Source organism: Microbacterium sp. NPDC078428 (genome assembly GCF_044542535.1).
Lineage (GTDB): Bacteria > Actinomycetota > Actinomycetes > Actinomycetales > Microbacteriaceae > Microbacterium > Microbacterium limosum.
On sequence record NZ_JBITUP010000001.1, the window covers coordinates 173873 to 230378 of the forward strand.

Here is a 56506-nt window from a genome sequence, read left to right on the forward strand (position 1 = left end):
CGGTGTCGTTGACGGTGACCGATGATGACGGTGCCACGCACACCACGACCGGTCAGGTGACCGTGACGGCACCGGATGACGAAGAGCCCCCGGCGAACATTGCTCCGGTGGCGTCGTTCTCGTCGGCGGTGTCTGATCTGGTGGTGCAGGTGGACGGGTCGGGGTCTTCGGATGCCGATGGTTCCGTGGTGTCGTATGCGTGGGGATGGGGTGATGGTTCCGCGGCGGGGTCGGGGGCCACGGCGTCTCACACGTATGCGGCGGCGGGGACGTACACGGTGTCGTTGACGGTGACCGATGATGACGGTGCCACGCACACCACGACCGGTCAGGTGACCGTGACGGCACCGGATGACGAAGAGCCCCCGGTGGGCGAGTTCGCTGCGGCGGATGATTTCGAGCGGTCGGTGGGTTCGGGGTGGGGTTCTGCCGACACGGGCGGGGCGTGGAGCGTGCTCTACGGCCCGGCGGCGAGCGCGACCGTCACGGGTGGGAAGGGGACCGTGACCCTGTCGACGTCCGAGACCCGTAACTTCCTGCTCAACGCGACGCCGGTTCGCGACGCCGACGTGCGGGTGGACGTCGCCCTCGACGCGGCGCCGTCGACGGGCAACTCCTACGTGGGTGTCGTCGCGCGCCAGGGAGCGAGCGAGAACTACCAGGTCAGGGTGTGGCTGCGAACGGACGGCAGCGTCTGGCTGGTCGCGCAGCGCGGCGGAACGGTGCTGGGGGTGTACCCCGTGCCCGGGCTGACGCGTGCGGCGGGCGACACCTTCACGCTCCGTGCCAGCGTCACCGGCGCAGACCCCACGACGATCGCCGCCAAGATCTGGCGGGCCGGCCAGCCGGAGCCCGCCGACTGGCAGATCTCGGTCACCGACGCGACGGCGGGGCTGCAGGCCGCGGCACCCGTCGGGCTCCACGCGAACCGCGCCGGGGCCACGACGACACCGGGGGTCTTCGCGTTCGACGCGTTCCGGCTGACCGACGTGCAGTGACGACGGCCCGGGGAGGGGCTCCGGCCCCTCCCCGGGCTAGGCTCGCTGCAGCACCGAACGGGGGGGACGGGGGCATGGGCGTGTCCATCGACATGATCATGATGCTGCTGCTCGCGCTCTGCAGTGCCGTCGTCGCCGCTCTTCTGTTCCGGGCCAGCCCCAAGCTGGCGTTCGTCGTCTGGACGGTGGTGCTGTTCTTCGTCCCGGTGTGGGTCGGAGCGACCGCGGGATTCTTCTGGGCGGCCATCACCGCGGTCACTCTCCTCGTGCTCGCGGCGAACCTGCGCTCGATCAGGCTGTCGATCGTCGATGCCCTCATGGCGGCCTTCGCCCTTCTCGTCGTCGGCCAGTTCGCGCTGCGGATGGTGACGCTCTCGGACGCGGTCATCGGCATCCTCGAGTGGACGCTCCCCTATATATGGGGGCGCGTCGTGCTCGCCCGGGTGAGCGGCTCGTTCGTGACGCGCGTGCTCGCCGCGGTCGCGACGGGCGCTGCCGCCCTGGCACTTGTGGAGTTCGCGACGGGCCAGAACGTCTTCCTCCTGCTTCCCGCGATGGGCTCGTCCTTCGAGGTGTGGGGGGAGCTGCAGCCGCGCGGAGGATTCATCCGCGTCGAGGGCGCATTCGGTCATTCGATCGCGCTGGGCGCGTCCCTGGCGATGTCCGCCGCGTTCATCCTGGCGGCCCGCTGGAGCACCGTGGTCAAGGTGCTCGCCCTCGCCGCGGTCACCGCCGCCGTCGTCGTCACGTTCAGCCGGATCGGGCTGGTCTCGCTCGTCCTGACCGTGGCGCTCTCCGTGCTGACCCTCCCGCAGGTGAGCAGGCGCACGCGGGTGGTGGTCGCCCTCGTGGGGGCGATGACCGCGGCGGTGGTCGTGCCCTTCGTCTCGGACGTCTTCCTCGAGGCGGGGCAGGAGGCATCCGGGAGCGCGGACTACCGCACCGACCTGTTCACGCTCCTCACCCAGGTTCAGCTCTTCGGGTCGGCGGGCGATTGGGAGAACCTCACGGTGGGGGGAAGCTACCTCGGCCAGTTCGCCAGCTCGATCGACAATGCGTTCCTGGTGATGGCGCTGCGGCTCGGATTCGTGCCGACGGCCCTCCTGCTCGCCGCTCTGGTCGTCGTCGCCGCGCGATGCTTCGTCCCGCGGCGGGCGAACCCGGCCGGCGTGGCGGTGGCGGCACAGCTGCCCGCCCTGTTCGCGGTGGCGTTGATCACCCAGTACGGGATGTACCTGTGGTTCCTCGTCGGTCTGGCCGTCGCCTGGTGGGAGGTGGAGCGTCCGCAGCTGCCCGCGGCCCTGGCCACCGATCGGGGCGAAGGGCGTCAGCTGCCGGCGTTGTCCCCGTAGAGGCGCCTCCGGTGATGCCTGATGTACAACGCGAAGGGCAGCACCTGGAAGATCACGACGCTGGCCGCGTTGGCAACGGGCGGCGCGAGCACCCCGAGGGGCCCGACGAGCACGATCGTCAGGACGACGGTCGACAGCGCCATCGCGAGAGCGGGCACCACCTGGAACCGGATCCCCTCCTTGTCCATGATGAACATGCCGAGGGGGTAGAGCACCGCCTGCACCGTGACCATCGCCCCGAAGGCGAGGATCAGGCCGGCCGGGACGACCAGTTCTCCGTCCGAGATGAGGTCGAACAGCCACGGCCCGATGAGCAGGATGACGGCGCAGATCAGGGCGATGCCGGCCCCGAACCCGAGCGCGAGCAGGAAGGGACCGCGTCGCAGCTCGCCGCGGGATCGCGCCTTCGTGAAGGCGGGCCAGAGCGTCACGCCGGCCGCCGCGACGAGCGCCTGCAGTGCGAAGAACACCTGACCCGCCACGCCGTACTGCGCTACCGCCACCGCCGTCGCACCCTGAGCGAGGATGAAGCGCGGCAGCACCATCGAGAGGGGGGTCGCCAGAAGCTGCGCGAGCATCGGCCAGCCCACGTCCATCACCCGCGCCCCGGCATGCCGTCTCGGTCGCAGCGAACGTGCGACGGCGCGTGGCAGCAGCTCCCCGCTGGCCCTCACCGCCACCGCCGTTCCCAGGAGCGCGGAGACGAGGGTTGCCGCGAACGACGCGACGGCGAGAAACGAGTGCAGTGCGGCGTCGCCCGTGGACAGCATGAGCCACACGAAGAGGAGGGTGAGGGGAGACACGATCCCCTGAAGCAGGATGACGAGGGGGTTGCGGCCCATCCCGAGCAGGATGCGCTGCCACATCCCGAGCCACATCCACGCCGCGAAGAGGCCCACGCACACGAAGGCGGCCAGATCGGCGTGCGGGATGTTCTCCGCCGCCGAGCCCAGCAGAGCGCGCCAGCCCCCGGTCAGGAGCAGGACGACGTTCACCGCGGTGACCGTCGCGGCAAAGATCATCTGGACGCGCAGGACGGTGAGCGCCTGGCGGGAGAGCCGCTCGTCGCGCCGGATGTCCGGGCTGGCGGCGATGGAGTTCACGACCACCGCGCCCGCCCCGAGGTCGCTGAAGGAGACCAGTCCCGGCAGGGCGACGAGCAGAGAGAAGAACGCGTAGACGTCGACCCCGCCCTGGCCGATGACGAGCCGGGCGGTGAGGATGCCGCACACGAGCGACACCGCCATGGTCACCACGCGGGCGCCGGTGGACAGCAGGGCTGTGCGCATGCGGAACCCCCGTCCCCCCAGACAAATCCGCGCAGCGGCGTAGGTACTGTAGCATCGGGATCGGACCGAGGATGCCGCATGGGGGTGCGGCGCCGCGATCATCAGGCGTCGGTCCGCCGTCGGGGGAGGACCGGTCTTGAAGTCTGATTTTTCCGGCTGGACGCTGGCCAGGGTCGGGGACGCTCTGCGCAAGTTCTGGCTGCTGATCCTGGCGCTCACGCTCGTCGGAGGGGTCGCCGCGTTCGGCCTCTCCGCCACCGTGACGCCGGTGTTCCAGTCGACCGCCACGCTCTACTTCGCCCTGAATCAGGGCACCAGTGCGTCCGACCTGAACCAGGGCTCCACCTACACGCAGAACCAGATGCTCTCGTTCGCTCAGCTGGCCACGTCCTCGCGCGTCCTCGAGCCCGTGATCGAGGAGCTGGACCTCGAGGACACCCCGCGTCAGCTCGCACGCTCGATCGCGGTGTCCATCCCGCAGGACACGGTCATCCTGCAGGTGCAGGCCTCGTCCACCGACCCCGAGCAGTCCGCGGCGATCGCGAACGCCATCTCGGAGAGCCTCGCCGCCGTCGTCGGGGAGGTGGCCCCTCGCGGCACCGAGGGATCCGCCACGATCACGGCGACCGTGATCGACGAGGCGGTCGTGCCGCTGTTCCAGGCCATCCCCAACAAGCCCCGGGACGCGGCGCTCGGCGCCTTGCTCGGGCTCATGCTGGGCGTCCTCACCGCTCTCGTCGTGGCGATGGCGGACACGCGGATCCGCACGGAGGAGACGCTCGCTCAGGTGACACCGGCGCCGATCCTCGGGTCGATCACACGCACCCCGTCGCCCGGCGGCGGCCCGCAGGGGCTCATGGTCGCGAGGGAGCCGCTCGGGCACACCGCGGAGGAGTTCCGCCGCATCCGCTCGTCGCTGACGTACGCCTCGGTGGCCGATCGCGCCCGCCGCATACTCATCACCTCGTCGGTGCCCGCAGAGGGGAAATCGACGTTCGCGGCGAACCTCGCGCTCACGCTCGCCGGGCTCCGTCACAGCGTGCTGCTCATCGACGCCGATCTGCGCCGCCCGCGCGTCGCGGAGTACTTCGGGGTCGAGGGCGCCGTCGGGTTGACCGGAGTGCTGGTCGGAGAGGTCGACCTCGACGTCGCGAAGTACAGCCGCACAGACTCCACCCTCGACGTGCTTCCCTCGGGTGCCGTGCCCCCGAACCCGTCGGAGATGCTCACCTCCGACGCGATGCGGCAGCTTCTGGCGGCGGTGACCGATCACTACGACTTCGTCCTCGTCGACTCGCCCCCGGTCCTGAGCGTGGCGGATGCCAACCTGCTCTCGCCCCTCATGGACGGGGTCATCGTGGTCGTCGACGCGACCAAGACCCGGCGTCCGCAGCTGACCGAAACGCTTCGGATGCTGGAGAACGCGGGCGCCCGCGTCCTCGGGCTGGTGCTGAACAAGGCGCGCGCGCCGCGCCGCCGCCAGTCGTACTACGCGGACGAGGGCGCGCAGCCCGAGCTCGCACGGGATTGATCGAATTTCTCGTGACGGGGCGAGCCCTCATCGGCCATAATGGGCCGCAACGGCGACCGATCTGGGGTGGAGGGTCTGCCGTGCGGGGCGGGAGGGGTACCGCGTGGAATTGAGCGTGATCGTGCCGACGTTCAACGAGGCGCCCAATGTCGCCGAACTGGTGCGACGTCTCGGCGACGCGCTGCGCGGGCTCGAGGCCGAGGTCATCTTCGTCGACGACAGTACGGACGACACGCCCGCGGTCGTCATGGCGGTGGCCGCCGAGGCGCCGCTTCCGATCAGGCTCATCCATCGGGAGCGCCCGACGGGCGGCCTGGGCGGCGCGGTCATGGCCGGTGTGGATGCCGCGGCATCCGACCTCTGCGTCGTGATGGACGGCGACCTGCAGCATCCGCCGGAGAAGATCCGCGAACTCGTGAGCGAGTACGAGCGAAGCGGCGCCGACGTCGTGGTGGCGTCCCGGTACGCCGGCGGCGGAACGTCGGGGGGATTGAGCAGCCGACTGCGCGTGCTCGTCTCCAGCGCCTCCACTGCGGTGACCAAGGCGATGTTCCCGATCCGCCTGCACGGGTGCAGCGACCCGATGACGGGGTTCTTCCTCGTCGATCGTCGGGTCGTGGACGGGGAGGCCCTGCGACCGCGGGGATTCAAGATCCTGCTGGAGATCCTCGCCCGCCAGAACCTCCGGGTATCGGAGATCCCCTTCGACTTCGCGGACCGGCACGCGGGAGAGTCGAAGGCGTCCCTCCACCAGGGGTTCCGGTTCCTCACCCAGCTCGGTTACCTGCGATTCGGGAAGATGTCGCTGTTCGCGATCATCGGCGGTCTCGGGGCGGTGGCGAACCTGTTGATCATGGCCGCGCTCATCGCCTTCGGGCTCGATTACGTCTGGGCGGCCGTGATCGCCGCCGAAGCCACGATCATCGGCAACTTCCTCCTCATCGAGAGGTTCGTCTTCCGGGATATGAGGGATGCCGCGTCGGGCGTCTGGGTGAGATTCGCCAAGTCCTTCTCCTTCAACAACGCTGAGGCGCTCGTACGGATCCCGGTCATCTACCTGCTGGTCGAGACCTGGCACGTCTCCAGCATCCTGGCGGCGGCGCTGACGCTCATCGTGGCGTTCGTCGTCCGGTTCGTGTTCCACTCGCTGGTCGTCTACGCCCCTCGGAACCCCGTGGCGAGCTCGGCCGCGCGACGCGTGGTCGAGGCGGTCGACACCGAGGTCGTGAAGCCGGGGGAGCTCTAGCCCTCGGGGCTCACGGCGCGGGCGATCGCTTCCCGGTACCGCCGGGGCGCGTGGCGATCCGCGGCCCGCGCGGCCTGAGCGGGCAGGTCGGTCACGATCCGCGGCCAGTCGGCGGCGAGTTCGGTGAGGGCGCCGGCCAGCGCCGCCGGATCGTCGGGCGTGACCAGCCGGGTCGTCGTGTAGCCGCCGGCGGCCTCCCGCAGGCCGCTCGTGTCGCTCGCGACGACGGGCCGACCGGCGAGCACGCCCTCGACCGCGGTGTTGCCGAACGGCTCGTCGATCCGCGATGGAACGACGAGCACGTCCGCCGCCGCGATCCGCGGCCACACGTCGGCGACGAACCCCGTGAAGCTGACGTGCACGGCGGTGTCGGACGCGGCGAGCTCCCGCAGCTCGCGTTCGTACCACTCGTAGCCGGGAAAGGTGGAGCCGATGAGCTCGACGTGCACCGGGTCGCCGCTGCGGCCGAGACGCTGCGCCGCCCGGATGACGACGTCGGGACCCTTCCTCGGCGAGAGCCGCCCGACGTAGGCGACGCGGAGCCCCTTCGTGAGCTCGGGGCGGGCGGGTGCCGGCCGCTCGGGACCGGCGACTCCGTTCGGCACGACCGTCGCGCGGTCATCCAGCGAGGGGAACGAGGCGAGCATCGTGCGCAGACTGAATCTGCTGTTGACGAGCACGCGATGGGCGCAGAGCAGCGGTGAGTAGAGCACGGCGTTGACGATCCGGTGCGCGGATGCCTCGGCCTCGTGCGCGTGGCTGATCGTGCGCCGGCCCCGGGCGCGCGCGATGATCGGCCACGCCGGCAACGTGAGGGTGCTGATGTAGACGGCGTCCGGATCCACCCTCGTGATGAGGCGCCATGCGGACCCCGTGCCGCGGAAGAGGTCGCGGAGGAGCCGCGACCAGCCGCGAGGCCGCAGCAGCGCCTTCCGCAGGACGAGCATCGAGGTCACGACCACCCGCGCTCCCGTGGCGGAGAGGTGCTCCACGAGCGGACCCGCGTCGGGGAGCGCCACGACGACATCGAACCCGGCGTCCCGCATGCCCGCGACGCTTTCGAGAAGCATCCGGTCGGACCCGAACAGCTCGGCGCCCGGGTGCGCGACGAGCACCGTGTGGGGCCGAGGGGAGGAGGTCATCCCGGCCGAGCCTACTGCGCGGCGCGACCCGCGGCCGATCACGGGCACCTCGCCGGGATCAGGCGCAGGATGCCGAAGCTCTCCTCCGGTGCAAGCGAGGCGTCGCCGCAGCCGCTGTCGGCGAGGGCCCGCCGCGCCTCGCCGGGGGTGAAGGCCCCGCGGGTGTAGACAACCCATGCCCTCTCCGCGTCGCCGTCGCCCGACGCGGTGGTGCGCAGGGGGTCGGCCGCGTCCACCCGGCGGACGGAGACCACCGGCTGCGTGCCGGTGGTCAGGTCGCTCTGGAGGGCCGATACCCAGCCCTTGTCGCCTCCCGCGCGGGCGAGCCCGGAGGCGACGCCCACCTCGTTGTAGAGCTGGACGACGACCAGGGTGTCGCCGACGGCCACCTCGCCGGAGAGTCGCCGGGCGAGCCCGGGGAAGTCGTCCACACGCCACTCCTGCGCCAGCACGGGTGCGGAGAACACGGCGGCGCTGACGATCGGGGCGGCGACGACGACGATCGCGAGGGCGCGGCGCAGGGTGCTCCGCCCCGATTGCCAGGCGCCGAGCCGCGCGGCGGCCGCGCCCACCAGGAGCCCCCAGCCGATCACGCCGGGGGCGAGATACGTCGTGCGCAGATACGGCGTCGCGGTCACCGATATCGCAAGCAGGATCGCCCAGGGTCCGCACGCCAGCGTGACCGAGCAGGCGAGGAGGGCGAGCTCCCGCGCCCGCGCCGGCCGCGGCATCCTGAGGGTCAGCGTCACGGTGACGACGGCGACGACGAGGAGAATCGCGACCGCGACGAGCTCGAGGCGCTCGAAGGCCCCCTCGCGCCGGTAGGTCAGCGTGCTGGCGAGCGAGCCCGCGGCGCTGCGCGGGTCGGGCCGGGGGATCCACGCGACCTGGGCGCTCTGCGACGCGGCGAGCAGCGCGAGCGGGACGACGACCGCGACAGCGGCGGCGGAGGCGAGCAGCCAGCGCCCGAGCGCCCGGCGCGACGCGGCGAGCACGGCGAAGGCGGGCAGGGCGAGCAATGCGAACAGATGCATGAGGCCCGCTGCGGCGACGGCGGCGGCATAGCCCGCCCACCGCAGGACGTCGCGCCGCGGCGCCCCGCGGCGACCGGTCGCGGTCGTCATGGCGAGCAGCGCGAGGGCGACGAACAGGATCGCCAGGGCGTAGGGTCTGCCGGTGGCGGCGAGCTGGAGCGAAAGCGGGTTGAGGCCGACCATGAGCCCGGCGGCGAGCGCCGCGGCATCCCCCCACCATCGCCCCGCGATCACCGCGACGACGGTGGCGGTCAGCGCGGCCGCGAGGACGGAGGGCAGACGCAACCCGACCGCCCCCGGAAGCACCGCCTGTCCGGCAGAGCTGAGCAGGTAGTACGGCGCCAGGACGGCGTCGACGTGGCCGACCGCGCTCAGCAGGTCGGGCAACGGCAGCTGGGCGAAGGACAGTGAGGCGATCTCGTCGCGCCACAGCGGGGTGCGCGTCGCGATGACGGTCGCCAGGATCAGGACGAGGGCCCCGGGCAGCGCGACCGACGCGATGCCACGCGCGCTCCACCGATCCGTGCTGCGCGCGGTGGCCGGCGCCGCCGTGCGGGAGCTCAGCGGCGAAGGTCCGCGTGGGCGGAGGCGCTGGACCACGGTGCGGGCGATCGATGTGCGCTGCGGCCGACGGGGTGCACGCTCTCGCCCGAAGCGAGGCGGAGCGCGAGTCGCTCGTAGTCGTCGGCGACGCGGTCCCAGCGGAAGACCTCCGAGACGCGCTGCTTGCCCGCCAGCCCCAGATCCTGCGCCCGCTGCACGTCGCTCTCGACTCCGGCCAGCAGCGCGGTCAGGTCACGGGCGTCCTCGAAGAACCAGCCCTGAGAGTCGAGCACCTCGCGGTTGAACGTCACGTCGTAGGCCACGACGGCCGCGCCCGCACCCATCGCGCGCAGCAGCGAAGGGTTCGTCCCTCCCACGGAATGGCCGTGGATGTATGTGAAGGAGTGGGCGTAGAGAGCGTCGAGCAGCTCCTGGTCGTAGATGCCGCCGAGGAACCGGATGCGGGGGTCATCGCCGGCCGCATCGTGGATGCGCTGCGTGTACTCCGCGCTGTACGGTGCGGAGCCGACGACGGCCAGTGGCATCGTGGCGGTGCTGCGACGGTAGCCCTCGACGATCTCGAGCACGTGGTTCTCGGGTTCGAACCGCGCGACCACGAGGTGGAAGCCGCCCGGGGTCAGCCCCAGCTTCTCGACGCCGTCGACGGGGAGGTCGCCGAGCACGGGCGCGCCATACCGGATGAGTTCGGTGGGCACCCCGAACTGGTGGTCGTAGTAGTCCGCGATGCCGGGCGCGTCGGCGATCAGGGCGTCTGCCTGACGCACGCCGAACTCCTCGGCGAAGCGGTAGTAGGCCTTGCCCCGCGCGCCCCACTTGGAGCGCTTCCACTCGAGCCCGTCCATGTGCAGCGCCGTGCGGATGCCGCGGGCCCGCAGCAGCGGGAGGAACGGGGCGTTGGCGGCGTTGAAGACGAAGGCGGCATCGGGGCGCCGTCGGGCGATCGCGTGCAGGGTCGACAACCCGGTGTGGCTCAGCGTCTCGAGCTGCTTCTGACGAAGGGCGGGCAGGTGCACGACCCGCATGCCCAGGTACTCGCGCTCGCGGGACTCGGAGCCGCGCGTGTACACGCACACGCGGTGTCCGCGCTCGACGAGCCTGCGTCCCACCTCCTCGACCGCGGTCTCGAAGCCGCCGTAGGCCGCGGGCACCCCGCGGGTGCCGATCATCGCGATCGTCAGCGTGCGGGTGGCGGACCGCGGCGGAGCGGTCTGGAGAAGGTCGAGATTCTGTTCGATGACCATGGTCAGTAAGCGCCCTTCGGATGGATCATGACCTTGCCCGTGCGCCACATGATCATGAGATCGTTCATGACCGACCAGTTCTCCACGTAGCGGAGATCGAGTCGTACGCTGTCGTCCCACGACAGATCGCTGCGGCCGCTGATCTGCCACAGACCTGTGATGCCGGGCTTGATGTACAGGCGACGGAAGACGGTTCCGTCGTACGCGGTGACCTCGCTGGGCAGCGGGGGTCGCGGCCCGACGATGCTCATGTCGCCGATGAGCACGTTCCAGAACTGCGGCAGCTCGTCGATCGAGTGCGCGCGGAGGAAGCGGCCGACGCGGGTGACCCGGGGATCCGCCTTCAGCTTGAAGAGGGGCCCTGCCCCGTCGTTGCGCACCCGGAGTTCCTCGACTTCGCGCTCCGAGCTCTCCCGCATCGAGCGCAGCTTGAGCATCGCGAACTCACGGCCGTCGCGCCCGACCCGCGTCTGACGGAAGAACACCGGTCCCCGCGAATCGGCCTTGATCGCGATCGCGGCGACGGGCAGCAGGGGCAGCATGACGGCGAGCGCGAGGCTCGAGACGGCGATGTCGAGAGCCCGCTTCAGCAGGTGCTGCCCGCCCTCGTATACGGGGATCCGGACGTGGATGAGCGGCAGGCCGTCGACCGGGCGGAAGGACAGCCGCGGACCCGCCACGTCCGTGAGTCCGCTGGAGACGACCAGCTCGGCCGCCGTCCCCTCGAGCTGCCAGCTGAGGCGCCGCAGATGGTCGGGGTCATCGGGTGGCAGGCTCGCGACGATGATCGTATCGGCGCCGAGTTCCTGCGCGATGACGGCGGCGCTGCCGGCGGTGGAGACGATGTCGTATCGCCGGCCGGCGACGACGAGGCTCGCTGCGCCCTCGTCGTCGGTCGCCGCGCCGACGACGATGTAGCCGTGCAGGGCATCGCGCTGGAGCCGGTCGATCATGCGGGCGATGTCGATGCGGGAGCCGACCACGATGGCCCGGGAGGCGTAGTGACCGAACCGGCGCTGTGCGATCAGCCACCGACGCCAGCCCCACCGCGTCGCCAGCAGGGCGAGGAGTCCGAGCGGCATGGCGAAGATCAGCTGGACGCGCAGGCCCGGCCACTGGAAGACGAGGAAGGGGATGGCGAGGAATCCGAAGGTCAGTCCGGTCGCGTGCGCCACGCGCTTGTACTCGGTCGCCCCTGAACCGAGCACATCCGCGACGCGCGTATGCATGAGACCGAGGAAGAGCGACCACGTTGCGGCGGTCAGCAGTGGGACCCGCGCGAGGAACCACGGATCCTGCGCCAAGAGCTCGGGAGCCCAGATGAGGACGGGGATGAGGGCGGCGGCCGCGACGACGACGAACACGACGACCGTGTCGGTGGCACGCAGCCGCCGCACGTACCGGCGCTCCCAGAGCCGTCGCATCTCGAGGCCGGGCTGGATCCGCGGCGTCACCGTCGTGCGAAGCGCCGCGTCGACGGCGCGCGGAGCGGCCACCGGCCGGTAGTCCTCGACGAGCGCAGCGCGGGGCGGCAGGACCGGCGCGACGGTCGGCTCGGCGGCCGTCATCCCTCGGTCCCCGCGAATTGCGTGCGCGAAGCGTCCCCACAGAGCATGTCTTCCCCAATGACACTCGCCGGATGCCCCAGCATCCGTCGTTCCCCAGCACTCCCGGCGATCCCACATCCCCGCACCGGTGTCCCAAACACCGGCGTGCGCGAGTCACTCTACTGCACGTGCCTCGCGCGGCAACAGGGGCGCGTCACGAGGCGTTGACCGGGTCGTCATCCCCCGGGATGCCTGCGTTCTCGTTGCGGCCATCGAAGCCGCCGAGGTCGGTGACAGTGGCGGATCGCTTGTCCCAGCGCCGCAGCCGCCCCGCTCGTCCCCGGATCTCGCCGCCGATCAGGGGCAGTACCGCTGCGATGTCGGCGAGCCGGACACGTCGCGCGAGTGTGACGTGGGGTGTCCAGTCTCCCGCCGCGGTGTGGGGGAGATCCTCGTCCTCGCCGGCTGCGCCGTGGACATCGGCGTGGAGGCGCAGCAGCGCCGCGGTGGGGACGACCGATCGCGCCAGGACGCGGCGGTCGCCGCCGCCGAAGAGCAGAGGAGCCCCCAGCGTCACGGCGAACGGGGGCCGGGGGGAGGTCAGGTCCGGGAGCGGAGGCAGCGACCGACGCGCGAGGAGCGTGACGTGTGGACGGTTGCTCTCGGCGGTGTGGGCGGCGAGGCTCGACAGGCCCGCCTCGGCCAGCGCCTCCCACTCCGCACGGATGGCGGCCTCGGTCGCGGGATCCAGCAGGAGCTCGATGCTCACCACGTTCTCGGAGTGCATCGCCTCAGCATCTCGCATCGTGCGCGCGTGCCGCATGAGAGGCATGCTCGCCGCTGCCGCTCGGTGATCGGCCACCGCCACAAGAAGGCGGACATGAAGAAACCCCCTCCATGTAGAAGCTAGGAGAGGGCCTCAGTGGCTCCGACCGGCATCGATCCGGTGACCTTTCGATTTTCAGTCGAACGCTCTACCAACTGAGCTACAGAGCCGCACGGTGAACGCATCGCCGTGTCCTAAACGAAAAGCCCTCCGAGAAGGGCTTGTCGCTCGGAGCGACCCTGACGGGACTTGAACCCGCGACCTCCGCCGTGACAGGGCGGCACGCTAACCAACTGCGCTACAGGGCCATGCTTATTCAGTTTTTCCGTGACCCCAACGGGATTCGAACCCGTGCTACCGCCGTGAAAGGGCGGCGTCCTAGGCCGCTAAACGATGGGGCCGAGCGAACCTCAGGGGCTCACGCTTACCGACGGTCAAGCATACGCATTAGCCGACAAAATCGCCAATCGGGGGCGCGGCGACCCGGCGCGGACCGATGAGGGGAGCATGCTTGGCTCGGCGCCCGGGCGCCCCTCGGCAGACCCTGACCGTTGCGCGTGTGAAAGATGTTGCTTACTGTGGTTGATGTTATGGACTCGAGTCGGGGAGGGCTACGTGTCGGAAACGCCTGATGGCGTGCGCGGGCCGGCGAGCGCCGAGAGCCTCGCCTGCGAGCCCACCCGGAGCGCCTTCGGTGCCACGCGTCGCCCCGCACTCTCGCGTCGACGGATGCTGGGGCTCGGCGCCCTCGGCCTGATCGCCGTCGGCGCCGCGGCATCCGTCGCCGTCCCGATCCTGCCCGCGTTCGCGGCCGACTACCCGACGTGGGACGACGTCCAACGCGCGAAGGGAAACGAGGCGGCCAAGGCCGCCGAGGTCACCCGCATCCAGAACCTCATCCAACAGCTCGCGGCCAACGTGGCGCGCACGCAGGCGGCCGCCGAGGCCGCGGCGGCCGAGTTCTTCGCCGCGGAGGAGGCCTTCTTCGCGGCCGCCGCGCGTGCCGACGACCTCCAGGCCCAGGCCGACGCCCAGGCCGCCGAGGCGGCCGCGGCATCCACCCGGGCCGGCCGGGTCGCCTCCCAGCTCTACCGCAGCGGCGGCGACGACACCTCTCTGGAGCTCTTCTTCTCCGGGTCGCCCGACGGTGCCGAAGACCTGCTGGGCAAGCTCGGCACGATGGACAAGGTGCTCGAGCGCAACCGCGAGACCTTCGCCGGCGCCGTCACCGCGCGCAACAACGCGCAGTCGCTCAGCGACCAGGCGGCCGTGGCCCGTGACGAGCGCGACCGCCTCAAGCAGGAGGCCGAGCAGAAGATGATCGCCTCGCAGGAGGCCGCGCTCGCCGCGCAGGCCGCCCTGGACGAGCAGGCGGAGTACATCGTCGTGCTCGAGGCGCAGCTCGCCGCGCTCCAGGACGCGACGGCCCAGACGGTCGCCGGCTACCAGGCCGGCGTCGAGGCGCGCCGGCGCGCGGAGGAGGAGGCCCGACGCCGCGCCGCGGAAGAGGCCCGGCGCCGCGCCGAGGAGGCCGCGAGGCAGAACCAGAACAACGGGGGCGGCAACGCCAGCCCCCCGGGCCAGCCGAGCGGATCGGGTTGGGCGCGTCCCTCGGGCGGTCGCGTGACGGGTCGCTACGGCAACCGCGCGCAGATCTGCACCCCGGGCTACGGGTGCACCGGCTACCACTACGGCACCGACATGGCCAGCGGCTGGGGCGGCGGGATCTTCGCGGCCGGCTCGGGACGCGTGACGTACGCCGGCTCGTACGGCCAGTTCGGCAACCAGATCCGCGTCGACCACGGCGGCGGCATCACCACGACGTACTCGCACTGCAGCTCGTTCCTCGTCGGCTACGGGACGAATGTCTCGGCCGGCCAGCTCATCGCCCGCGAGGGCGACACGGGACTCGTCCAGGGCGCGCACCTGCACTTCGAGGTGCACCAGGGCAGCTCGCGCATCAACCCGGAGTCCTTCATGGCGGCCCGCGGCGTCGGCATCTGACGCCACCGCCGCCCGCGGCCGGAGACGACGAACGCCGAGGATCCCGCGGGATGCCTCGGCGTTCGCTACGCGGTGACGGTCAGAGCGTCGAGGGTGCTTCGCCCTCGCCCTGCGTGCGGGTCTGACCCTCGTGCTCGTCGAAGCGCTCGATCGACTCGGCGAGCAGGCGCTCCGCCTCGGCGGCATCCGCCCACTCGTCGACCTTGACCCACTTGCCGGGTTCGAGGTCCTTGTAGTGCTCGAAGAAATGACCGATCTCGTTCTTCGTGTGCTCGGGGATGTCCTGCACGTCCTGGATGTGGCTCCAGCGCGGGTCCTTCGCCAGCACGGCGACGAGCTTGTCGTCTCCGCCGGCCTCGTCGCTCATCTTCAGCACGCCGACGGGGCGCACCTTGACCATGACGCCCGGGTGCATGTCGTAGTCGAGCAGCACGAGCACGTCGAGCGGGTCGCCGTCCTCGCCCAGCGTGTTCTCGAAGAAGCCGTAGTTGGCGGGGTATCCGAACGCGGTGTACAGCACGCGGTCGAGGTAGACGCGGCCCGTGCCGTGGTCGACCTCGTACTTGATGCGGCTGCCGCGGGGGATCTCGATGACGGCGTCGTGGGCGCTCATGGTGCTCCTCGGTGCGGGCGTGGGTAGGTCGGCGGATGCCGCGGACCAGCCTAGTGCGGCCATCTCGGGCATCGTCGCCCGGCCGGGCCCATCCCCGCGCGCCTCCCCGCGGTAGCGTGAGCGGATGCCCGAACGAGAGCCCCTCGCGCCGGCCGTCGCCGCCACCCGGCTGGCGGTGCGGCGGGCGCTGGCCCCGTACGCCGGCGGCGCGGTCGTCGCGGGCGTCTCGGGAGGGGCGGACTCCCTCGCGCTGGCGGCCGCGCTCGCCTTCGAGGCGCCCGCGCTCGGCATCGCGGCCGTCTCCGTCACGGTCGACCACGGGCTGCAGGCCGGGTCGGATGCCGCCGCCCGCGATGCGGCGGAGGCGTGCCGGGCGATGGGGCTCGAGGCCCGCATCGCCCGTGTCGAGGTCGCCGGCCCCGGGGGGCCCGAGGCGGCCGCGCGCCGGGCCCGCCTCGACGCCCTGCGGGCGGCCGCGGCCCAGGTCGGCGCCCGGGCCGTCCTCCTCGCCCACACCCTCGACGACCAGGCGGAGACCGTGCTGCTCGGTCTCGCCCGCGGGTCGGGGGCGACGAGCCTCGCGGGGATGTCGCCCGCGCGGCGCGATCCCGACGGCCTCACGTGGCTGCGCCCGCTGCTGGGGCTCCGCCGCGGCGACACGCTCGCGGCGTGCGCGGCGCAGCACCTCGTGCCCTGGCAGGATCCGCACAACGCCGACGAGGCCTTCGCCCGGGTCCGGGTGCGCCGGAGCGTCCTTCCCCTGCTCGAGGCCGAGCTCGGCCCCGGCGTCGCGGAGGCGCTCGCGCGCACCGCCGACCAGCTGCGGGAGGACGACGAGGCGTTCCGGGACATGATCGACGAGACGATCGAGGACATCGTCGAGCACGCCGAGGCGGGCATCGCCGTGTCGGTCGCCGCGCTCGCGGCCAACCCGGCGGCGCTGCGCCACCGCGTCATCCGCCACGTCGTCGCGAGCGAGTTCGGCGTCTCGCTCACGCGCACCCAGACCCTCGAGGTCGGCCGTCTCGTCACCGACTGGGCGGGGCAGGGCCCCATCGATCTGCCCGGATGCCGCGCGACGCGCTCCGGCGGCATGGTGGTGTTCGCGGCCCGCGCGTGAGCCCGCGCGCCGCGAACGGTCGCGACACGCCGCGCCCGGCGCTCGACGCGCGGCGTGTCGCGACCGTTCGTCGCGGGGACGGCCCGCGCGTGAGGGGGATGCGGCGCGCCTAGACTCGATCCATGCGCGCCGCCGACATCGCCGACGACCTGACCGACGTCCTCGTCACCGAGGAGCAGATCGCCGCCAAGCTCGAGGAGCTGGCCGCACAGGTCGCCCACGACTACGAGGGCAAGGACCTCCTGCTCGTCGGGGTCCTCAAGGGGGCGGTCATGGTGATGGCCGATTTCTCCCGAGCCCTGCCGATGCTCGTGCCGATCGACTGGATGGCGGTTTCCTCGTACGGCACCGGCACGCGCTCGAGCGGCGTCGTGCAGATCCGCAAGGATCTCGACACCGATTTGCACGGCAAGCACGTGCTGATCATCGAGGACATCATCGACTCCGGCCTGACCCTCAGCTGGCTGCTCGAGAACTTCGCCTCCCGTGGTGCGGCGTCGGTCGAGGTGCTCGCCCTGCTGCGCAAGCCCGACGCGATGAAGGTGCACGTCGAGTGCCGCTACGTCGGCTTCGACATCCCGAGCGACTTCGTCGTCGGCTACGGGCTGGATTACGCCGAGAAGTACCGCAACCTCCGGGATGTCGCGGTGCTCGCGCCGCACGTCTACTCCTGACGCCGGCCCGCCCTCGTACGCCGTGGGCGAATGCACAGGTCACCCCTAGCGAGCCCGCGATACTCTGGGGCGACCGCCGTGGGCGGACCTGCGACGAAAGGGAACCGGGGCGACCCCCGCCACCATGGACTTCAAGAAGATCTCCCGCAACCCCCTGATCTACGTTCTGCTGATCGGGGTGCTGCTCATCGTGGGCTTCACGCTCATCTCGAGCCTCGGCGGCGCCCGGCAGATCTCGACGCAGGAGGGCCTCACCCTCCTCGCGGGCGACACCGTGACCGAGGTGGTCAACACCGACGGCGACCAGAGGGTGGACCTCACCCTGTCCGAGGCGTACGACGGCGCCACCGACGTGCAGTTCTACTACGTCTCGGCCCGCGCCGACGAGGTGGTCTCGGCGATCGATGCGGCCGACCCCGCCGACGGCTACAACGACGTGGTCCCCCAGCCCAGCTGGTTCGACGGGTTCCTGTCCCTCATGATCCCGCTCCTTCTCCTCGGCCTGCTGTTCTGGTTCCTCCTCTCCTCCGCGCAGGGCGGCGGGAGCAAGGTCATGCAGTTCGGCAAGTCCAAGGCCAAGCTCGTCTCCAAGGAGTCCCCGACCGTCACCTTCGCCGACGTCGCCGGCTCGGACGAGGCGATCGAGGAGCTTCAGGAGATCAAGGACTTCCTGAAGGACCCCTCCAAGTTCCAGGCCGTCGGCGCCCGGATCCCGAAGGGCGTGCTGCTGTACGGCCCTCCCGGAACGGGCAAGACGCTCCTCGCCCGCGCCGTCGCGGGGGAGGCGGGAGTGCCGTTCTACTCGATCTCGGGCTCGGACTTCGTGGAGATGTTCGTCGGCGTCGGCGCGAGCCGCGTGCGCGACCTCTTCACCCAGGCCAAGGAGAACTCGCCCGCCATCATCTTCATCGACGAGATCGACGCGGTCGGCCGTCACCGCGGCGCCGGCATGGGCGGCGGGCACGACGAGCGCGAGCAGACTCTCAACCAGATGCTCGTCGAGATGGACGGCTTCGACCCCAAGGTCAACGTCATCGTCATCGCCGCGACGAACCGTCCCGACATCCTCGACCCCGCCCTGCTGCGCCCGGGGCGCTTCGACCGGCAGATCGGCGTCGACGCTCCCGATCTCAAGGGACGTCAGCGCATCCTCGAGGTCCATGGCCGGGGCAAGCCGCTGGCCGACGGCGTCGATCTCGAGGTCGTGGCCCGCAAGACTCCCGGCTTCACGGGCGCAGACCTCGCGAACGTCCTCAACGAGGCCGCCCTGCTGACGGCGCGCTCCAACGCGCAGCTCATCGACAACCGGGCCCTCGACGAGGCGATCGACCGCGTGATGGCGGGGCCGCAGCGCCGTACCCGCGTCATGAAGGACAAGGAACGGCTGATCACGGCCTACCACGAGGGCGGCCACGCCCTCGCCGCGGCCGCGATGAACCACACCGACCCCGTCACGAAGATCACGATCCTGCCCCGCGGCAAGGCCCTCGGCTACACGATGGTGCTGCCGCTCGACGACAAGTACTCGATCACGCGCAACGAGCTGCAGGATCAGCTCACCTACGCCATGGGCGGGCGCGTCGCCGAGGAGATCGTCTTCCACGACCCGACCACCGGCGCCTCCAACGACATCGAGAAGGCCACGAACATCGCGCGCAAGATGGTCACCGAGTACGGCATGACGACGCAGGTCGGCCCCGTCAAGCTCGGCCAGAGCAGCGGCGAGGTGTTCATGGGGCGCGACATGGGCCACGGCCGGGAGTACTCCGAGACCGTCGCCGAGCGGGTCGACGTCGAGGTGCGCGCCCTCATCGAGCAGGCGCACGACGAGGCCTACCAGGTCATCAACGACAACCGCGACATCCTGGACCGCCTCGCCCTCGAGCTGCTGGAGAAGGAGACGCTCGACCACCTCCAGCTCGAGGACCTCTTCAAGGACGTCAAGCGCCTCCCGCCGCGCCCGCAGTGGCTCTCGAGCGACAAGCGTCCCGTCTCGCAGCTGCCGCCCGTGAAGATCCCGCCGCAGAAGCTGCCCGAATCGGTCGCGGCCGACGTCGTCGCCGAGGAGGAGGTCGCGCATCGCGCCCAGCCGCACCGCCGGCCCTCCGGCCAGACGCGACCAGCCACCGCCTGACCGATGGCCGTCGACACACAGCGCGTCGAGGCGCTCGTGCGTGAACTGCTGATAGCGATCGGCGAGGATCCCGAGCGGCCCGGTTTGAAGCGCACGCCGCAGCGCGTCGCCGAGGCGTACGCGGAGTTCTTCGCCGGACTGGATCAGGATGCCGGCGAGCCGCTCTCGCATCCCATCTCCGTCTCTCGCGGGCCCGAGCCCGAGACCGTGCCCTCGGGCGCCGTCATGGTGCGCGACATCGCCTTCCGCTCGGTGTGCGAGCACCACCTGCTCCTGTTCCGCGGCGTCGCGCACATCGCGTACCTGCCGGGGGAGGAGGTGGTCGGGCTCGGGGCGCTGCCGAAGGTCGTCGACATCCTCGCCGCCCGCCCGCAGGTGCAGGAGCGGCTGGGCGAGCAGATCGCCGACACGATCGAGCATGCGCTCGATGCACGCGGAGTGCTCGTCGTGCTCGATGCGCGCCACGGGTGCGTCACGATGCGCGGCGGCCGTCAGCCCGACGCCACGACCGTGACGATCGCGGCGCGCGGCGAGCTCGCGGAGCCGGCGGCCCGCGCGGAGCTGGTGGCCCTCATCGGCGGGACCCGCTCGTGACGACGCTCGTGATGGGCATCGTCAATGCGACGCCCGACTCGTTCAGCGACGGCGGCCGGTATCTCGATCCCGGCGCGGCGATCGCCCACGCCGAGCGGCTCGTGGCCGAGGGTGCCGCGATCATCGACGTCGGCGGCGAGTCCACTCGGCCCGGTGCCGAGCGCGTCGCCGTCGACGAGGAGCAGCGCCGCGTGCTGCCCGTCGTCTCCGGGCTCGCGGCCCGCGGCATCCGGGTGAGCATCGACACGATGAACGCGTCGACCGCCGTCGCGGCCGTGGATGCCGGGGCCCGGCTCGTCAACGACGTTTCGGGCGGGCTGGCGGATCCCGAGCTCCTCGCGGCCGTCGCCGGCACGGACGCCGAGATCGTGCTCGGCCACTGGCGGGGGCCCTCCGCGGCGATGTACGCCCGCGCCGAGTACACCGACGTCGCGGGCGATGTCGCGCGCGAGCTCGCCGAGCGGATCCACGCGGCGGAGCGGGCGGGCATCGCGGCATCCCGCATCGTCGTGGATCCCGGCATCGGGTTCGGCAAGACCCCGGAGCAGAGCTGGGAGACCCTGCGCGGGCTCGACCGGGTGGTCGCGAGCGGACACCGGGTGCTCGTGGGCACCTCGCGCAAGCGATTCCTGACGCTCGCGCTCGGCGACGACCCCTCGGTGGAGCGGCGCGACGCCGCCACCGCGGTCACGAGCGTCCTCGCGGCCCGGGCCGGCGCGTGGGCGGTGCGCGTGCACGATGTCATCTCCACCCGCGACGCGCTCGCCGTCGCGGACGCCTGGGAGGGCGAATGAGCGACACCATCACCCTCACGGGGCTCCGGGTCTTCGGCCGCCACGGGGTCTACGACCACGAGCGCGCCGACGGGCAGGACTTCGTCATCGACGCGATCTTCGAGCTCGACACCCGGCCCGCGGCATCCTCGGACGACGTCGTCGACACCATCCACTACGGCGAGGCCGCGCAGCAGATCGCCGAGATCGTCGCGGGCGAGCCGGTCGCCCTGCTGGAGACGCTCGCCGACCGGATCGCGCGGGCCCTGCTGGCCGACGATCGGCTGGATGCCGTGACCGTCGTCGTGCACAAGCCCCAGGCGCCCATCCCCCTCAGCTTCGCCGACGTGTCGGTGTCGATCCGGCGCGAGAGGGGCGCCCGATGAGCCGGGGCCTCGCGCATCCCTTCGGCGCGCCCGAGACCGCCCCACCGCGCGCACCCGTCGTCGCGGTCGTCGCCCTGGGAAGCAACCTGGGCGATCGGCATGAGACGCTCGAGGACGCCGTACGGGAGATCGCCCGGCTGCCGCTCGTCGACGACGTGCGGGTGGCGGACCCGATCGAGTCCGTCGCCGTGCGGGTCGGGGGCCCCGACGAGCAGGCGCCGGCGTACCTGAACTCCGTCGCGCTCGTCACGACGCGCCTGGCGCCGAGCGTGCTGCTGCAGATGCTCCACGGCATCGAGGCCGCGCACGGCCGGGAGCGACGGGTGCGCTGGGGTGATCGCACCCTCGATCTCGACCTCATCGCGTACGGCGACGTCGTCTCCGAGGATGCGGGACTCCGTCTGCCCCACCCCCGCGCGGCCGAGCGGGACTTCGTGCTGGCTCCGTGGCTCACCGTCGATCCCGACGCCGTGCTGCCCGGCCGCGGTCCCGTCCGCGACCTCCTGGCGGCGCTGCGCGAGCCCGACGCCCCGCGGGGATCGGCGTGAGGCGCACGAGTCCGCTTCTGCTGGCCGTCGCCGCCGTGCTCGGCGCGGGGTGCGGGTTCCTCGTCGACCAGGCGCTGACCGCCGCGGGGCGCCCGACCTTCACGCCGGCGACGATGCTGCCCATCCTGCTCGTCCTGCTGGGGGTCATCCTGATCCTGCTCGCGCTGCCGATCAGGCGGGCGATCCGATCCCGCGCCGTGCCCGCAGAGGCGGTGCAGGGCGCGCCGCCGCAGCCGGTCGACCCCTTCCGCGCGCTGCGGGTGGTCATCCTCGCCAAGGCGTCGAGCATCGTCGGGGCCGTCGTGGGGGGCGCCGGTGTCGGCCTGCTGGCCTTCCTGCTCTCTCGTCCGGTGCCTCCGCCGTTAGGCTCGACGGGAGCCGTCGTCGCGACGGTGGTCGCGGCCGCGATCCTCGTCGCCGCGGCCCTCGTCGCCGAGAACATGTGCATCATCCGGAAGGACGACGATGACGAACCCCCCGCCCCCGAGCTCGGGACCGGACACACCCACGACTGGTGAGACGGGTCGGGCGGATGCCGCGGCATCCGACCCGAACGAGGACGATGTCCTCGCGCGGGGCACGTTCACGCATCTCGCGGAACCGCGCGGCGCGGCGCGCCTCGCCCCCGACGACGGATCGTGGCACCAGATCTCGCCGAAGTACGTCTGGGTGCAGGTCATCTCCACGGGGGCGTTCCTCGCCGGCGTGGTGGTCGGAATGCTCGTGCTCGCGCTCGCACTGCACCAGACGTGGGCGTTCATCCCCGGCGGCATCCTGTCGGTGATCCTCGTGTGGACGCTCGCGATCACCCCGCGGCAGGCCCGGTCGATCGGGTACCGGCTGCGCCGCGACGACCTCGTCTTCCGGCGAGGCATCCTGTGGCAACGGCTCGTGGCCGTGCCGTACGGGCGGATGCAGCTGGTCGACATCACGCACGGTCCGCTCGATCGCGGCTTCGGGATCGCCCAGCTGAAGTTCGTGACCGCCGCGGCCGCCACGGGAGTGACGATCCCGGGCCTTGCGCAGGAGACCGCCGAGCACCTGCGCGATGTGCTGATCGAGGTGGCGGAGTCGCGGCGGACCGGGCTGTGACCGGCCCGCAGCCGGACGGCGAGTCCGGCGTACGCCCCCCGGCACCGGACCACGCCGTGCCGGAGGAGGTGGATGCCGCCGCCCGACGCGCCCAGGAGATGCTCTCCCGGGAGAGCCGCAGCGATCTGAGCGACGGGCAGTGGCACCGGCTGCACCCCCTGACGCCCCTCTTCCGCGGGGGCCTCTTCCTCGTCGTGGTGATCGGCATCGTCCTGGCGAACATGCGCGACCGGCTGGTGGCGATCTTCCTGCCCTGGCTGATCCCCGACCTGCCGGCCGGCGTCTCCTCGGGCGATCCCGTCGACTGGGTGATCGAGGAGGGCCTGCTGGCCCTCGCGACGATCGTGGTGCTGGCGGCGCTCGTCGTCATCGTGGGCGGTTTCTACCTCTCGTGGCGGTTCCACACCTTCCGCATCACCGACGACGACGTCGAGGTGCGCCAGGGCATCCTCTTCCGATCCCAGCGCCGCGCGCCGCTGGATCGGGTGCAGGGGGTGAACCTCACGCGCCCCCTCGTCGCGCGGCTGGCGGGGCTCGCGAAGCTCGAGGTCGTCGGCGCCGGAACCGACGCGAACGTCAAGCTCGAATACCTCACGACCGCGAACGCGGAGCGCGTGCGCGCGGACATCCTCCGTCTCGCCTCGGGGCGGCGGCTGGCCGAGCGCGTGGAGGAGGCGCGCTCGCCGTCGCGCGCCTCGGCGGTGTCGGCCGCCGTCTCGGAGGGCATCACGGGGCTGATCGCGGGTGCGGAGGGCCCCGACGAGGAGCCCGACAGCGTCGTGCACATCCCGACCGGCCGGCTCGTCGCCTCGCAGGTGCTGGGCGGCGGCACTCTCTGGCTGCTGCTGCTGATCATCGCGATGATCGTCGGCGGTGTCGTCGGCTCGCCGTGGGTGCTCATCGGCATCGTCCCGGCGGTGCTGGGTATCGGCGCCTACGGGGTCTCGCAGATCGTCAAGAGCCTGCGGTACTCGATCGCGCCCACTCGAGACGGACTGCGCGTGACCTTCGGGCTCTTCACGACCGTGACGGAGATCATCCCGCCCGGACGCGTGCACGCGGTCGAGGTGCGGCAGTCGATCTTCTGGCGGCCGTTCGGCTGGTGGACGATCAAGATCAACCGGCTGACGGGCAAGAGCCTCTCCGACACGTCGACCGATCAGTTCACGACGGTCCTCCCGGTGGGGCTGCGCGGCGACGTCGAGCGGGTTCTGCGGCTTCTGCTCCCCGACGTCCCCGAGGGGGAGTGGGGCGTCGCCTTCGAGCACGGGGTCCTCGGCCCCCGCGACGCGGATCCCTTCGTCAACACGCCTCCGCGCGGCTGGTGGGTGCGACCCCTGTCCTGGCGGCGCAACGGATACCTCCTCACCCCCGACGCCCTCCTCGTGCGCAGGGGGTGGATCTGGCGCTCCCTCGCGCTCTATCCCTTCGCGCGCCTGCAGAGCGTCGCGCTGCACCAGGGGCCGCTCGATCGTGCGGCGAGGCTCGCGACGCTGCGCCCCCACACCGTCGCGGGGCCCGTCTACGGGAACCTCGCCGCCGTCGACCGGGAGAGGGCCGACGCGCTCTTCGCGCAGGTCGCGGAGCGCGCCTGCGAAGCCTCCCGCGCCGACCGCAGCCACCGATGGGCCGTCGCGGCTCCGGCCGTGGCGACGCCCGCAGAGCCCCGGACCGCTCGCGCCGACGTGCCGGGCCGCGCCGACGAGGGCGATGGCCGGGTCGGGGACGGATCGTGATGCGCAGCGGCCGCCTCGGTGTCGGCGTCATCGGCGCCGGGCGCGTGGGGCCCGTGGTGGCCGCGGCCCTCGGCGCCGCGGGTCACGCCCTGACCGGCATCACGGCGGGGTCCGACCCCGACCGCACCGAGGCGATCCTGCCCGGCGTGCCGGTGCTGGATGCCGCGGAGGTCGTGCGGCGCAGCGAGCTCGTCGTGCTGGCCGTCCCGGGATCGGAGATCCCCGCCCTCGTCGAGGGCCTCGCCGCGGTCGGCGCCTGGCAGCCCGGCCAGCTCGTGCTGCACACGCACGCCGCGTTCGGCACGGACGTGCTGCGGCCGGCGGCCGAGAAGGGGGCCATCCCCCTCGCCGTCCACCCCGCGATCACCTTCACCGGCACGAGCATCGACCTCCGCCAGCTCAACGGCGGGTACGCGGCGGTCACGGCACCGGCTCCCGTGCTGCCGATCGCGCAGGCGCTCGCGGTCGAGCTGGGATGCGAGCCGGTCGTCATCGCCGAAGGCGACCGCGCCGCATACGGCGAGGCGATCGCGACGGCCACGGAGTTCTCCCGCGAGATCGTCCGGCAGTCGACCGCGCTGCTGGCGGGGGTCGGCGTCGAGAGCCCCGGGATGTTCCTGTCGGCGCTCGTGCGATCCAGCGTCGATCATGCCCTCAGCGCGGCCTTCGACGCCCCCTGGAGCGACCCGGGGCCGACCTCCCCGGGCGATAGCATCCAAGGATGATCCGCACCATCGAGGGGCTGCGCACCCGACTGGCGGAAGCCAGAGCCGCAGCCCGCCCGACCGCGGCATCCGCCCTTTCCCCGGCGGAGCCGACGGTCGCCCTCATCTCCACCATCGGCGCGCTGCACGAGGGGCACGAAGACCTCATCCGGCTCGCCCGCGACCGGGCGGACATCGTCGTGGTGTCGGTGTTCGTGAATCCTCTGCGCTTCGCCACCACCGCCGAGTTCGAGGCGTATCCGCGCACACCCGAGGCGGATGCCGCGCTGCTGGCCGGTCTCGGGGTCGACATCGTCTTCGCGCCCGACCCCGCGGAGCTGCTTCCCCGCGGCGCCGAGACGACGCGCGTCACCGCCGGAGATCTGGGCCTGCGGTACGAGGGACGCTCGCGACCCCGCTATTTCGACGCTCTCCTGACGGTCGAGGCGAAGCTGATGCAGCTCGTGCGGCCCGACATCGCGGTGTACGGGCGGCGCGACCGGCAGCGGGTGTTCCTCGTGGAGCGGATGGTGTCGGATCTGTTCTTCGGCGTCGAGGTGCTGAGCGTCGACACCGTGCGCGGGGAGGACGGCCTGCCCGTCTCGACGCGGGTGGGCATGCTCGAGCCGCGGGAGCTCGCCGCGGCGACGCGGCTTCCCCGCGCACTCGAGGCTGCGGCATCCAACGCCGATCGCGGAGTCGATGCGTGCATCGCCGCGGCGCAGTCCTCGCTGATGGGCGAGGAGCGCATCCGCCTCGACTACCTCGTCGTCGTCGACCCGCGAACGTTCCTGCCGGTGGACGAGGGTCATCGCGGACCCGCGGTCGCGCTCATCGCCGCCACGGTCGCGGGGCACCGCTTCATCGACAACACCGAGATCTACATCGGCTGACGACGGGGCGAAAACGGGCCGCCGGTAGACTGGCCCCGACTTTTCGCAAGGAGCCCCCCGTCATGACCGATCGTTCCGACGTGCCCGCCGACACCACCGCCGAGGACGACGTCTTCGAGCAGAAGGCGGTGCGCCTGGCCAAGCGGGAGCGCCTCATCGAGGAGCGGGCGGATGCCGCGGGCGGCGCCTACCCCGTGGCCCTTCCGATCACGACGACCATCCCGGCGCTGCGCGCGGAGTACGGCGAGCTCGAGGCGGACACCCGCACGGGCGTGCGGGCGGGTGTCGCCGGACGCATCGTCTTCAGCCGCAACACCGGCAAGCTCTGCTTCGCGAGCCTGCAGTCGGGTGATGGCAGCCGCATCCAGGCGATGGTCTCGCTCGCCGAGGTGGGCGAGGAGTCGCTGCAGCGGTGGAAGGATCTGGTCGACCTGGGCGACCATGTCTTCGTGTCGGGAGAGGTGATCTCGAGCCGCCGCGGCGAGCTGTCGATCATGGTCTCGGACTGGCGGATCGCGGCGAAGGCGCTGCTGCCGCTGCCGAATCTGCACTCCGAGCTGAGCGAGGAGAGCCGGGTGCGCAGCCGGTACCTCGACCTGATCGTGCGCGATCAGGCCCGGCAGACGGTGCTCTCCCGCGCCGAGGTCAACGCATCCCTGCGGCGCACGTTCTCGTCGCACGGATTCGTCGAGGTCGAGACGCCGATGCTGCAGGTGCAGCACGGCGGCGCGAGCGCCCGGCCCTTCGTCACGCGCTCGAACGCCTTCGACACCGAGCTCTACCTGCGCATCGCCCCGGAGCTCTTCCTCAAGCGCGCCGTCGTCGGCGGCCTCGAGCGGGTGTTCGAGATCAACCGCAACTTCCGCAACGAGGGCGCCGATTCCACGCACAGCCCCGAGTTCGCGATGCTCGAGGCGTACCAGGCCTACAGCGACTACAACGGCATCGCCGACCTCACGCAGGAGCTCATCCAGGATGCCGCCCGCGCCGTCGCGGGATCGACGACCGTCACGTGGGCCGACGGCACCGAGTTCGACCTCGGCGGCGACTGGGACCGCATCTCGATGTACCCGTCGCTCTCCGCGGCCGCGGGGCGAGAGATCACCCCCGCGACCTCGATCGACGAGCTCCGCGCGCTCGCGGCGGAGGCGGGCATCGAGGAGCCCCCCCACGCCACGCACGGCAAGCTCGTCGAGGAGCTGTGGGAGCACTTCGTCAAGACGGGCCTCGAGCGCCCCACGTTCGTCATGGACTTCCCCGTCGACACCAGCCCGCTCGTGCGCGAGCACCGCACCGAGCCGGGCGTCGTGGAGAAATGGGACCTCTACGTGCGCGGGTTCGAGCTGGCCACCGGCTACTCCGAGCTCGTCGACCCCGTCATCCAGCGGGAGCGGTTCGTGGAACAGGCGAAGCTGGCGGCGCGGGGCGATGTCGAGGCCATGCGCATCGACGAGGAGTTCCTCCGCGCGCTCGAGCACGGCATGCCGCCCTCGGGAGGCATGGGGATGGGCATCGACCGGCTGCTCATGGCGATCACCGGCCTCGGCATCCGCGAGACGATCCTCTTCCCGCTCGTCAAGTAGCGCGCGCAACGCGGCTCACGGCCGCTCGAACGCCCACTCGGGCAGCACGGCGTTCTGAACCAGCGTGAGCACGATCGTCGCCATGCCGTGCTCGGGCTCGATGCGCAGGGCCTCGGTCGCGAACCAGGCGGCCTGCGTGGACCGGCCGAGCGCCCAGCAGAGCCACGCCGCCGCCGACATCGGACCGGGGCGGCGAGCCCGCGGCGCGGTGGCGGCGACGCGGCGCATCAGCTCGAGCGCGGTCGTCAGCCGCGCCGGCTCGGGCCGAGGACCCCGCCCGAGCAGAGCATCGGCGCAGTCCTCCGCAAGGTCCTCGCCCGCGTGCCAGGCCAGCTGATCGGCGAGGGTGGCGTCGCCGGTCTCCACGTCGCCGCACATCTGCGTGAGGAACACATCGCGGAAGACGGGCCGCTCGATGCACCACAGCAGGGTCGCGGCGTCGAAGGGGTCGAGCGAGGCCGGCGCCCACGTCAGCGACCGCTCGAAGAAGGCCGGGAGGTCGTCCAGGGCGCCGACGATCGCGAGGGCCCGGGGATCGATGCCGGCGAGATCGCCCCGGCCGTGCCCGACGCCGGAGCCCAGGGCCGCCGCGGCATCCTGCAGCGCAGCGTGCGCGCGGGCGACGCGCTCCTTCTCGGCCAGGTCGACGGCCGGCAGGGACGCCCCGTCGGACTGCGTCGTCCCGGAGGCCGGCAGGGCGAAGGGCACGTCGGCTTCCCGTCGCCGGATGCGGTCGAGGTCCCATCCGCCGGGCGGGGTCTCGGCGTCGAGGTAGGAACCCCATGCGTCGGCCGCGACGCACAGGGCGTCGACGAGTCGGAGCCCGCACGCGTGCGCCTTCGCCTCGATCGCGTCGACGGCGTCGCGACAGGGCAGGTCGTCCGGGCCCGCGCGGAGCGGGTCGTCGGTGTAGACGACGACGGCGACCCCGTCGACGCTGTCGACCTTGCACGCGAGCCCCACGGCGGTCGCCGCGGCGCTGTCCACGCTCAGCGGATCGCGGAAGGCCGCCAGATCGAGGCGGATGACGCCCGCCGTGCGTGTGCCGCGGAAGAGCACCAGCGCGACGCTGTCGACAGGCCGGTAGCCGGCCAGAGCGGGGACGAGGGCGAGGAAGTCGGCGGCGTCGGCGGCCTTGAACACGGTCTGCATCGCGCCAGCCTGGCGGGGGCCGGGGCCGCGGCATCCGCCCATGAGCCCGTTCGGCGGAGAGCCCTTCTTCCGGCGGGCTGGGGAGGAGCCCCGGGCGACGCGGCGGGTACGATGGGCGGATGGACGAATGGATGCCGGTCGTGTGGGCGCTGCTGCCGACGACCGTCGTCGCCGCCGTGTTCTGGTTCGTCCTGCGGGGCATCCTGCGCATGGACCGCACCGAGCGCCGCGTGTACGCGCGCATCGAGGCGGAGGAGCGGCGCAAGCGCGGGCTTCCGCCCGTCGCCGACGACGCCGCCGCGCCGCGCTGAGCCGCGACGGGCCGCACCGATACGCTGAGGACGAATCAGCGTAGGGAGATCCGTGCTCGTCCTCGACATCGACATCACATGGCCGGTGCTTGTCCTGCTGCTGTTCGACCTCACGATCCGCGTGTGGGCGATCATCGTCATCCCGCGCAATCGCCGCCCCACCTCCGCGACCGCGTGGCTGCTCGCGATCTACTTCATCCCCGTCGTGGGGCTGCTGCTGTTCTTCCTGATCGGCAACCCGAAGCTGCCGCGGCATCGCCGCAAGCAGCAGGAGCAGATCAACGCCTACATCCGGGAGCGCACCGAGGATCTCGACTTCGGCACGCTGCGCCCCAACGCTCCGGCGTGGTTCACCTCGCTCGTCGGCATGAACCGCCACCTCGGCGCGATGCCGCTCGCCGGCGACAACGCCGCGCAGCTGATCTCGGGCTACCAGGAGAGTCTCGACGCGATGGCGGAGGCCATCCGGGGCGCGCGCGAGCACGTGCACGTGGAGTTCTACATCCTGCAGACCGACGCGGCGACCGACGACTTCTTCCGCGCCATGGAGGAGGCCACCGCGCGGGGGGTGACGGTGCGGGTGCTTCTGGACCACTGGGCCAACCGGGGCAAGCCGCATTACCGGCGCACGCTCAAGCGCCTCGACGCGATGGGCGCCGCCTGGAGGCTCATGCTCCCGGTGCAGCCCCTGAAGGGAAAGTGGCAGCGGCCCGACCTGCGTAATCACCGCAAGCTGCTCGTCGTCGACGGGCGCGTGGCGTTCATGGGCTCGCAGAACGTGACGGATTCGACCTACAACCTGAAGAAGAACATCCGGCGGGGGCTGCACTGGGTCGACCTCATGGTGCGGCTGGAGGGGCCGATCGTCCCGAGCGTCAACGCGGTGTTCCTCTCCGACTGGTTCAGCGAGACGAACGAGGCGCTCACGGCGGAGTTCGACCTCGACGACCTTCGCGGCGGGCCCGGCGATCTCGACTGCCAGGTGGTTCCGTCGGGCCCGGGATTCGATGTGGAGAACAATCTCAAGCTCTTCCTCGGCCTGCTCTACGCCGCCAAGCGCAAGGTCATCATCGTCAGCCCCTACTTCGTGCCCGACGAGGCGCTCCTGCTTGCCATCACCTCGGCCTGCTACCGAGGCATCGAGGTGCAGTTGTTCGTCTCGGAGGAGGGCGATCAGGCGATCGTGTACCACGCGCAGCGCAGCTACTACGAGGCGCTGCTCGAGGCGGGCGTGAAGATCTGGATGTACCGGAAGCCCTACATCCTCCACTCGAAGAGCCTCACCGTCGACGACGAGATCGCCGTCATCGGGTCGAGCAACATGGACATGCGCTCCTTCGGGCTCAACATGGAGATCTCGCTGCTCGTGCGCGGGGCGGAGTTCGTCGATCAGATGCGCGAGGTCGAGGATCAGTACCGCTCGCTCTCCCGAGAGCTCACCCTGGACGAGTGGCGTCAGCAGCCCCTCCGGTCGACGGTCCTCGACAATCTCGCGCGTCTGACGTCGGCCCTGCAGTAGCCTCCCGGATCGTTATCGGGCCGACACCTCCGCGCGGCCGAGATGCGTGAGGATGGGACGTGTCCGTGCGGGGATGCCGCGGCATCCCCGCGTCGAAGGGGTTCTCATGAGCGTGCGTCTATCCTCGCTGCCGGTCCTCGCTGCCGCCGCGCTGGTGGTGCTCTCCGGGTGCGCATCCACCCCCACGACCGAGCCCACCGCGCTCGCTCCCACCGAAGACGTCGTCGAGATCGAGGCGGATGCCGCGTGGCTCGACGGCGGCCGCATGATCGGCCTCGTCACGTGGGGCAGCTCCTCGTGCGTGCCGACGGTCGAGGACACCGCGATGCTCGACAACGGCACCCTCGTGGTGTCTCTGCTCGAGCCCGAGGAGGGCACCGCGTGCACGCGCGACCTGGCGCCGCGGGTGACGCTCGTGGACGTGCCCGAGGCGGTCGACCCGACACGTGACCTCGAGATCGAGGTCACGGGCTCCGGGATCATGGGCGATGCCGAGCTCGATGGCGTCGCGGGACTCGCGTCGGGCGGCGAGACCGACTATCTCCCGAGCGCGGGCTGGGTCGACGAAGACGGCATGTTCGTCGTGCTGACCTGGGGCTCCTCCGGCTGCCCGCCCGTGCTTCAGGATGCCGTGGCCACCGGCCCCGCAGAGGTGACCGTGACCTTCGAGAACCCGCCCGCCGATCAGGTGTGCACCGCCGATATGGCACCGCGCTCGACCCTCGTGACCGTTGACGGCGTCGAGAAGGACGCCGGCGCCGTCGCGATCCTCACGGGGTCCTCGGAGTTCGCGGCCGTGCGCGTCGACATCATCGGCGGCGATTGACACCGCGCGCGGCCTGCATCAATGGGGACGCAGGCCGCGCGCGGTGGCTCTATCCGGGGGTTCCGGGCGGCGTGCGCGGTGCCGTGTGCCCGCGGCATCCGCCCCATCGCCGTTCGCTCGCCACCTATGGCGGGTCGGGATGCCGCACACGCGCAATATGGGGCGAGCGAGACGGGATCGGGGGAACCAATCGGGGCGCGGCGCCGGGCAGGAGAGCGGCCGTCACGCCCACGGCGAACACGGGCACGCGGCATCCGAGGGCTGGTTACCCTCGATGTATCGCCCAGGAGTGGGCGTCAACGGCCGATGCCGAGGAGTGACATGTTCGAGAGATTCACCGACCGTGCCCGTCGAGTGGTGGTGCTCGCCCAAGAAGAGGCGAAGATGCTCAACCACAACTACATCGGCACCGAGCACATCCTGCTCGGGCTGATCCACGAGGGCGAGGGGGTCGCCGCCAAGGCGCTCGAGTCCCTCGGCATCTCGCTCGATGCCGTCCGCGAGCAGGTGCAGGACATCATCGGCCAGGGGCAGCAGCAGCCGACGGGCCACATCCCCTTCACGCCGCGCGCCAAGAAGGTGCTCGAGCTGTCGCTGCGCGAAGCCCTGCAGCTCGGCCACAACTACATCGGCACCGAGCACATCCTCCTGGGGCTCATCCGCGAGGGCGAGGGCGTCGCCGCTCAGGTGCTCGTCAAGCTCGGCGCAGACCTCAACAAGGTGCGCCAGCAGGTGATCCAGCTCCTGTCGGGCTACCAGGGCAAGGAGCCCGCCGCCGTCTCGGGCGCAGCGCACGAGAGCCAGCAGGCCGCGCAGGGCGGTTCGGCCGTGCTCGACCAGTTCGGCCGGAACCTCACGCAGGCCGCCCGCGACAACAAGCTCGACCCCGTCATCGGGCGCGAGAAGGAGATCGAGCGGGTCATGCAGATCCTCTCGCGTCGATCCAAGAACAACCCCGTGCTGATCGGCGAGCCCGGCGTCGGCAAGACCGCCGTCGTCGAGGGCCTCGCGCAGGCCATCGTCAAGGGCGATGTGCCGGAGACGCTCAAGGACAAGCAGGTCTACTCGCTCGACCTGGGCTCGCTCATCGCCGGCTCCCGCTACCGCGGTGACTTCGAGGAGCGCCTGAAGAAGGTCACGAAGGAGATCCGCACGCGCGGCGACATCATCGTCTTCATCGACGAGATCCACACGCTCGTGGGTGCGGGTGCCGCCGAGGGTGCTATCGACGCCGCATCCATCCTGAAGCCGCTCCTCGCCCGCGGAGAGCTGCAGACGATCGGCGCGACCACACTCGACGAGTACCGCAAGCACTTCGAGAAGGACGCCGCGCTCGAGCGCCGCTTCCAGCCGATCCAGGTCGCCGAGCCGTCGCTGCCCCACGCGATCAACATCCTCAAGGGCCTGCGCGACCGGTACGAGGCGCACCACAAGGTGCAGATCACGGATGGCGCGATCGTCGCGGCGGCGAACCTCGCCGACCGCTACATCAGCGACCGCTTCCTGCCCGACAAGGCGATCGACCTGATCGACGAGGCCGGCGCCCGCCTGCGCCTGTCGATCCTGTCCTCGCCCCCCGAGCTGCGCGAGTTCGACGAGAAGATCGCGAAGGTGCGCGAGCAGAAGGAGCTCGCCTCCGAGGAACAGGACTTCGAGAAGGCCGCATCGCTGCGCGACGAGGAGAAGTCGCTGCTCGCCGAGCGCCTCCGCCTGGAGAAGCAGTGGCGCTCGGGCGACGTCGCCTCCCACGCGGTGGTCGACGAGGGCCTGATCGCCGAGGTGCTGGCACAGGCCACCGGCATCCCCGTCTTCAAGCTGACGGAGGAGGAGACCAGCCGTCTCGTCTTCATGGAGAAGGCGCTGCACCAGCGCGTCATCGGCCAGGAGGAGGCGATCGCCGCCCTGTCGAAGACGATCCGACGCCAGCGCGCCGGCCTGAAGGACCCCAAGCGTCCCTCGGGCTCGTTCATCTTCGCCGGACCCACGGGTGTCGGAAAGACGGAGATGGCGAAGGCGCTCGCCGAGTTCCTCTTCGACGACGAGGGCGCCCTGATCTCGCTCGACATGTCGGAGTTCGGGGAGAAGCACACCGTCTCGCGCCTGTTCGGCGCCCCTCCCGGCTTCGTCGGGTTCGAGGAGGGCGGCCAGCTCACCGAGAAGGTGCGCCGCAAGCCGTTCTCGGTCGTGCTGTTCGACGAGATCGAGAAGGCCCACCCCGACATCTTCAACTCGCTGCTGCAGATCCTCGAAGAGGGTCGCCTGACCGATGGTCAGGGGCGCGTCGTCGACTTCAAGAACACGGTCATCATCATGACGACCAACCTCGGTTCGTCGGCGATCGCGGGCGGTCCCGTCGGCTTCCAGGTCGAGGGCGACTCGCAGACCAGCTACGACCGGATGAAGGGCAAGGTCGACGAGGAGCTCAAGCGCCACTTCAAGCCCGAGTTCCTCAACCGACTCGACGACATCATCGTCTTCCCGCAGCTGACGAAGGCCGAGCTGGTGCAGATCGTCGACCTGTTCACGAAGCGTCTCGCCGAGCGCCTGCTCGACCGCGACATGACGATCGAGCTGTCGACCTCGGCCAAGGAGCGGCTCATCGAGATCGGATTCGACCCCGCGCTCGGTGCGCGTCCCCTGCGCCGCGCGATGCAGCACGAGGTCGAGGACCGTCTCAGCGAGAAGATCCTGCACGGCGAGCTGAACGCCGGCGACCACGTGAAGGTGGATGCCGAGGGCGGCCAGTTCACGTTCGAGGTCGCGCCGCGCGGAGACAAGGTCGCCGTCGGTGTCGGAGCCGCGGGGGAGATCGCCGCGACGCCGGACATCGCCGCCGCCGACTGACGGCTCGCGGAGCCCGGTGCGGGCATCACGACCGAAGAGGGGGTCGCCGTCATCGGCGGCCCCCTCTTTCGTCGTGTCGGACCTCTCGCGGGGGAGGCGGACAACACTCCGGCACGATGCGGCGTCGACGGCCGTAATGCGCGCGGCGCCGCGCGTCGCGCGCCGTTGGTCCGGAATGTTGTCGCGCGGCCCGGGGTCACGGCGGGCCTACGCTGGAGCGATGGCAGAGTTCACCGTGCGAGCCGCGCGCACCGGCGATGTGACCGGCATCCGCGACATGCTCGAGCCGTTCGTGCAGCGCCGCATCCTGCTCGGCAAGGACCTCGTCGTGCTCTACGAATCCGTTCAGCAGTTCGTCGTCGCCGAGGACGCCGAGGGCCGCCTCATCGGCTGCGGCGCGCTGCACGTCATGTGGGAGGACCTCGGCGAGGTGCGCACCCTCATCGTCGTGGACGAGTGGCTGCACCACGGCGTCGGCCGCGAGATCGTCGATCGCCTCGAGCAGGATGCGCGTGAACTCGGGCTCCGTCGCCTCTTCTGCCTGACCTTCGAGGTCGACTTCTTCTCGCGGCGGGGGTTCCACGAGATCGGCGAGCAGGTCGTGCCGCCTGACGTGTACTCGCAGCTGCTGCGCAGCCCCGACGAGGGCGTGGCGGAGTTCCTCGACCTCGCGCACGTCAAGCCCAACACCCTCGGCAACACCCGCATGCTCAAGTCGCTCGACTGAGCGGATGCCGCGGCCATCGACCGGCCCGCACCGGGCGCGCCGACCCGGGCGCCGCGCGCCGCCGACGTAACCTGAGGGCATGACCGGTCAGTCGCCCCGCTCCCGACGGCATTCGCCCGCCGTGTACCGGCGTCGGCGTCTCGCGCTGATCCTGGGGATCGTGCTGATCGCGGCGCTCGTGTGGCTGTTGATCGCGCAGCCGTGGCGCCGAGCGGCTGACGCCGAGCCCGCAGCGAACCCGTCGCCGTCGCCGTCCGTGACCTCGCCGGCCCCGACACCGACGGCGACGGAGCCGACCGAGACGGGAAACCCGGGAGACGCACTGCCCGAGGAGACCGCCGACGCGCCGCTCGAGGCGGTCGCCTGCGCGACCGGAGCCGTGTCTGTCGAACCGCTGACGGACAAGGAGAGCTACGCCGCGGGGGAGAGCCCGCAGATCTCCATCCGCCTGACGAACACGAGCGCGAGCCCGTGCACGATCAACGTCGGCACGACGCAGCAGGTGTACACGGTCACGAGCGGCGGCGACACGTGGTGGCGCTCCACCGACTGCCAGAGCGAACCGAGCGACATGGTGGTGACGCTCGATGCCGGGCAGGTCGTCGAGTCGGCGACGCCCGTGACGTGGGACCGCACCCGCTCCTCGGTCGACACGTGCGACGGCGATCGTCCGCAGGCGCCGGGCGGCGGTGCTTCCTACCACGTGCAGGTCTCGATCGGCGGCATCACGGCGGCCTCGACGAAGCAGATCTTCCTCTACTGAGGGCGAAGGTGCTGCGCGCCCGCGAGCCCGCGTGCCGGCGCGGAATCCGGCCGGTCCGCTGGCCCGGCTACGCTGGAGGGATGGCCGGCTCACGCAAGAACAAGGGCGACGCCGCGGCGCAGTTCCGCTCGGAGGCCCTCGCCCGGGCGCTAGAGAAGCAGGACATGGCCGCGGTCGCCTTGGCGTTGCGCAACGGCAACACCGTCGTGCCGCTCATGAAGCCGGCCGCACGGGACAATCCGCTCGACACGGGCGAGGTGTGGACCTTCCGTGACCCCCAGACGGGTCAGGTGGCGCTGCTGCTGTTCAGCGACGCGCTCAACAAACCGGCCAACCTGCCGCCCGCGGTGGGGCTGCAGTCCCCCGGATGGCTTCTGGCGTTCCTGCGCAGCCACCGCGAGACGATCACCACCGTCTTCCTCGACATCGCCGGTCCTCACCCGATGCAGGCGTCGCCCGACGATCTCATCGCGGCCCTCGCCGACTGACGAGCGCATCGGCACAGGTGCGCCCCTCGATCGCCTCAGGCCGGTGGGCGGGTGGGGATGACGCGGGCGTTCGCGAGCGCGAGGGCGACGTCGCCGGCGGATGCGTCCAGCAGCGACCGGTAGCCGAGCCGCGTGGCCTCGGATCGGCGCTGCACCCCGTGCGAGACGGGACGGATCTCGCCCGACAGGCTCAACTCCCCGAAGGCCGCCGAGCGCGGTGCGAGGGCGCGGTCGCTCGCGGCGCTCGCGATCGCGAGCGCGATGGCGAGGTCGGCGGCGGGCTCGGTGAGGCGGACCCCGCCGACGGTGGACACGTAGACGTCGCGCTGGGCCAGCCCGAGCCCCGCGCGACGCTCGAGCACGGCCAGGATCATCGCCACGCGGGAGGACTCGACGCCGTTGACGACACGACGCGGGTTGGGGGTGGACGACGGGATGACGAGGGCCTGCACCTCGACCGGGAGGGCCCGCCGGCCCTCGACCGCGATCGTGACGCACGTGCCGCTGACCGGGTCGCCCTTGCCGAGGAAGAGCCCCGACGGGTCGGGCACCTCGGCGATGCCGTCGCCCGTCATCTCGAAGCAGCCGACCTCGTCGGTGGGACCGAACCGGTTCTTCAGCGCGCGCACGAAGCGCAGCGCCGTCTGCCGGTCGCCCTCGAAGTGGCACACGACGTCGACGAGGTGTTCCAGCAACCGGGGCCCGGCGATCGAGCCGTCCTTCGTGACGTGGCCCACGATGATGACGGGCAGCCCGCGCTCCTTCGCGATGCGGATGAGCGTCGCGGCGACCTCGCGCACCTGGCTCGGGTGGCCCGCGAGACCCTCGCTGAGCGAGGACGACACGGTCTGCACGGAGTCGACGATGAGCAGCCCCGGGCGGACCGCGTCGACCTGGCCGATGAGTGTGGCGAGGTCGGTCTCGCTGGCGAGGTAGAGCTCGTCGTGGAGGGCGCCCGTGCGCTCGGCGCGCAGCCGCACCTGCGCGGTGGACTCCTCGGCGCTGACGTAGAGCACACGGTGGCCGTCGCGGGCGGAGCGGGCGGCGACCTCGAGGAGGAGGGTGGACTTGCCGACACCGGGCTCACCGGAGAGGAGGATCGCCGCGCCCGGGACGATGCCGCCGCCGAGCACGCGGTCGAACTCGCCGACGCCGCTCGGCCGCCGCGGGGACTCGGCACTCGTGAGCTCGGTGATGGGCCGCGCCTCCCGGCCCGCCCCGGGCGGCGCCGGCGAGAAACCCCGGAGCACCCCCGTCTGCTGTGCGGCCTCGACGACCGTGCCCCACTGCTGGCACTCGGCGCAGCGCCCCGCCCACTTGGCGCTCGTCCACCCGCATTCGGTGCAGCGGTAGGCGGCGGGGGCGGGACGACGGGTGGCCATGTCTCGAGGGTAGGCGGGACCCCCGACATCCCCCCGTCGCCGCACCGGCGCCGGGCGGGCGGACCGGGTCAGCCGAGTGACTGGAACATCTGAGCGCGCTCGTCGAGCCGCCGATGCAGCTCGGCCTGCGCCTCGGCGAGGAGCGCGGGCTCCAGCGGGGGATTCGCCACCCGCGTGCGGCCGTGGTGCGCCGCGATGTACGCGTCGAGCTCGGGTCCCGACGTCCAGGAGGTCACGAGGGCGTAGCGGGGCGAGTCGCCCGTGTGCCAGACGGCGTGGAAGTAGCGCTCGGTGTCGACGATGACGCGGCATCCGGCGGCCAACGGGATGCGCACCTCTCCCGAGGGGTCGCGCTGGTCCTCGCGGAGGACGAGCACCGAACCCGGGTCGTCGGTGAGGTTCAGGAAGCCCCGCACGACCCATCCCGTGCCGTCGGGGTTGAGGCGGTTGTTGTCGTCGCGGTGGAGGTTGTACAGGGCGTCGGCGTACGTATTGGGCTGCAGCTCGACGACGCGGCACCGCCCGACGTTCGCACCGGGCTCCCGGGCCAGCCCGACGAGCCCCGGAGCGAGCGCCGCCTGCGCGTCCACCCACACCCCGTCCTTGTCGGTGCGGGGCGGCGTGCGGTTCCAGAAGCCGTTGCAGTCCACCGAGCCGTCGTAGCTGGCCAGCGGAGCGAACCGCGTGACGCCCGAGGACCGCCAGCCGATGTACTCGAGGGAGCTCCACTGCGCGGCATCGACGGGATCGAACGGGTCGAGGACGACGTATCCGGTCTCGGCGATGGCGGGAGAGGTCAGGTGCGGCACGGCTCAGCTCCGGAGGGAGTCGGCGACCCGCCGCAGGGCGTCGGCGGAGGCGTGGAGCAGCTCGAGCTCCCGCGGGGCGAACGAGGTCTCGCGGATCGGGACCGCGCCGGCGGCGCTCACGACCGAGGGCACGGAGAGCGCGACGCCGTCGACGCCGTGGAAGTCGCTCAGCACCGTGGAGACCGGGAGCACGGCGCGCTCGTCGCGGAGCACCGCCTCGACGATGCGGGCGGTCGAGAGGCCGATCGCGTAGTTGGTGGCACCCTTCCCCCGGATGACCTTCTCGGCGGCGCCCCGCACGTCCAGCGCGATCTGGTCGAGCTCCGCCGCGGTCATCCGCGGGGTGCCGCCCGACTCCCAGTCCAGGATCGGCACGGTCCCGATGGTGGCCTTGGACCAGAGCGGGAACTCGGTGTCGCCGTGCTCGCCGACGATGTACGCATGGACGCTCCCGGTGCCCACCCCCGCGCGCTCCGCGAGCTTCCAGCGCAGGCGCGACGTATCGAGCACCGTGCCCGAGGCGAAGATGCGCTCGGGCGGCAGCCCCGTCGACTCCTGGGCGAGCACCGTGAGCACGTCGCACGGGTTCGTGACGATGACGTAGACCGCGTCCGGGGCGACCTCCAGCAGCTGCGGCATCATGCGCTCGAGGATCGAGGCGTTCGTGCCGGCGAGCTCGATGCGCGACTGCCCCGGCTTCTGCTTCGCGCCGGCCGTGATGACGACGACGTGCGACCCCTCGACGACGGACAGGTCGCTGCCGCCGATGATGTCGCTCGCGCCCGTGAACTGCGTGCCGTGCGCGAGGTCGAGGACCTCGGCCTCGGCCTTCTCCGTCGCGATGTCGTAGAGCGCCACGTGCCGCGCCGATCCGCGGATGAGGGCCGCATACGCCGCGCTGGCCCCCACGCTGCCGGCGCCGACGATGGTGAGCTTCGAGTTCTCGATGACGGCCATGCGTTCAGTCTGACAGGAGGCCGCGCGAGAGGGGAGTCAGTGGGCCGTGGACTCCGGCTGCGGCACCCGGGCCGGGTTCCTGATGCCGACCCACGACACCAGCCCGCCCACGAGCATCAGCACGGCCGTCACGATCGCGGCGCGGTGGAACCCGTCCAGGTCGAGTCGTCCGCCCACGATGAGGCCGATCGTCGCGACGACGAGGAGCCCGGCCACGCGCGAGACGGCGTTGTTGACGGCGGACGCGATGCCCGAGCGCTCCGTCTCGATCGCGCCGAGGATCGCCGAGGTCAGCGGCGAGACCGTCACCGCCAGGCCCAGCCCGAACACGAGCATGCTCGGCAGCACCTGCCACCAGTAGGAGAACTCGGGTGAGACCGTGAGCAGCAGCAGGGATGCCGCGGCCATGAGCAGCGGTCCCGCCGTCATGAACAGGCGGGGCCCGTGGCGGCCGGCGAGCGTGCCGAAGCGGGCGCTCAGCAGGATCATCATGAGCGTGATCGGCAGGCTCGCGAGGCCCGCGAGGGTCGCGGTGAGCCCGGCGCCCTGCTGCAGGTAGACGGCCACGACGAAGCCGTTGAGGGCGAGGGCGCCGTAGACGAAGGCCGTTGCGATGTTGCCGGTCCAGAAGTTGCGGGCCCGGAAGAGATCGAGCGGCAGGATCGGCGCGCGGGTCGTGCGCTGGCGCACGAGGAACAGCCCGAACATGAGCAGCCCCGCCGCCAGGGGGCCCCAGATCACCGGAGAGCCCCAGCCGAGGTTCGGCTGCTCGATGAGCGCGAACACGGCGGCGCCGAGGCCCAGCGTGCACAGCGCCGCGCCGATCCAGTCGATCCGCGCGTCGGGGCGACGCTGCTCGCGCTCGCCGAGGCGGCGCAGCAGCCAGAGCGTCACCGCGATCGGCACGACGTTGATGAGGAACGCCAGTCGCCAGGAGAGCAGGTCGACGAACAGTCCGCCGATCAGCGGGCCGACGACCATCGCGCCGGTCGTGAGGGAGGTCCAGATCCCGATCGCGCGGCCCTGCGCGGCATCCCGGAACGTCGAGGTGATGAGGGCCAGCGAGCTCGGCACGAGGAAGGCGCCCGCCGCCCCCTGTGCGGCGCGGGCGATGACGAGCACGAGGGGGTCGGGGGCGGCGGCGATCGCGACGGAGGCGATGCCGAAGCCGATGAGCCCGATGCGCAGCACGAGGATGCGGCCGAAGGCGTCGCTCACCGATCCCGCGAGCAGGATCAGCGCGCCGAGGGTGATGAGGTACGCGTCCACCGTCCACTGCTGGGTGACGAGCCCGCCGCCGAGCTCGCGGTCGATCGCGGGCAGGGCGACGTTGACGATCGTGCCGTCGAGGAACGCGACGAAAGAGGCGAGCACGGCGATCGCGAGCACGAGGCGCTGCCGACGCGGGAGGGGTTCGGCCACGCGCCCAACCTAGTCCCGCCGCGGGCCTGGTGGGGCGGCGTACGCGGCGGCGAGCGCGCTGCGGACGATGGCGCTCGTGCGCGGCCCGAGCCCGAGCGCCGCGGCGGTCGCGAGCTGATCGGCGGTGTCGACGTCGCGGCGCAGCGTGGATGCCGTGGGCAGCTCCAGCCGAGCGCAGCCGAGCGCGATGTGCCACCGCAGCGAGTCCTCGCCGAACGCGGTGCGCAGCGCATGCCCCGCAGCCGCGGTCACGAGCGTGGATCCGGAGCCCTCGGCATCCGCCACGACCCCTCGCTCGCGCTTCGCGGCGAGGGCGAGGGCCGCCTCGAGATCGGCGGGCGCGAGGGCGGGGAGATCGCCCAGCAGCGCCGCCCGCGGCATGTCGCACCTCAGCGCGCCGGCGCCGAGCGCGACGGCGGCGTCGATGCCCCGCGGGCGGTCGCCCTCGGCGACGACGCGGATGCCGCGGGCTGCGGCGAGGGCGCGGGAGATCTCGTCGTCGTCGGTCACGACCACGACCTCGCCGACGGCGCGGCACGACCGGGCCGCGGCGATCGTGTCGAGCGCGATCGCCCGCGCGAGGCGCTCACGATCCACATCCGCCACGCGCAGGCGCGACTTCCCGGATCGGGCCGGCTTGACCGGCACGATCACGGCCCAGCACGCGCGCGTCATCGGCCCGTCCGCGTGCGTCATCCGCCCGTCCGCGCGCGCAGCCGCGGCAGGATCTCCGTGCCGTACAGGCGCAGGAACTCCTCCTGGTCGTGACCGGGGTCGTGGAAGACGAGGTGGCGGAAGCCCAGGTCGAGGTACCGCTCGATCCGGGCGACGTGCTCGTCGGGGTCGTCCGACACGATGAAGCGGGACGCCGCGCGCTCGATCGGAAGCCCGGCCGCCAGCCGCTGCATCTCGAGCGGGTCGTCGACACCGGTCTTCTCCTCCGGGGAGAGCGCCAGCGGCGCCCAGAACCGGGTGTTCTCCCTGGCCGACGCCAGATCGGGCCGGAACGAGACCTTCAGCTCGATGAGGGTGTCGATGTCCTCGCGCGAGCGACCGGCCTTGCCGAGGCCCTCGTCGAGCGCCGGCAGCAGCGTCTCGGTGTAGAGCTCGGGCTTCTTGCCGCTCGTGGTGATGTATCCGTCGGCGATGCGGCCGGCCAGCCGTGTCGCGGCGGGGCCGGATGCCCCGATGTAGATGGGCACGGGGCGATCGGGACGGTCGTAGATCGTGGCGTTCGAGGTGGAGTAGTAGGTGCCTTCGTAGGTGACGCGGTCCTGCGTCCACAGCTCGCGCATGAGGAGGATGGCTTCCTTCATCCGCTGGAAGCGCTCGGGGGGATCCGGCCACTCGAGTCCGAGGGTCACCTCGTTGAGGGCCTCGCCCGTGCCGACACCGAGCACGACGCGGTCGGGATAGAGGGAGCCGAGCGTCGCGAACGCCTGCGCGACGACGCCCGGGTGGTAGCGGAACGTCGGCGTCAGGACCGACGTGCCCATGAGGATGCGCGACGTGCGGGAGCCGAGCGCGCCCAGCCACGGGATCGCCGCCGGGGCGTGTCCGCCGTCGTGCATCCACGGCTGCAGGTGGTCGGAGACGAAGACGGAGTCGAAGCCGACCTCCTCCGCGAGCACCGCGTACTCGAGCAGCTCGCGCGGTGCGAACTGCTCGGCCGAGGCCTTGTAGCCGAAGCGGATCGGAGTGCTCATGCGTGTCCTTCCAGGCATGCCGCCGCGGTGGCGGGGGCGGGGAGCAGGTCGTCGGGGCCGATCGCGTCGAGGCGTTCGCGGAACGCCGCGACGGTGCCGGGCCAGAGCAGTGCGAGGCGGCCGCTGCGCTCGTCGACGTACCAGTTGCGGCATCCGCCCGACAGCCACGGCGTGCCGGCGGCGCGGGAGGCGATGTCGCGGGATGCCGCGGCCTCCGCCTCCGCGCGCACGCGCACCGGCCGCAGGGGCGAGCGCAGCATGCGGGCGGCGAAGTCCGCCTGCTCCTCGAGCAGGAGGACGGCCGAGTTGTGGCCGAGCGCGGCGTTCGGCCCGCCCAGCACGAACAGGTCGGGGAAGCCCGACACGAGCGTCGATCCGACCGCCGTCATCCCCTCCGACCAGTGCTCCTCGAGCGTCGCGCCGTCCTCGCCCTCGACGAGCGACGCGTAGGGGGGGCGTGAGGCGTCGAACCCGGTGGCGAAGACGAGCACGTCCGCCTCGTGCCGGCGGCCGCTCTGCGCCACGAGGAGCCCGCCCTCGACGCGCGCGAGCGCGGAGGGCTCGAGCGTCACCTCCGGGGAGGCGACGACCGGGTAGAAATCGTCCGAGAGCAGCACCCGCTTGCACCCGAAGGCGTAGCGCGGCGTCAGCGCGTCGCGGAGGGCGGGGTCCTCGACATGGGCCGCGAGGTGCGCGAGGGCGGCGCCGCGCGCGGCGGCGGAGGCGGCGGCATCCCCCGAGCGCGAGGCGAAGCGGGCCTCGCCCTCCTCCCGCAGGCGGGCGTGCAGCGCGGCGGGACCGTCGTCGGCCGCGCCCGCCGCATCGTGCTCACGCGGCAGGATCCAGGCAGGGCTGCGCTGGAAGAGGGTGACGTGCGCGCCGCGGCGCACCAGCTCGGGCACCAGCTGGATCGCGCTCGCCCCCGTTCCGACGACGGCGACGCGGCGGCCGGCCACGTCGACGGAGTGGTCCCAGCGCGCCGTGTGCATGACGGGCCCGACGAATCTGGCCAGCCCATCGACGGCGGGGATGCGCGGCTGGGTGAGCCGCCCGCAGGCGAGCACCAGGGCCCCCGCGCGGATGTCGCGGTCGTCGCGGCCCGCGGTGCGCACGAGCCACGACGATCCGTCCCACGTGGCCTGCCGCAGGTGGGTGCCGAGCCGCACGGCGGGGTCGATGCCCTCGTCCCGGGCGGTGCGCCGCAGGTAGGAGTGGATCGACGCGCCGGACGCGAAGGCGCCCCCCTCCAGGCCGGGACGGTCGGCGAAGCGGTAGAGCCCCGCGGGCACGTCGCACGCGACGCCCGGGTAGGTGTTCTCCCGCCAGGTGCCGCCGACGCTCTCGCCCCGCTCGATGATCGTGAACGAGTGCCGCGCGTCGCGCTGGAGGGCGCGGGCCATCGCCAGGCCCGCGAATCCCGCCCCGACGATCGCGACATCGACGTCCGAGTCCACGGAGCTGCTCACGAGCGCGCCGCCCGGGCCGGCTCCGTGTAGTCGGTCGCGCGCGTGCGCAGGGGGCGGAACAGCCCGTCGGCGATGCGCCGGGCCTGCGCGAGCGGCATCTCGTGCCCGTGCTCGACGCCGACGCGCGGCAGCACCCGCCCGTCCAGGAGGGTGCCCCCGAGGTCGTCGCCGCCCGCCCGCAGCGCCGCGCTCACCTCGGCGGGGTGCAGCCGCGTCCACGGCACCTGGATGTGGCGGATGGTGTCCGAGAGCATCAGCCGCGACACGGCCACCATCGCGCGGTGCTCGTCGATCGGCGCGCGACCGGGCACGAGAGCGGTGCCGTGACCGGGCAGCGGCATCGGCACGAACTCCGTGAATCCGCGCGTCTCCCGCTGCAGCGTCGCGAGGGTGCGCAGGTGCGCGATGCGCTCCCCGGCCGTCTCGACGTGTCCGTAGAAGAGCACCGAGGTCGACCGCAGCCCGGCGCGGTGCGCCGCGCGGATCGCCTCGAGCCACCGCTCGATCTCGATGTCCTCCGGGGCGACGAGGCGCCGCACCCGCTCCGAGAGCACCTTGACGCCCGTGCCCGGCACGGTCCCCACTCCGGCATCCCGCAGCGCGGCGTAGGCGGCGTCGATGTCGCGGCCGGTCCCGCGCGCCAGATGCCGCACGTCGGCGGGACGGAAGGCGTGCAGGTGGATGCCGGGGGCCTCGCCCCGGATCGCGCGGGCGATCTCGAGGGCCGCGTCCGGGGCCTCGGATGCCGCGGGCGTCCCCTGCACGCAGATCTCGGTGGCGCCCAGCTCGCGGGCGTCGGCGGCGATGCGGCGCAGGTCGGCGAGGTCGTAGGTGTCGCGGCCGTCGCCGCCGGTTGCGCGGTACTGCGCGGAGGAGACATTGCGGTTGACGACGATGCCGATCGCCTCGCCCACCGTGTAGCGGCGGACGTCGTCGGCGGCGCGGGTCAGCGTCTCGAGGGCGTCGCCCTCGGCGCGCAGAAGACGTACCCAGTCGTCGTCGTCGAGCGCGCCGGGCTCGGACGCCGCGCGATCCGCCAGCCCCGCCGCGGTCGCGCGCGGGCGGCGCGGGGGTGTGGCGGCGCGCGTCGACCTCACCGCGAGACCCGTCTGCGCATCGGCGAGCGCCCGGGTCGCCGGGACGACCTCCGGGTCGAGCCAGCGCTCGGCATCCTGCACGTATTCGGGGTGCGCCGTCAGGCGCTCCGTCAGCGCGAAGCCGAGGCCATCGGTCAGCCGGGCGAGCTCGTCGAGATCGGGCCAGGGGCGCTCGGGATTGACGTGGTCGGCCGTGACCGGCGAGACCCCGCCCCAGTCGTCGGCGCCGGCGGCCACGAGCAGCGCGAACTCGGCCGGGTCCGAGAGGTTGGGCGGCACCTGGATGCGCATGCGCGGACCCATCACGAGCCGCGCGACGGCGATCGTGGCCACGTACTCGCGCAGGTCCGCGTCCGGCGCGCCCCGCATCGCCGTGCGGGGCTTGGCGCGGAAGTTCTGCACGATCACCTCCTGGATGTGGCCGTGGGCCGCGTGCGCGTCGCGCAGGGCAACGAGCGATTCGGCGCGGTCGCGCAGGGTCTCCCCGATCCCCACGAGGATCCCCGTCGTGAAGGGCACGCGGGCGCGCCCGGCGTCGTCGATCACGCGCAGCCGCACCGCGGGGTCCTTGTCGGGCGAGCCGTGATGCACCTGGCCGGGCTCCTCGTAGAGGCGCCGCGAGGTCGTCTCGAGCATCATGCCCATGGAGGGCGCGGTCCCGCGCAGCGCGAGCATCTCGTCGTACGTCATGACGCCCGGATTCAGGTGAGGCAGCAGGCCCGTATCGTCGCGCACGAGGCGCGCCATCGCGGCGACGTACTCGAGCGTCGTGGCGTAGCCGTGCTCGTCGAGCCAGGCGCGCGCCTGCGGCCAGCGGTCCTCGGGACGATCGCCGAGGGTGAAGAGGGCCTCCTTGCAGCCGAGTGCCGCGCCCCGTCGTGCGACCGCGAGCACCTGCTCCGCCGTCATGTAGAGCGGCTTGTGCGCCCGCTTCAGCTGACCGGGGGTGTCGACGAAGATGCAGTAATGGCACCGGTCCCGGCACAGCGTCGTGAGCGGGATGAAGACCTTGCGGGAGTACGTGAGCACGCCGGGCCGCCCCGCGAGCCGCAGCCCCTCGTCGCGGGCGGATGCGGCGGCGTCCCGCACCGCATCGGCATCCTCTCCGGTCGCGCGCAGCAGCGCCTCGACCTCGTCGACGTGCAGACGCTCGCCCCGCGCCGCGCGGGTGAGCGCCGCCGCGACGGAGAGGGGTGCGGTGGGGGAAGAGGTGGGCACCGCGTCAGTCTTCCATCGTCCGGAGGGACGGGCTCCGTCCTCGACGCGGATCACGGTCGTGACGTAGCCTCCGCGATCGCGGCCGCCCTGCCGGCGGCGAAGGCCTCGTCGGCCCCCTGGCGGAACATGTCCCTCTCGGCCGGCCGCACGATGGAGCGCGCACCGGGCAGATCGAGCGGCCCCACGAGGTCGCCGCGCCCGCGGACGACGGCCACGGGGATGCCGCTCGTCTTGCCCTTGACCAGATCGGCGGCGGCGGCCAGCTCGTCGGCGACGCACGGCTGGGTGACCAGGAGGGGTCGCCCCTGGGCGTCCACGCCTCCCCGCAGGTCGTCGAAGACGTGGACGCCCGCCGCGCCGATCGCGTGGTCGGTCTGGCCCTCGCGCCATGCGCGGCCGAGGGTGTCGGAGACGAGGACGCCCACGCGCGCGCCCGTGCGCTCGCGGAGGCCGGACGCGAGGGCGCGCGCCGAGGCATCCGGATCCACCGGCAGCACCAGCACCGTGCCCGTCGGGGTGTTGCTGGCGTCGACGCCCGCGGCGGCCGAGACGATGCCGAGGCGGTTCTCGACGATGCGCGTCGTGCGCTCGCCGTGGGCGCGGGTCGCCACGATGCGCACCGTCTCGGCGGTGATGGCGTCCTCGCGGTCGTCGGCGCGCACGAAGCGCCCCTCCGCCTTCGAGACGATCTTGGAGGTGACGACCAGGATGTCGCCGTCGCGGAGCGTCGCCGCCGCGGCATCCGCGATCAGCCCGACGAGGTCGTCTCCCGCCGCGATCTCGGGCAGCCCGTCGATTCCCCACACCTGCAGCACGCCCCGACCCTACCCCGGCCCGCTCGCCCTCCGAACCGGATCGTTGCCGCTCCGTGAGCAATTGCGCGGGCGACCGGGCGCGGGGTGCGGCAGACTGGGGGCATGGTGACGCTGCTGCTCGACTCGGATCGGCTGGAGGTCGCCCTGTCGCCGGCGGAGCGCGTGCTCTCCCGTCGACGCGGCAACATCTCGGTCCCTCGCGCGCAGATCGCGAAGGTGATGCTCACCGAGGATGCCTGGATCTGGCTGCGCGGCGTGCCGAGCCCGGGCACCGCCGTGCCGGGCATCGTGGCGATGGGATGCTGGAAGTCGGGCAACGGCGTCGATTTCGCCGTCGTCCGGGGGCGCCGCCCGAGCGTCGTCATCGACCTCGAAGGTCATGACGAGTTCGACCGCCTGGTGCTCACGACGCGCCACGGCGTGCAGCTCATTCAGGCGCTCCGGCTCGACGGCGCCGACGAGGCGGCAGACGTCGCCGACATCGCACCGCCCGTGCCTCCCGCCAAGCGGCCTCGCACCCGACCGGCGAGGACCGCGCCGGCGACCTGACGCCTGCCCCGGCCCGGCGCCGGATCGGTCTCAGGTGACGTCGCGGGTCCAGCTGGCGATGTGCCCCACGAGGAGCAGCACGAAGGCGTAGGCCAGCAGCACGAGACCGCCGCCCCACCACTCGAGGGGCGCGGAGCCCTGACCGCCCATGACGTTGAAGATGCTGGCGCCGATGAGGGCGTCGCTCGCCGCGCCGGGCAGGAACCGGGTCGCCTCGTCGAGTCCGTCGACGAAGCTGCCCGCGAGACGCAGCAGCGGCTCGATGAACTGGGTGAAGGCGAGCACGACGACGATCGCGACGACCTGGTTGCGCACGAGCGCCCCCACCCCGACACCGACGAGCGCCCACAGGGCCATCGCGATGAGGGTGCGCCCCATGAGAGCCCAGGCGTCGCCGGCGCCGAGCTCGGTGTCGAGGCCGAAGCCCGCGAGCAGCGCGGCGGCGGGCCCGACGGCGGCGATCACCGCGAGCAGTCCGAAGAGCCCTCCGATGAGCGCACCCACGACGACCTTCGCCCACAGTGCCGTGCCGCGCCGGGGGGTGCCGAGGAAGGTGGGGGTGAGGGTCTGGTGGCGGAACTCGCTCGTGACCATGAGCGTGCCGATCAGCAGCGGGAAGACGTAGCCCACGGAGCCGCCGAGGCTGTAGAGCAGCGGGGCGAGGCCGTCGGAGGGCACCTCGGGGGTCGTGGCGCCGCCGCCCAGGTTGCCGGAGGCGGATGCCGCGAAGAGGAATCCCATGCCCGCGGCGGTGGTGCCGACGTAGACGACGAGGACGAGCGCGAGGATCCACCAGCCGGCGGTGGTCAGGAGCTTCGTCGCCTCGGAACGGGTGGCGGTGGCCAGGCTCATCGGTCGTCCCCTTCCCGGTCGTGCTCACGATCGTCGGCGGGCTCGCCGTCGAGCGTCTGCGCCTCGAGGGCGGGGTCCTGCACCTCGATGTCGGGCGCCTCGGAGACGAGGAACTCGTCGGCGTCTGCGGAGGCGTCGGTGGGGTCGGCCTGGGTGGGCTCGGTGTCTGCGGGCTCAGTGTGCGCGGGCTCGGTGTGCGCGGGGTTGCCGTCCAGGTCCTGTGCGTCGAGGGCGGGAGCGAGGATCTCGACCTCGGGCGCCTCCGAGACGAGGTCGTCCTCGCCCTCGGAACCCTCGGGCGCATCCACGGGCGCGCTTCCCGCCGCGTCGTCGGCCGCCGCGGACTCGTCGGGGGCATCCGTCGTCGGTGCCGCGTCCGCCATCGCCGGCGCAACCGTCGCCGCGGCGCTCGGGTGCACCCGGGCGCCGTTGACGAGGTCGAGGAAGACCTCCTCGAGCGACGGGCCACGCCGCTGCAGGCTCGACAGCGGCACTCCCGCGTCGAGCGCGAGCCGGCCGATCTCGGCGGGATCGCCGCCGCGCACCGTGAGGCCCGACCGCAGGGCATCCGTCTCGATCCCGGCGGCGGCCAGCGCCGCCGCGAGGCCCGCGCGGTCGGGGGAATCGACGAGGACCGCCTGGTCGGCGGGATCGGAGAGCTCGTCGACGCCGCCCTGGAAGACCAGGCGGCCGTGCGAGATCATCAGCAGCTGCTGCGCCGTCTGCGCGACCTCCGTGAGCAGATGGGAGGACACGAAGACCGTGCGACCCTGACGGGCCAGCTCGCGCAGCAGCCCGCGCATCCAGATGATGCCCTCCGGGTCGAGGCCGTTCGCGGGCTCGTCGAGCACCAGCACCCCCGGGTCGCCCAGCAGGGCGAAGGCGAGCCCCAGCCGCTGGCGCATCCCGAGCGAGTAGCCGCCCACCTTGCGCCCGCCGACATCGCTCAGACCGACCGCTCCGAGGGCGTCGTCGACGCGGCCGGCGGGCAGCCCCGCGGCGTGCGCGTACACCTTGAGGTGGTTGGCCGCCGTGCGCCCCGGGTGGAAGCTGGCCGCCTCGAGCGCGGCGCCCACGGTGCGCAGCGGATCGGCGAGCTCGGCGTAGGCCTTGCCCCCGATGAGGGCGCGGCCGCTGGTCGCCCTCACGAGGCCCAGGAGGATGCGCATGGTCGTGGTCTTGCCGGCGCCGTTCGGCCCGAGGAAGCCGGTGACGACGCCGGGCTCGACGCGAGCCGTGAAGCCGTCGACGGCGCTCACGCGGCCGAAGCTCTTGGTGACGCCGGAGAACTCCAGCACTTCGCCTTCGGGCATGCCGAACCTCTCGCCTGCGGACGCTTTCCCCCATATCCTGCCGGAAAAACGCCGATCGCTGTGCATCCCGCGCCCCGCGGGGGCCTCCGGTCCGCGGTAACGTTCCCCGGGTGAGTGCCCCCGAGTCCCCTGCGCCCGCGATCCGCGCGCGCTCCGCGCACGGACTCGGACGGATCACGCTCGACCGTCCGAGGGCGATCAACGCGCTCGATGCGCCGATGATCGCCGCGATCTCGGCGGCCCTGGACGCCTGGCGCGACGACCCTGACGTCCAGCGCGTCCTGCTCGACGGCGCCGGCGAGCGGGGCTTCTGCGCCGGCGGGGACGTGAGGGGGCTCACGGAGGCGATCGCTGCCGGCCGGCCGCAGGATGCCGGGGACTTCTTCCGCGCCGAGTACGCGCTGAACGCGGCCATCGCCGAGTACCCCAAGCCGCTCGTCGTGCTCGCCGACGGCATCACCATGGGGGGCGGGATCGGACTGGCGGGACACGCGGCCGTGAGGATCGTGACCGAGCGCTCCCGACTGGCGATGCCGGAGACCCGCATCGGCTTCACGCCGGACGTGGGCGGCAGCCTCCTGCTCGCGCGGGCGCCCGGGCGGATCGGGGAGTACCTGGCCCTCACGGGGGCGAGCATGGATGCCGCCGACGCCGTCTACGCGGGGTTCGCGGATCACCTGGTGCCCTCCGACCGGCTCGGCTCCCTCATCGAGGCGTTCGAGACCCGCGCCGATCCGGCCGGCGCCGCCGAGCTGGTCCTCCTCTTCGACGAGACCCCCGACACCTCGTCGCTCGAGGAGGGCCGCGCCTGGATCGACGACGCCTTCTCCGCCCCGACGGTGGCTCAGATCATCCAGCGCCTGCGCGCTCGGCCCGAGCCCCGGGCATCCGCCGCCGCCGCGACCCTCGACGAGCTCTCGCCCACGGCGCTGGTGGTGACGCTCGAGGCCGTCCGCCGCGCCCGCACCCTGCCGGGACTGCGCGCCGCGCTCGAGCAGGAGTACGGCCTGGCGATGTGGTTCGCCGCGACGCAGCCCGACCTCGTCGAGGGGGTGCGGGCCCAGCTCGTGGACAAGGACCGCTCGCCCTCCTGGCGTCCTGCCTCGCTCGGCGACGTGCTGCCCGGTGCCGCGTGGTCGGCGCTGCAGTACCGGCCCGAGGTGCCCCTCTGGTCCTAGAGTGAGCGGCATGACGGGCAGCGACACGCCGCGTCCGCCTCGCCGGCGCGGATACTCCCTCGGGGTGGCGCTGGACTGGTTCTTCTTCGTCTTCGCCGGGCTCGCATCGTTGTGGCTGGCCTACCTGGGCGTGACGGAGTCGTTCCAGATCGGCTGGTGGGGCGTGCTCCTGGCCGTGGCGTTCTGGGTGCTGATCGCCTACCTCGTGCTGCCGCGGCTGCACCGCATCCTCACGACCATCTACGTGCCCGACTACTTCATCCGCCGCACCCGCACGAGCGACGGCCTGCTGGGCGATCCCGTCAATCTCGCGTTCCTCGGCACGGGGGAGCAGATCGAGGAGGCGATGCGCGCCGCCGGCTGGACGCGCGCCGACCCCGTGACGCTCGCATCGTCATGGCGCATCGTCACCTCCACGCTGCGTAGGCGCAGCTACCGCGAGGCCCCCGTGAGCCCCCTCTTCCTGTTCTCCCGGGTGCAGGACTTCGCCTACCAGCAGGAGGTCGACGGCAATCCGGCGCAGCGCCACCACGTGCGGTTCTGGCGGTGCCCCGACGGATGGCTGCTGCCGGGCGGCATCCGCGTCGACTGGCTCGCCGCGGGGACGTTCGACACCGCCGTCGGCCTGTCGCTGTTCACGCTGCAGATCACGCACCGGATCGACGCCGACACCGACATCGAGCGCGATCACATCATCGCGACGCTGACCGCGGCGCATCCGCGCCTGGGCGTCACCGTCATCGCCGACTTCTCCACGGGCTACCACGCCCGCAACGGCGGAGGCGACAGCATCCGCACCGACGGCGACCTCCCGATCGTCGACGTGCGCGCGCTCGCGGGTGCCGACGACGGGGCGCGCGGTGCGGAGGCGACGGCATGACCGAACCGCGCAAGCGTCCGGCGTACGAGTCGCCGCGGGACCTCGTCGCTCCGCTGTCGCCCCACTCCCGGATGCCGCGCCCGCTCGCCACGACGGCGGGCGCGGGACTCGTGCTGCTTCGGGTGATGGCCGGCGTGCTGTGGCTGTGGAGCCTCGTCGGCGACTGGGGATCCATCCTTCGCGACACGGTGGACGACATCGGGGTGGTCACCGTCACCCCCGACGTCGAGCAGGCGGCCCTCGCGATCGTGGTCGCGGTCGTGGGCGTCACGCTCGCGCTGGACCTGACGCTGGCGATCTTCATCTACCGCGGACACAACTGGCCGCGCGTGATCGTCATGATCGTCTCGACCCTGTCGATCTCGGCGGCGTTCCTGCAGTGGTGGACGGGCGACCAGGACATCCGGATGTCCACGACGCTGCTCACGCTCGGGCTGGACGTGCTCGTCCTTCTCGCGCTTTCCAGCCGCGATGCCGCGGCCTACGCCCGCCGCCCCCGCCGCTGAGACGCTCCGCCGGGCGGGTGCCCGGCTGCGCCGGGGTAGCCTGTAAGCCGCCGCGCGGCGGGAAGGGCAGGGCCGGATGTTCGACAGTCCGCTCTCCCAGTCCGCCTACGACGTCCTCGGGGTCGCCGCCGACGCCGGCGACGAGGACCTCCGCCGCGCCTACCGGCTGCGGCTGCGCGCCACCCACCCCGACACCGGCGGCGATGCGGCGGCGTTCGTGCAGGTGCAGCGGGCGTGGGAGCTGGTGGGAACGCCGGAGTCGCGTGCCGCCTACGACCGGGGTCACGGGTTCGGCGAGTACGCGCCGCAGCCGGACGCGCCCGGCTGGCGCCCGCGCGGAGCCCCCGCCGACACCCGCCCGAAGGCGCGCGTGTACGGGCACCCGGGCGGATGGCGCCGGGAGCGCTACCTCGTGCTCGTGCGGGAGTGGGCCGGGCGGGGGGTCGACGTCGACGACCCCTACGACCCCGCGCTCGTGCGCCGGGCGCCGCACGAGATCCGGCGCCTCCTCGCCGATGCGCTCGCGGAGGAGGAGACGGCCCGGATCGTCGCCGATCTCGGGATGGGCTTCACGGTGTGGCACGACGTCGCGGCATCCGGCCGTCGCGGTGAGCCCGACGCCAAGCTCGATCACATCGTGCTGAGCCCGAGCGGCCTGTACGGGGTGCTGTCGGAGGACTTCGGCGGCCCCGTGTCGCTGCGCAGGGGCGAGCTCGTCGGCGGTGACGTGGACGGGGCGCCGATCGCCGAACTGCTCGCACGGATGCGCGTCATCGCCCGAGCGGCGGGCGTGCGCTTCGGCGGCGCGATCGTGGTGCTGCCCGACGACGACCTCCCGCAGGCGATCGTGGAGGTGGGCAGGGTGCGCGGCATCCCGGTCGTGGTGTGCGCGCGTTCGGCCCTCGCGACGGTGCTGCGCCGCGGCGTGCCGGGCGCGCGCGACGTCGGCGGCAACGAGATGTTCGACGTGCGCACGAGGCTGCAGCACGCCGTGTCGTTCGTCTGAGTCCGTGTCGCACGCGGCGGGCGGCGGCGCTGCGGCAGGCGGCCCGTAGGCGGTGCGGGCGTCCGGCGGGGAGGCTCAGCGTGCGGGGGTCGCCGGGGCGTCCGCATCGACGCCCTCGTGGGCGACGCTCTCGTGCGCGACTCCGGCGTCGGTCGTCGGGCGCTCGAGCACCTCCAGCAGGAGCACGACCGCGGCGGCGGCGGCGAGCGTCCAGATCACGAGGCCGGGAGTGAGGGGGCGGACGAACAGCACGACCGCGGCCGCCGCGACCGCCACGGCAGCGCGGGCGAACACACGCTGCCGGAAGAGCCACGTGCCCACGCGGCCCGTGCCGAGGCCGCGTCTCTCCAGCGTGCGCCGCGCCATGCCCGCACCCGAATGCACGAGGGCGCGCAGGCGCCGAGGGATCGCGAACGGTCCCGCGAACCAGGCCACGACGGCGACCGCCAGGGCCAGGACCAGCAGGGCCGTCGCCGTGTCGCGCATCGCGCCCGTGAAGGTCGCGTACACCGCATCGGCGGCGCCCGAGGGCAGGATGCCGGGGCTCACGGCGGCGAGGAAGGCGATGCGGCCCGCGGCGAAGCCCGCGACCAGCACGGCGCAGACCGTCGCGAGCGAGACGGACGCCGCCACGAGCGCGACCGCGCGCCGGCGGGCCACGAGCACGCCGGCGGCCAGCAGCCCGAGGGCGACCCACGGCAGCCACAGGCCCGCCGCGAGGGCGAGCGAGTAGCCGAGCTGCGCGGAGGGCAGCGCGTCGGACTGCGCGATCGGGATCGTGCGATCGATCGTGGGGATCGCGTCGGCGAGGCCGATGCCCTGCGCGACGAGCGCCGCCGTGACGGCATCCATGATGGGGGCGAGCCGGATGCCGATGGTGCCGTCGTCGCCGAGGGAGATCGCCGACCCTCGACATCCACCTGCTCGCCGATCGCGGCGATGGCCTGATCGGCGACGAACGCCTGCACGGCGGGGTCCTCGGCGAGCGGCGCGTAGGTCTGCACGAATCGGTCGGTGTCGCTCAGCTGCACGTCGGCCCACGCGGCGACGACCGCGACGGGCGCGAGCAGCGCGCCGAGGGCGATGAGCACCGCCGCGAGCACCGTCCATCCCCAGGAGCGACGCGGGCGGGACGGGGACGCGGGCGTCGGGTCGAACACGCGCGTCGCTGCGGCGCTCTCCGCCTCCTCGGCGCGTTCGCGGAGGGCGGCGTTCTCGGCCTCGAGCGCATCGATGCGGCGGCGCAGGTCGGCGGTGGTCAGGCGTGCCACGGCGGCTCCTGTCGGAGGGGGTCTGCGCTCACTGTAGCGGGGCCCGCGCTCACGCGCCGGGGGAGAGCCCGAGCAGCTCGAGCGGATGCGTCAGCCGCCACCACGGATCGGGATCCGCCACCGGCGCCGCGAGCACGACGGGGGACTCGGCGGCATCCAAGGGACCCGTCACGCGGAGGACGCCCCCGGCATCCCCCTCCTCGCGTGCGTCGGCGGTGTCGGCCACACCCAGCTGCATCGAGGCGACGCTCGTTCCGCCGTTCCAGAGGATGACGGCCGCGTCGTCGCGGGTGACCAGCTGCACCGGGTCGCCCCACAGCGTCGTCACGGTGCCGACGACCGTGCCGGCGGACACGGCGACGGTCGGCTGGAGCGGGGCGTCCAGGGACGCCAGCAGCGCGCGGGTCTCGGCGAAGCGCGCCTCCGCGCTGTCCTGACCGAGAACTGCGACGAAGGCGCGCACCGTCGTGTCGCCGATCTCGAGATCGCGTGCCGTCAGCAGGTTGTAGTCGCGGCCGAGGAATCCCGTCTTGACCCCGACCACACCCGGGTCGCCGAGCAGCGCGTTGGTGTTCTCGACCAGCCCCACGCCGGGGAGCTCGACCGAGCGTTTCGCGACGGTCTCCGCGATCACGGGATCGGCCATCGCCTGCTGCCCCAGCGAGATGAGCGCCGCCGGGGTCGCGACGTTGCGAGCGCTGATCCCGGAGGGGTCGACGACGGTGATGCCCGTCAGCGCGTGCGCCGCGAGCCATTCGTTCGCGGCGCGGACGTACGCGGCCTGCGACGGGTACTGCTGCGCGACGAGGAAGTCGGCGTAGTTGCCCGCCGACCCGATGAGGAGCCCCTCGAGGAGCTGGTACTGCGTGAGGGCGTCTTCGGTGGGGAACGGCAGTGCGGACTCGCCCGAGGCGATCGTGGCGCGGTAGTCGGCGCGATCCGCCGACGTGAACGTGTACGAGGGGCCCGATTCGCCCACGCCCAGCGGCATCCCGTCGAGCACGACGAGCGCCGTGACTACCTTCGTGATGCTCGCCATCGGCACGGCCTGGCCCGAGCTCGCCAGCGGGGAGCCCAGGCCCGGCACGCCGACCGCCGCCGAGCCGTCGGCCGGCCAGGCGGGGGAGACGGCGGCCGCGGGCGTCGTCGTGACGCTCGACGCCTCGACCTGCGGCTGCACCGCGTGTAGCGGCCAGAGCAGCATCGTCGCGGAGTAGACGAGGGCGAGCGTCACCACCACCACGAGGGGGGTGAGCGCCGCGCGACGCCACGCGAAGCGGGAGGGCCAGCGCTCCACGAGCGGCGGCTCCCAGCCCTGCGGCGCGGCGGCGGCGCCCGTGCCGAGCGCGCTCTCGTCGACCCACGCAAGGGCCCGGGGCGAGGACGCGGCGGCTTCGGCGGCGGCTTCGTCGGGGGAGGTGGATGCCGCGGCATCCACCTCGTCTGGCCCGGGCGGCTCGGCGACCGCGACGCTTCCGTCCGTCGCGCCCCGGGTCGAGCCGGAGCGCAACGCGCGCCGCGTGAGCGCGGGCGGGGACGGCGAGTCGCTCGGGGTCACAGGCCTAACGTACAACGGGGCGTGGGGCTATACTCGCCCCTGTCAACCACGGGAGTCCGGTGTGCCGGGCTGAGAGGAAGCGTCCACGCTTCGACCGTCGAACCTGATCTGGGTCATGCCAGCGCAGGAAGGAGAACATCTTGAGCACGTCCACGTCTTCATCCGCCCCGTCTCGCCCCCGCGGATTCGCGGGGATCGTCTGGCGGTGGCGCGTCGTCGACATCGTCGTCGCCAGTGTCATCGCCGTCGCGTGCGCGGCGCTGTTCC

General features: G+C 72.3%; 52 protein-coding genes, 3 tRNA genes and 1 riboswitch (1 of these 56 only partly in view). Of the genes, 31 read left to right on the forward strand and 24 right to left on the reverse strand.

The window, feature by feature from the left end; genetic code table 11:
- Together ACIGCK_RS00850 and ACIGCK_RS00855 are read left to right on the forward strand one after the other, a co-directional pair.
- A partial coding sequence (locus tag ACIGCK_RS00850) for a PKD domain-containing protein (RefSeq protein ID WP_396663050.1) occupies positions 1–998 on the forward strand: 998 nt, incomplete at its 5' end.
- Between the two features lie 74 nt (positions 999–1072).
- Positions 1073–2350 (forward strand): hypothetical protein, encoded by a 1278-nt coding sequence (locus tag ACIGCK_RS00855; RefSeq protein ID WP_396663052.1) that lies wholly within the window; start codon positions 1073–1075, stop codon positions 2348–2350.
- Here the strand turns inward: ACIGCK_RS00855 and ACIGCK_RS00860 are convergent.
- Positions 2326–3639, reverse strand: a complete 1314-nt coding sequence (locus tag ACIGCK_RS00860) for a lipopolysaccharide biosynthesis protein (RefSeq protein WP_396663054.1) — start codon at positions 3637–3639, stop codon at positions 2326–2328. The genes ACIGCK_RS00855 and ACIGCK_RS00860 overlap by 25 nt on opposite strands.
- 136 nt (positions 3640–3775) lie before the next feature.
- On the opposite strand from ACIGCK_RS00860, the gene ACIGCK_RS00865 reads away from it, so the two are divergent.
- Together ACIGCK_RS00865 and ACIGCK_RS00870 are read left to right on the forward strand one after the other, a co-directional pair.
- The gene (locus ACIGCK_RS00865; protein ID WP_396663056.1) at positions 3776–5170 is read left to right on the forward strand and encodes a polysaccharide biosynthesis tyrosine autokinase; all 1395 of its coding nucleotides are present in this window, start codon (positions 3776–3778) and stop codon (positions 5168–5170) included.
- A gap of 103 nt (positions 5171–5273) precedes the next feature.
- On the forward strand, positions 5274–6416 hold the full coding sequence (locus ACIGCK_RS00870; RefSeq protein WP_396663058.1) for a glycosyltransferase: 1143 nt from the start codon (positions 5274–5276) through the stop codon (positions 6414–6416).
- Here the strand turns inward: ACIGCK_RS00870 and ACIGCK_RS00875 are convergent.
- The 8 genes from ACIGCK_RS00875 to ACIGCK_RS00910 all read right to left on the reverse strand — a co-directional run bounded on the left by ACIGCK_RS00875 (position 6413) and on the right by ACIGCK_RS00910 (position 13171).
- The gene (locus tag ACIGCK_RS00875; RefSeq protein WP_396663060.1) at positions 6413–7558 is read right to left on the reverse strand and encodes a glycosyltransferase; all 1146 of its coding nucleotides are present in this window, start codon (positions 7556–7558) and stop codon (positions 6413–6415) included. The genes ACIGCK_RS00870 and ACIGCK_RS00875 overlap by 4 nt on opposite strands.
- A gap of 38 nt (positions 7559–7596) precedes the next feature.
- A complete protein-coding gene (locus tag ACIGCK_RS00880; protein ID WP_396663061.1) occupies positions 7597–9192 on the reverse strand; it encodes a hypothetical protein in 1596 nt (531 codons plus the stop codon).
- Positions 9153–10397: a DUF1972 domain-containing protein gene (locus tag ACIGCK_RS00885; protein ID WP_396663063.1), complete on the reverse strand. Its 1245-nt coding sequence runs from the start codon at positions 10395–10397 to the stop codon at positions 9153–9155. Before ACIGCK_RS00885 ends, ACIGCK_RS00880 begins: the two co-directional genes overlap by 40 nt.
- Positions 10398–10399: 2 nt before the next feature.
- Entirely contained in the window at positions 10400–11965 is a 1566-nt protein-coding gene (locus ACIGCK_RS00890; protein ID WP_396663065.1) for a sugar transferase, read from the reverse strand.
- Positions 11966–12158: 193 nt separating this feature from the next.
- Positions 12159–12731, reverse strand: a complete 573-nt coding sequence (locus ACIGCK_RS00895) for a 2'-5' RNA ligase family protein (protein WP_396663066.1) — start codon at positions 12729–12731, stop codon at positions 12159–12161.
- A 136-nt stretch (positions 12732–12867) separates the two neighbouring features.
- Positions 12868–12940, reverse strand: a tRNA-Phe gene (locus ACIGCK_RS00900).
- Positions 12941–13004: 64 nt separating this feature from the next.
- A tRNA-Asp gene (locus tag ACIGCK_RS00905) sits at positions 13005–13078 on the reverse strand.
- 20 nt (positions 13079–13098) lie between these two features.
- Positions 13099–13171, reverse strand: a tRNA-Glu gene (locus tag ACIGCK_RS00910).
- A 214-nt stretch (positions 13172–13385) separates the two neighbouring features.
- Here ACIGCK_RS00910 and ACIGCK_RS00915 point away from each other — a divergent pair.
- On the forward strand, positions 13386–14774 hold the full coding sequence (locus tag ACIGCK_RS00915; RefSeq protein ID WP_396663068.1) for a M23 family metallopeptidase: 1389 nt from the start codon (positions 13386–13388) through the stop codon (positions 14772–14774).
- A 79-nt stretch (positions 14775–14853) separates the two neighbouring features.
- Here ACIGCK_RS00915 and ppa read toward each other — a convergent pair whose 3' ends face one another.
- A complete protein-coding gene (ppa, locus tag ACIGCK_RS00920) occupies positions 14854–15387 on the reverse strand; it encodes an inorganic diphosphatase (RefSeq protein ID WP_330170963.1) in 534 nt (177 codons plus the stop codon).
- 124 nt (positions 15388–15511) lie between these two features.
- Here ppa and tilS point away from each other — a divergent pair, with 124 nt between their 5' ends.
- The 13 genes from tilS to lysS all read left to right on the forward strand — a co-directional run bounded on the left by tilS (position 15512) and on the right by lysS (position 27624).
- Positions 15512–16507: a tRNA lysidine(34) synthetase TilS gene (gene tilS, locus ACIGCK_RS00925; protein ID WP_396663071.1), complete on the forward strand. Its 996-nt coding sequence runs from the start codon at positions 15512–15514 to the stop codon at positions 16505–16507.
- A 122-nt stretch (positions 16508–16629) separates the two neighbouring features.
- Entirely contained in the window at positions 16630–17181 is a 552-nt protein-coding gene (hpt, locus tag ACIGCK_RS00930) for a hypoxanthine phosphoribosyltransferase (protein WP_330170965.1), read from the forward strand.
- A gap of 124 nt (positions 17182–17305) precedes the next feature.
- Positions 17306–19315, forward strand: a complete 2010-nt coding sequence (ftsH, locus tag ACIGCK_RS00935; protein WP_396663073.1) for an ATP-dependent zinc metalloprotease FtsH — start codon at positions 17306–17308, stop codon at positions 19313–19315.
- A gap of 3 nt (positions 19316–19318) precedes the next feature.
- Entirely contained in the window at positions 19319–19909 is a 591-nt protein-coding gene (folE, locus tag ACIGCK_RS00940; RefSeq protein WP_396663075.1) for a GTP cyclohydrolase I, read from the forward strand.
- Positions 19910–19920: 11 nt separating this feature from the next.
- Positions 19921–20703, forward strand: coding sequence for a dihydropteroate synthase (folP, locus tag ACIGCK_RS00945; RefSeq protein WP_396663966.1), 783 nt, complete (start codon positions 19921–19923; stop codon positions 20701–20703).
- Entirely contained in the window at positions 20700–21068 is a 369-nt protein-coding gene (folB, locus tag ACIGCK_RS00950; protein WP_396663077.1) for a dihydroneopterin aldolase, read from the forward strand. The genes folP and folB overlap by 4 nt, the downstream gene beginning before the upstream one ends.
- The gene (gene folK / locus ACIGCK_RS00955; RefSeq protein WP_396663079.1) at positions 21065–21616 is read left to right on the forward strand and encodes a 2-amino-4-hydroxy-6-hydroxymethyldihydropteridine diphosphokinase; all 552 of its coding nucleotides are present in this window, start codon (positions 21065–21067) and stop codon (positions 21614–21616) included. Before folB ends, folK begins: the two co-directional genes overlap by 4 nt.
- Complete coding sequence (locus tag ACIGCK_RS00960; RefSeq protein ID WP_396663081.1) at positions 21613–22134, forward strand: DUF3180 family protein; 522 nt, start codon at positions 21613–21615, stop codon at positions 22132–22134. Before folK ends, ACIGCK_RS00960 begins: the two co-directional genes overlap by 4 nt.
- The gene (locus tag ACIGCK_RS00965) at positions 22082–22708 is read left to right on the forward strand and encodes a PH domain-containing protein (RefSeq protein ID WP_396663083.1); all 627 of its coding nucleotides are present in this window, start codon (positions 22082–22084) and stop codon (positions 22706–22708) included. Before ACIGCK_RS00960 ends, ACIGCK_RS00965 begins: the two co-directional genes overlap by 53 nt.
- On the forward strand, positions 22705–24444 hold the full coding sequence (locus ACIGCK_RS00970) for a PH domain-containing protein (protein ID WP_396663085.1): 1740 nt from the start codon (positions 22705–22707) through the stop codon (positions 24442–24444). The genes ACIGCK_RS00965 and ACIGCK_RS00970 overlap by 4 nt, the downstream gene beginning before the upstream one ends.
- Positions 24444–25169: a DUF2520 domain-containing protein gene (locus ACIGCK_RS00975; protein WP_396663968.1), complete on the forward strand. Its 726-nt coding sequence runs from the start codon at positions 24444–24446 to the stop codon at positions 25167–25169. Before ACIGCK_RS00970 ends, ACIGCK_RS00975 begins: the two co-directional genes overlap by 1 nt.
- Positions 25166–26041, forward strand: coding sequence for a pantoate--beta-alanine ligase (panC, locus tag ACIGCK_RS00980; RefSeq protein ID WP_396663087.1), 876 nt, complete (start codon positions 25166–25168; stop codon positions 26039–26041). Before ACIGCK_RS00975 ends, panC begins: the two co-directional genes overlap by 4 nt.
- Before the next feature lie 62 nt (positions 26042–26103).
- The gene (lysS, locus tag ACIGCK_RS00985; protein ID WP_396663089.1) at positions 26104–27624 is read left to right on the forward strand and encodes a lysine--tRNA ligase; all 1521 of its coding nucleotides are present in this window, start codon (positions 26104–26106) and stop codon (positions 27622–27624) included.
- A gap of 15 nt (positions 27625–27639) precedes the next feature.
- Here the strand turns inward: lysS and ACIGCK_RS00990 are convergent, their stop codons facing one another.
- Complete coding sequence (locus tag ACIGCK_RS00990; RefSeq protein ID WP_396663091.1) at positions 27640–28776, reverse strand: DUF4192 family protein; 1137 nt, start codon at positions 28774–28776, stop codon at positions 27640–27642.
- Between the two features lie 119 nt (positions 28777–28895).
- Between ACIGCK_RS00990 and ACIGCK_RS00995 the strand changes: the two genes are divergently transcribed.
- The 7 genes from ACIGCK_RS00995 (at position 28896) to ACIGCK_RS01025 (ending at position 36254) form a co-directional block, all read left to right on the forward strand.
- Positions 28896–29087, forward strand: coding sequence for a hypothetical protein (locus tag ACIGCK_RS00995; protein ID WP_396663092.1), 192 nt, complete (start codon positions 28896–28898; stop codon positions 29085–29087).
- Positions 29088–29139: 52 nt separating this feature from the next.
- The gene (gene cls / locus ACIGCK_RS01000) at positions 29140–30606 is read left to right on the forward strand and encodes a cardiolipin synthase (RefSeq protein ID WP_396663094.1); all 1467 of its coding nucleotides are present in this window, start codon (positions 29140–29142) and stop codon (positions 30604–30606) included.
- Positions 30607–30712: 106 nt separating this feature from the next.
- The gene (locus ACIGCK_RS01005) at positions 30713–31432 is read left to right on the forward strand and encodes a hypothetical protein (protein ID WP_396663096.1); all 720 of its coding nucleotides are present in this window, start codon (positions 30713–30715) and stop codon (positions 31430–31432) included.
- Between the two features lie 321 nt (positions 31433–31753).
- Positions 31754–34276, forward strand: a complete 2523-nt coding sequence (locus ACIGCK_RS01010) for an ATP-dependent Clp protease ATP-binding subunit (RefSeq protein ID WP_396663098.1) — start codon at positions 31754–31756, stop codon at positions 34274–34276.
- A gap of 220 nt (positions 34277–34496) precedes the next feature.
- Entirely contained in the window at positions 34497–35003 is a 507-nt protein-coding gene (locus ACIGCK_RS01015) for an amino-acid N-acetyltransferase (protein WP_330170980.1), read from the forward strand.
- Positions 35004–35082: 79 nt separating this feature from the next.
- Entirely contained in the window at positions 35083–35766 is a 684-nt protein-coding gene (locus tag ACIGCK_RS01020) for a hypothetical protein (RefSeq protein WP_396663099.1), read from the forward strand.
- Between the two features lie 80 nt (positions 35767–35846).
- Positions 35847–36254: a dehydrogenase gene (locus tag ACIGCK_RS01025; RefSeq protein WP_396663100.1), complete on the forward strand. Its 408-nt coding sequence runs from the start codon at positions 35847–35849 to the stop codon at positions 36252–36254.
- A 35-nt stretch (positions 36255–36289) separates the two neighbouring features.
- On the opposite strand, the gene radA is transcribed toward ACIGCK_RS01025, so the two are convergent.
- The 9 genes from radA to ACIGCK_RS01070 form a co-directional block, all read right to left on the reverse strand.
- Positions 36290–37636 carry a DNA repair protein RadA gene (radA, locus tag ACIGCK_RS01030; protein WP_396663101.1) on the reverse strand — a complete coding sequence of 449 codons (1347 nt, stop codon included), beginning with the start codon at positions 37634–37636 and terminating at the stop codon, positions 36290–36292.
- Positions 37637–37704: 68 nt separating this feature from the next.
- Entirely contained in the window at positions 37705–38445 is a 741-nt protein-coding gene (locus ACIGCK_RS01035) for a hypothetical protein (RefSeq protein WP_396663102.1), read from the reverse strand.
- 3 nt (positions 38446–38448) lie between these two features.
- Positions 38449–39402, reverse strand: coding sequence for an L-lactate dehydrogenase (locus ACIGCK_RS01040; RefSeq protein ID WP_396663103.1), 954 nt, complete (start codon positions 39400–39402; stop codon positions 38449–38451).
- 36 nt (positions 39403–39438) lie between these two features.
- On the reverse strand, positions 39439–40824 hold the full coding sequence (locus ACIGCK_RS01045) for an MFS transporter (RefSeq protein WP_396663105.1): 1386 nt from the start codon (positions 40822–40824) through the stop codon (positions 39439–39441).
- Between the two features lie 9 nt (positions 40825–40833).
- Complete coding sequence (gene cofC / locus ACIGCK_RS01050) at positions 40834–41520, reverse strand: 2-phospho-L-lactate guanylyltransferase (RefSeq protein WP_396663107.1); 687 nt, start codon at positions 41518–41520, stop codon at positions 40834–40836.
- Entirely contained in the window at positions 41517–42530 is a 1014-nt protein-coding gene (gene fgd, locus ACIGCK_RS01055; protein ID WP_396663109.1) for a glucose-6-phosphate dehydrogenase (coenzyme-F420), read from the reverse strand. Before fgd ends, cofC begins: the two co-directional genes overlap by 4 nt.
- Positions 42527–43996 (reverse strand): flavin-containing monooxygenase, encoded by a 1470-nt coding sequence (locus ACIGCK_RS01060; protein WP_396663111.1) that lies wholly within the window; start codon positions 43994–43996, stop codon positions 42527–42529. Before ACIGCK_RS01060 ends, fgd begins: the two co-directional genes overlap by 4 nt.
- Positions 43993–46311: a 7,8-didemethyl-8-hydroxy-5-deazariboflavin synthase CofG gene (gene cofG / locus ACIGCK_RS01065; protein WP_396663112.1), complete on the reverse strand. Its 2319-nt coding sequence runs from the start codon at positions 46309–46311 to the stop codon at positions 43993–43995. The genes ACIGCK_RS01060 and cofG overlap by 4 nt, the downstream gene beginning before the upstream one ends.
- A 50-nt stretch (positions 46312–46361) precedes the next feature.
- Complete coding sequence (locus ACIGCK_RS01070) at positions 46362–47126, reverse strand: coenzyme F420-0:L-glutamate ligase (RefSeq protein ID WP_396663113.1); 765 nt, start codon at positions 47124–47126, stop codon at positions 46362–46364.
- A 102-nt stretch (positions 47127–47228) separates the two neighbouring features.
- Here ACIGCK_RS01070 and ACIGCK_RS01075 point away from each other — a divergent pair, with 102 nt between their 5' ends.
- On the forward strand, positions 47229–47675 hold the full coding sequence (locus ACIGCK_RS01075; RefSeq protein WP_396663115.1) for a hypothetical protein: 447 nt from the start codon (positions 47229–47231) through the stop codon (positions 47673–47675).
- 30 nt (positions 47676–47705) lie between these two features.
- On the opposite strand, the gene ACIGCK_RS01080 is transcribed toward ACIGCK_RS01075, so the two are convergent.
- Positions 47706–48527: an ABC transporter permease gene (locus ACIGCK_RS01080; protein WP_396663117.1), complete on the reverse strand. Its 822-nt coding sequence runs from the start codon at positions 48525–48527 to the stop codon at positions 47706–47708.
- On the reverse strand, positions 48524–49840 hold the full coding sequence (locus tag ACIGCK_RS01085; protein ID WP_396663119.1) for an ABC transporter ATP-binding protein: 1317 nt from the start codon (positions 49838–49840) through the stop codon (positions 48524–48526). The genes ACIGCK_RS01080 and ACIGCK_RS01085 overlap by 4 nt, the downstream gene beginning before the upstream one ends.
- A 110-nt stretch (positions 49841–49950) precedes the next feature.
- Here ACIGCK_RS01085 and ACIGCK_RS01090 point away from each other — a divergent pair, with 110 nt between their 5' ends.
- The 4 genes from ACIGCK_RS01090 (at position 49951) to ACIGCK_RS01105 (ending at position 53410) form a co-directional block, all read left to right on the forward strand.
- Positions 49951–51018, forward strand: a complete 1068-nt coding sequence (locus ACIGCK_RS01090; protein ID WP_330170995.1) for an enoyl-CoA hydratase/isomerase family protein — start codon at positions 49951–49953, stop codon at positions 51016–51018.
- Between the two features lie 10 nt (positions 51019–51028).
- Entirely contained in the window at positions 51029–51898 is an 870-nt protein-coding gene (locus ACIGCK_RS01095) for an LssY C-terminal domain-containing protein (RefSeq protein ID WP_396663122.1), read from the forward strand.
- The gene (locus tag ACIGCK_RS01100) at positions 51895–52404 is read left to right on the forward strand and encodes a hypothetical protein (protein WP_396663124.1); all 510 of its coding nucleotides are present in this window, start codon (positions 51895–51897) and stop codon (positions 52402–52404) included. Before ACIGCK_RS01095 ends, ACIGCK_RS01100 begins: the two co-directional genes overlap by 4 nt.
- A gap of 76 nt (positions 52405–52480) precedes the next feature.
- Positions 52481–53410, forward strand: a complete 930-nt coding sequence (locus ACIGCK_RS01105; RefSeq protein ID WP_396663126.1) for a DnaJ domain-containing protein — start codon at positions 52481–52483, stop codon at positions 53408–53410.
- Positions 53411–53485: 75 nt separating this feature from the next.
- Here the strand turns inward: ACIGCK_RS01105 and ACIGCK_RS01110 are convergent, their stop codons facing one another.
- Together ACIGCK_RS01110 and ACIGCK_RS01115 are read right to left on the reverse strand one after the other, a co-directional pair.
- Positions 53486–54262: a hypothetical protein gene (locus ACIGCK_RS01110; RefSeq protein ID WP_396663128.1), complete on the reverse strand. Its 777-nt coding sequence runs from the start codon at positions 54260–54262 to the stop codon at positions 53486–53488.
- Between the two features lie 468 nt (positions 54263–54730).
- Complete coding sequence (locus tag ACIGCK_RS01115) at positions 54731–56239, reverse strand: D-alanyl-D-alanine carboxypeptidase (RefSeq protein ID WP_396663129.1); 1509 nt, start codon at positions 56237–56239, stop codon at positions 54731–54733.
- A 38-nt stretch (positions 56240–56277) separates the two neighbouring features.
- A riboswitch (TPP riboswitch) is annotated at positions 56278–56386 on the forward strand.
- Here ACIGCK_RS01115 and ACIGCK_RS01120 point away from each other — a divergent pair.
- Positions 56380–56506: the start of an ECF transporter S component gene (locus ACIGCK_RS01120; protein WP_396663131.1), read on the forward strand. The gene runs 509 nt beyond the window's last position; only the first 127 of its 636 coding nucleotides appear in the window; its start codon is at positions 56380–56382; its stop codon lies off the right edge, out of view. Its footprint overlaps the riboswitch before it by 7 nt.

Coding starts and splice junctions, on each gene's coding strand:
- ACIGCK_RS00855 (WP_396663052.1), top strand. CDS start 1,073: ATGGGCGTGTCCATCGACATGATCATGATGCTGCTGCTCGCGCTCTGC.
- ACIGCK_RS00860 (WP_396663054.1), bottom strand. CDS start 3,639: ATGCGCACAGCCCTGCTGTCCACCGGCGCCCGCGTGGTGACCATGGCG.
- ACIGCK_RS00875 (WP_396663060.1), bottom strand. CDS start 7,558: ATGACCTCCTCCCCTCGGCCCCACACGGTGCTCGTCGCGCACCCGGGC.
- ACIGCK_RS00885 (WP_396663063.1), bottom strand. CDS start 10,397: ATGGTCATCGAACAGAATCTCGACCTTCTCCAGACCGCTCCGCCGCGG.
- ACIGCK_RS00890 (WP_396663065.1), bottom strand. CDS start 11,965: ATGACGGCCGCCGAGCCGACCGTCGCGCCGGTCCTGCCGCCCCGCGCT.
- ACIGCK_RS00895 (WP_396663066.1), bottom strand. CDS start 12,731: ATGCACTCCGAGAACGTGGTGAGCATCGAGCTCCTGCTGGATCCCGCG.
- ppa (WP_330170963.1), bottom strand. CDS start 15,387: ATGAGCGCCCACGACGCCGTCATCGAGATCCCCCGCGGCAGCCGCATC.
- tilS (WP_396663071.1), top strand. CDS start 15,512: ATGCCCGAACGAGAGCCCCTCGCGCCGGCCGTCGCCGCCACCCGGCTG.
- hpt (WP_330170965.1), top strand. CDS start 16,630: ATGCGCGCCGCCGACATCGCCGACGACCTGACCGACGTCCTCGTCACC.
- ftsH (WP_396663073.1), top strand. CDS start 17,306: ATGGACTTCAAGAAGATCTCCCGCAACCCCCTGATCTACGTTCTGCTG.
- folE (WP_396663075.1), top strand. CDS start 19,319: ATGGCCGTCGACACACAGCGCGTCGAGGCGCTCGTGCGTGAACTGCTG.
- folP (WP_396663966.1), top strand. CDS start 19,921: ATGGGCATCGTCAATGCGACGCCCGACTCGTTCAGCGACGGCGGCCGG.
- folB (WP_396663077.1), top strand. CDS start 20,700: ATGAGCGACACCATCACCCTCACGGGGCTCCGGGTCTTCGGCCGCCAC.
- folK (WP_396663079.1), top strand. CDS start 21,065: ATGAGCCGGGGCCTCGCGCATCCCTTCGGCGCGCCCGAGACCGCCCCA.
- ACIGCK_RS00965 (WP_396663083.1), top strand. CDS start 22,082: ATGACGAACCCCCCGCCCCCGAGCTCGGGACCGGACACACCCACGACT.
- ACIGCK_RS00975 (WP_396663968.1), top strand. CDS start 24,444: ATGCGCAGCGGCCGCCTCGGTGTCGGCGTCATCGGCGCCGGGCGCGTG.
- panC (WP_396663087.1), top strand. CDS start 25,166: ATGATCCGCACCATCGAGGGGCTGCGCACCCGACTGGCGGAAGCCAGA.
- lysS (WP_396663089.1), top strand. CDS start 26,104: ATGACCGATCGTTCCGACGTGCCCGCCGACACCACCGCCGAGGACGAC.
- ACIGCK_RS00990 (WP_396663091.1), bottom strand. CDS start 28,776: ATGCAGACCGTGTTCAAGGCCGCCGACGCCGCCGACTTCCTCGCCCTC.
- ACIGCK_RS00995 (WP_396663092.1), top strand. CDS start 28,896: ATGGACGAATGGATGCCGGTCGTGTGGGCGCTGCTGCCGACGACCGTC.
- ACIGCK_RS01005 (WP_396663096.1), top strand. CDS start 30,713: ATGAGCGTGCGTCTATCCTCGCTGCCGGTCCTCGCTGCCGCCGCGCTG.
- ACIGCK_RS01010 (WP_396663098.1), top strand. CDS start 31,754: ATGTTCGAGAGATTCACCGACCGTGCCCGTCGAGTGGTGGTGCTCGCC.
- ACIGCK_RS01015 (WP_330170980.1), top strand. CDS start 34,497: ATGGCAGAGTTCACCGTGCGAGCCGCGCGCACCGGCGATGTGACCGGC.
- ACIGCK_RS01020 (WP_396663099.1), top strand. CDS start 35,083: ATGACCGGTCAGTCGCCCCGCTCCCGACGGCATTCGCCCGCCGTGTAC.
- ACIGCK_RS01025 (WP_396663100.1), top strand. CDS start 35,847: ATGGCCGGCTCACGCAAGAACAAGGGCGACGCCGCGGCGCAGTTCCGC.
- radA (WP_396663101.1), bottom strand. CDS start 37,636: ATGGCCACCCGTCGTCCCGCCCCCGCCGCCTACCGCTGCACCGAATGC.
- ACIGCK_RS01040 (WP_396663103.1), bottom strand. CDS start 39,402: ATGGCCGTCATCGAGAACTCGAAGCTCACCATCGTCGGCGCCGGCAGC.
- cofC (WP_396663107.1), bottom strand. CDS start 41,520: ATGACGCACGCGGACGGGCCGATGACGCGCGCGTGCTGGGCCGTGATC.
- fgd (WP_396663109.1), bottom strand. CDS start 42,530: ATGAGCACTCCGATCCGCTTCGGCTACAAGGCCTCGGCCGAGCAGTTC.
- ACIGCK_RS01075 (WP_396663115.1), top strand. CDS start 47,229: ATGGTGACGCTGCTGCTCGACTCGGATCGGCTGGAGGTCGCCCTGTCG.
- ACIGCK_RS01080 (WP_396663117.1), bottom strand. CDS start 48,527: ATGAGCCTGGCCACCGCCACCCGTTCCGAGGCGACGAAGCTCCTGACC.
- ACIGCK_RS01085 (WP_396663119.1), bottom strand. CDS start 49,840: ATGCCCGAAGGCGAAGTGCTGGAGTTCTCCGGCGTCACCAAGAGCTTC.
- ACIGCK_RS01095 (WP_396663122.1), top strand. CDS start 51,029: ATGACGGGCAGCGACACGCCGCGTCCGCCTCGCCGGCGCGGATACTCC.
- ACIGCK_RS01100 (WP_396663124.1), top strand. CDS start 51,895: ATGACCGAACCGCGCAAGCGTCCGGCGTACGAGTCGCCGCGGGACCTC.
- ACIGCK_RS01105 (WP_396663126.1), top strand. CDS start 52,481: ATGTTCGACAGTCCGCTCTCCCAGTCCGCCTACGACGTCCTCGGGGTC.
- ACIGCK_RS01110 (WP_396663128.1), bottom strand. CDS start 54,262: ATGGATGCCGTCACGGCGGCGCTCGTCGCGCAGGGCATCGGCCTCGCC.